This is a genomic window from Paenibacillus vortex V453, assembly GCF_000193415.1.
GTDB classification, from domain to species: Bacteria; Bacillota; Bacilli; order Paenibacillales; family Paenibacillaceae; genus Paenibacillus_AQ; species Paenibacillus_AQ glucanolyticus.
Genome location: NZ_ADHJ01000043.1, coordinates 57672 through 115342, shown reverse-complemented (window position 1 = coordinate 115342; position 57671 = coordinate 57672). Strand labels below are relative to the sequence as shown.

The following is a 57671-nucleotide window of genomic DNA, read 5'->3' as shown; positions in this document are numbered from 1 at the left end:
AAACTTACAATGAAATACCCAGCTGTTATTCTGAAAGGCCGCGGCGCTAAAGGGATGGTATTGTCCATCGCTGTAGCAGGTAAAGGCCAGCATCAGGATGCAGGGGCTAAAATGATTCACCTGGCACCGGATACAACGTCTACCATTGTATCCAAATCCATCAGCAAGCACGGCGGTAAAGTAACGTACCGCGGACTTGCCTCCTTCGGCCGCAACGCGGAAGGCGCCAAAGCCAACATTAAGTGTGACACACTCATATTGGATAACGAATCTACATCCGATACGATTCCTTACAATGAAATCAAGAACGATAATATCGTGCTGGAGCATGAAGCGACCGTATCCAAGGTTTCCGAGGATCAATTGTTCTACCTTATGAGCCGTGGTCTCAGTGAAGCTGAAGCTACACAAATGATCGTTATGGGCTTCATCGAACCGTTCACCAAAGAACTCCCAATGGAGTATGCGGTAGAGATGAATCGTCTTATCAAGTTCGAGATGGAAGGTTCCATCGGTTAAATCCTAAACACAGGGGCAAATCACTCACATGCGAGTGGTTTGCCCCTTTTTTTGCTTATTCCCGATTATTATAGCCCACAGAGAAGGGGAAAGCATGGTGTCCTTCTCCATTCATTTTGACAGGAACGGTCCCATGATGTATCTAGTGTGACTTTTATACTTGCGTGCTCAGGTTATCGGGATACGTCTTATATTCTGCCAGAAACCAGGAGGGATCGGATGTGAGAAATATCACACCTTCCCTTGAAAATATGAAAAGGTTCCCCGGTGGTGAATCTCTCATCCAGCCGGGGAACCTTTATTTCAAATGTATGTATCGAAATGAATTCGAAAAGGACGTAACCATAGAAAAACGCGGTTTACAGATTACAGGAGGATCTCCAGAATCGCCGTATTGTATTCCTTGGAAAGATCGATGAACCGGTCGTCGGTTTTCACCAACGGACGGAAGTAATCCGAGGGATTGTTCATCACAATAATGCCCGATTCACCGGTTGTCAGCTGAACTTTTTTGCCAATAAAGTTCGGAAGCATTTGCTGGATGAAGGCGTGTGTAGGCTTGCCGTTCAGCTTTCCGAAACTGAGGCTGTAGAGCTCCCGAAGAACGGTTAACAGCTGCTGCTTGGACTGATACACCCGGTTCGTTGTCATCGCGCTATATACATCCGCGACAGCACATATTTGGGCATATGGATGGATCTGATCTTCACGGAGTGCTCTGGGATAACCGGAGCCATCGTCCCGCTCATGGTGCTGCAGGGCAACCATTGCGGTAACCTTATCATTCATGGATTCCGAGATCATCTCGTAACCATAGATGGTGTGCAGCTTCACTTCCTCAAACTCTTCAGGGGTGAGCTTGCCAGGCTTGTCCAGTATATCTCTTGAAATCTTGCTCTTGCCAATGTCGTGGAGATAACCGGCTTTGCCAATATCGTAAGCTTCCTTTTGGGAATATCCCATCCAATCCGCTATATAGTACGATAACATTCCTACTTGAATGGAGTGCCGGTAGGTGTAATCATCTTTACCGTTAAAGAGGAGGAGGAGGGATACGACATCCGTATGCTCATCCAGAGAGCCGACCAAAGGTTTGAAGACATCGTCTACAACGGATTCATTGAACTTTCCGGACTGAGATGCTTCCGTGAACAGGGTGGAGCATCCGTTGAATGCGAGATTGAATTGTGGTTTCACCTTGTTGAATGAATCTGAAATTTCAGATAATGGATCGAGGGATACAGTCAATGCCCGTGGCTCTATTTCAATGTAATCGATGCCGTGCTGCAGCAGCTTGGATATATCCTCTATTCGAAGTGTTGCTCCTTTTTGTAGAACATGAACGCCGTTACTGTTGTAAGCATCATGCTGCATTTGATCACCGGGTATCAGGTCCGTGACATGTACTCTCAAATCATTGCACCTCTTGCCCTTATAGTAAGTAAAAAGATCAAAACTATCTTAGCAAGAAAATTATGGTTTTACAATGATATAATCACGACTTATTGCCTAATCATTGGGTCCCAGGGTCCAGTCTGCGGTCCTTTCCACTCCGACCCATCGTCCCATATCTCCTTCTTCCATATCGGGACGGAGCGCTTCAGCTGTTCGATGGCGTAGCGACTGGCATCATAACAGGATGCCCGATGGGGAGAGGACACGGCAATGACCACACTGGTTTCACCTATGCCGACGGTACCGATTCGATGAGAGATCGCGCATTGCGTACCAGGCCATTGTGAGAGAATGTCTGCACAGATTTGCTGCATTTCTTTTAATGCCATCGGAATGTAGGCCTCATATTCCAACGTAACCGTACGCATCTCGCCGGTCATTTCCCTGGTAGTTCCTATAAATGAAAGTGTAGCTCCATGATTTGCATCATGGACTTTGGCTACAGCCTCTTCTACAGACAGCTTGTCGGAAGTGATAAGGCAATTCCCATCCGTGGAGGACTTCGAGTCAGGGGCATCCCCCTCTGTTCCATCACCGCCGGATACAGGCGGAATGAGAGCAACCTCATCGCCAATCTGAATAAGCTGATCCGATAGGGCATATTCTTGATTGACCGCTACAAAAGCGGTGGCAATCTGGGATTTGGCATGAGGATAAGCTTCGCTGAGAAGCGACTTTAATTCTCCGGCTGTAAGCGGGAGGCCCGGTACGTTGAAGGCAAGCGAACTGGTGCCGATCCGATCAGCTAGTCCGGCGAATAGCAGTAAAGGAATGGTTGTCGACATCTTTATCACCTCGTAATTCTTATGGGCTACAATATACCATATTCTTCGCTAAAATGTTATGCTTGTAAGACCGGAAATTATCGTAAAACGAACATGGGGAGGGGGGCCGCCAGATGGGGATACAAGGCAATAAACAGACGCTTACCATACTGTATACCAACGATATACACAGCCATTTTGAAATGATGAGTAAGGTGGCGGCACTTATTTCCCGGGAAAAGACGGCTGCCGGCGATTCTGCTATCGTACTGGATATCGGTGATCATATGGACCGGGCTTCGGTGGAAACGGAAGGCTCCATGGGCCAAGCCAATGTGGATGTCATTAATCTGACAGGATACGACGCGATTACAATTGGCAATAATGAAGGGTTGACCATACCCTATGACATCTTGGAGAGTGTTTACGCCGGACTGCTATGTCCTGTCGTCTGCTGCAACATTCATGAGACTATAAGCGGCGCTCCTCCTTCATGGATGAAACAGCATGTCATCCTTGAGCGGGAAGGCATCCGAATCGGGCTGACTGGCGCAACCGCTGCTTTTGCAGGATTTTATCAATTGTTAGGCTGGGAAGCTGAGGATCCTGTGCAGGCCATTGCTGAACAAGTAGAGGCACTTCAGGACAAGTGCGACATCGTCATTGTCCTATCCCATTTAGGTCTAACGATTGATAAAAGATTGGCAGAGACTATCGAAGGCATTGATGTCATTCTTGGCGGTCATACCCATCATATTTTAGAGGAACCACTGATGATCGGAAATACCGCCGTATGCGGCGCAGGCAAATTCGGACAATATGTTGGTCGAATCGTTATGCAGCGCAGCCATGTGGAGGAGCGGTTTACTTGTATTGAGGGCAGCCTTCTGCCCGTTGACAAGAGCGTGATGGAGCCGATCGTCGAACAAGCGATCATGAGGCATCATGAGTTGGCAAGGGAGCGATTAACGGAGTCTGTTGCCGTTATAGATCGGAGTCTGCCGATCCATTATGAAGAGGAGTCGCCGTTTGCAAACCTGCTGGCTCAGGCCGTGCTTCAGCACACAGGGGCAGAACTTGCCATCGTTAACTCGGGACAGCTGCTCGGTCCATTGCCGGAGGGCGAGATCAGTACGGGAATGCTCCATGGTTTGTGTCCTTCCCCCATTAACCCCTGTGTAGTGAAGCTGCTTGGGGAACATATCTACCAGGCGCTTGAAGAGAGTCTACTCCAGGAGTTTAGCAGCAAGAAAATACTCGGTTTCGGCTTTCGCGGCTATATATTAGGCGGGCTTGCCGTAGACGGATTAAGCATTCACTACGATAAGCAGGGAGAGCCGTATCACAAGATCACCGATATCTCCATCCAGGGACAGCCGCTGGATCGACAACGTGAATATGAAGTGGGGACGCTGGACATGTTCACTTTCAAAATCGGATACGAGACGCTGGCACTTGGCAAGGATACGGTTTACATGCTGCCGGAGTTTATCCGAGATTTGCTGCGAAAAGAACTCTCGCGCCCCGGCTCGCTTGAAGAGACCTTGATTTCACGCTGGATATCCTGACAACCCCCGACTAACTTCCTTTGGCCGAGCATACATATGAGGACAAAGGTTAGGGAGGGGATGGACATGGATTTTATAACAGCTATTATACTGGGGATTGTGGAAGGATTAACGGAATTCATTCCGGTGTCTTCCACAGGCCACATGATTTTGACAGCCAAGGTGTTAGGGTACGATGATCAAACAGCGATCATGAAGACATTTGAAATTGTTATTCAGCTTGGCGCTATTTTGGCGATTGCGATTGTTTACTGGAATCGTATTCTGAACCTGCTGGGCTGGAGTCGAAGTGAATCTTTGAACAAAAAGGCGCCGCGCAAAAAACTGAATCTGATTCATGTATTTTTGGGCATTGCTCCAGCGCTGCTGGTAGCGTTTTTTGCGAGGGATTTCATCAAGAGCCTCTTTCATGCCCAAACCGTGTTATTTGCACTTGTTGCGGGCGGTATTTTCATGATATTTGCAGAATGGTACAACAAAAATAAAGTCCAAGTGACTTCACACGATCTGGACGAATTGACATACAAGCAGGCACTTCTGATTGGTGTCTATCAGATCATATCGGTATTATGGCCGGGCTTTTCCCGTTCGGGCTCGACCATCTCCGGCGGCATGCTCAGCGGAGTGAGTTACAAGGCATCGGCCGATTTCTCTTTTCTTATCGCAATTCCTATTATGTGTGCTGCATCCGGTTATGAATTGCTGGATTCTTATCCATATTTTACTTCAGATACGATTGGTGTATTTCTCGCCGGATTTATCGTTTCGTTTGTTGTCGCTTATTTTGTCGTCTTGGCCTTCATGAAGCTTATACAGAAGATACGTCTCACTCATTTCGCGATCTACCGTTTTGTTCTCGCCGCTGTTTTCTGGCTGTTTATTATGCACTAGAGATCGTAGGCACAAGAGGTGGTCCGGCTTCTTCGTATAGTGATCGACTGAAGACTAGACGCTATATCCCACACAAGTTTGAGAATAGCAGAGGAAGTGACGGATTTGCGTCTTATACCTATCCATGCGTTGAGGCCGGGAATGGTACTTGGTAAAAGAATATACAATAGCGACGGTTTGGTCCTGCTTGCTGAAGGTGTTGAACTGACGACTGGACTGATCCGCCGACTTGGCACATTAGAATTGGGATATGTATATATCGAGGATGCGGTGACAGAGGATATCGTGGTTCCGGAGTTATTGACGGAAGAAACACGGCTTCAGGCGATTCGGTCGATTCGAACCAGCTTCAAGAACCTGGAGAGTCAAGCGAGTCTGAAAGGCAGCTTTCTTCATTTGGGCAAGACATTTTCGGGAATGATGGAATCGATCATGGATGAAATATCGGGACATGATGAGTGTATGGTGCTGCTGACCGATATGAATACGAATGATTACAATCTGTACCGCCATTCCTTAAACGTATGTTTATATTCAACGGTTCTTGGCGTGTCCTACGGATATAACCGGGAGGAGCTTCGAGTTCTCGGTCTGGGGGCTCTGCTCCATGATATTGGAAAAACCAGGATTTCCCAGAAGCTTCTGCAGCATCCCGGGCGGCTTAGCGAGGATGAATTTCGCGAGATCCAGAAGCATACCGAAATCGGGTTCAAAATATTAAAGGACGAGCCCAATATTCCGCTGTTATCGGCTCATTGCGCGCTGTCGCATCATGAGCGTCTGGACGGCAGCGGTTATCCAAGAGCATTGAAAGGCCCTGATATCCATGAATATGCCAAATGGATTGCCATTACGGATTCTTACGATGCGATGACAACGCAGCGGGTGTACAAGCCTGCCTTACTGCCGCATGAAGCGGTAGAAGTCATGTATGCCGGGTCGGGAACGCTGTATGAACAGCAATTTCTGGCCATGTTCCGCGACCGCGTAGCAATATATCCTCCAGGGATAACGGTGAAGCTGCACACGGGTGAAAGCGGGGTTGTATCCAAAATCCACGCGCATGTGCCCCATCGGCCGGTGGTTCGTGTCTTAACGGATGGGGACGGAACGCCGCTCTCGGCTCCGTACGAATTGGATTTATCCGAAACCTTGGCGATCATGATTGCCGGAATCGGACAGAGCACCATAGATCAAACTTGACTATAAGGAGGTTGACTCGTGAAACGTAACGGCCGTACAACATTGCTGCATACATGGGGGCGACAGATATATCGCTACCGTAAAGCCGTTGTTGTAACTTGGCTTATTTTGTTTTGCGGGCTGCTTCCTTTTGCATTTAAACTTCCTTCTATATTGCAGCATAACGGATTTACACCGGAGGATAGTCCCGCCCAGATCGGGATTGAAAAGCTGGAGGAAGGGCTGGGACTTTCGGCAGCCTCGCTGGATATTGTCGTGGTCAGCAACAGTGATGAGAACCTGACAACAGGCATGGCGCAGAGGCGTATTCTAACGGAGCTGGAGCCTTTGCGTTCCCGTCCTTACGTGAGAGATATCTATATGAATATGGCAGCTCATAGAGCCGGTCAGGACCATATCGTATCGGTGACGGTGCTGCTGGACCTGGACTCCTCGGAAGCCCTGTTACAGTTTGATGAGATTAGGGAATCGGTCCCTGCCATTACGGGAGCGGATACTTACATAACCGGAAATACGGCCATATTCGCCGATATGAATGAAGCTGTCAAAAGCGACATAATCCAAGCCGAGATGATTGGCATACCTGCAGCTTTGATCATTTTGGCCGTGGTCTTCGGCACATTGACCGCGGCGATCCTTCCGCTGATCGCAGGCGTGGTCAGCGTGGTTGTTACGATGGGGCTCCTGTATTTTGTTGCCATGGCTGACGGTTCGATCAGTAATTTTCTTCCGAATGTTGTCACGATGCTGGGTCTGGCTGTAGGTATTGATTATGCTCTGATCGTAGTAAGCCGATTCAAAGAAGAGATGCAAGCGCGCAGCGGAGACGTGGAAAGTGCCTTGGCCGTCACTTGTGCAACAGCCGGCAAAGCGGTCATGTTCTCCGGAGCCGCTGTATTGATCGGTTTTGTGGCCATGGGTTTTATCAATCTGCCGATTTTCCGTTCCTTTAGCCTTGGCGGCATTACGGTGGTGCTGTTATCGGTTCTGGCAGGCAACACGCTTCTTCCCGCACTGTTGGGGCTACTGGGACCCCGCATTCATACACTCCCTCTATTCCCGGCCAAATTCCGGCACTTCCGTGCACAGCAGACTTCAGGCATGTGGAGAAAACTATCCAGGTTTGTCATGGCTCATCCTGTGACGATCTCGATAGCTGTGATCGGTGCGCTTCTGCTGGCCATTTATCCGGTACGAAACATGAACATCGAGATCCCGGCTGCCGAGGTTCTGCCTCCAGCCTATGAATCCCGTTATGGTCATGACCTGCTTGCACAGGCTTATGATGAGCGTGAACTAAACTCCATCGTTGTTGCTGTGGAGCTGCCTGCCTCTTATGAGGATTTGCGCAGCATCGAGCAGATGAAGGCATATACGGATGAAATCAGGATCATGCCGGGCGTGAAGCGGGTGGAGAGCTATCTGAGCATCGGGCGGGGGTCCATCGATGAAGTGTCCAAGTATTTGTCTCGTGCAGATATCCGCCAGCAGCTGGAACAGCATCGTTTCGTAAGGGGAGAGATGGCCGCAGTAGCTGTGATTCCGGAATACGGTGAATCTCATGCGTTAACAACGCAGCTTGTCCGGGATTTGAGAACGATGGATGCGTTGGGCCTGACAACCTATGTAACAGGTAGCCCTGCTTATAAACTGGACATCATTGACGTTATTCATCAGAATATTCTGTTTGTCCTTACCTTTGTATTTGTAGTGACTTACGTCATTCTCCTTATAGCGTTCCGATCGATGGTGCTCCCGTTAAAAGCGAGTGTGATGAACCTGCTCAGCCTTGGTGCGGGACTCGGGATCGTTGTGTGGGTATTTCAAGAGGGGATAGGCGCAGAATGGCTGGGCGTGTCCTCAACAGGATCCATTTTTGCACTTTTGCCGATACTGATATTCTGTGTTGTGTTTGGCATATCCATGGACTATGAAGTCATGATGCTCTCTCGGATTATGGAGAACTATGAGCGGACGGGGGATAATGAATACAGCACAGCCGAAGGTCTGGAGAGCACGGGTGGGCTGATCACAAGTGCTGCCCTGATTCTGGCTGTCGTTGTGGGTGCCTTTGTATTTACGGATAATGAAGTCATGAAAGCAATCGGTTTAGGTTTAACTGCGGCTGTTCTTCTGGATGCTACGGTGATTCGTGTTTTGCTTGTTCCTGCATTCATGAAAATGCTGGGCAGAGCCAATTGGTGGAGTCCAAACTGGATGTTTCCTCGATATAAGCCTGCTGCCAGGGATACGCCTGATCGCGGAAGGGAAACCGGCTGATATTCTCTAAGAATGAAACACAAGCCTTCTGTACGGGTATGTTATAATCATATAATGGGCATGATCAACAACCGTAAGTACATCCATGTAAGTTGTACTGATAGAATCGGTAATTCAAAGAAGTAAGGTGAGTGAACCATGAGTAATACAGCACAGCCATTTCCATCAGCCTTGAGGCCCATTTCGCCGAGTTATGATCCGTGGGATCCGATAACTTCATTGCGTGAGCATGGCCGCCATGTGCTGACCAGCGTGGAAATGACAGTGACGCATCTTTGTAATATGCGCTGTGAACATTGCGCTGTTGGCGATATGCTTGTCATGAAGGAAGCTCCGATGCTGCCACTTGATACCATGCTGAGGCGGCTCGACGAGGTAGAGCATCTGCAGACGATCAGTTTGACCGGTGGGGAACCGGCATTTCTCGGCAAGACGGTGGACAACGTGATTGTTCCCCTTCTTAAGTATGCCAGGGATCGGGGAATTCGGACCCAGATGAACTCTAATTTGACGCTCGATATCAGCCGTTACGAGAAGATGCTGCCCTATCTGGATGTTATGCATATCTCCTTTAATTATTTGAACGGGGACGACTTCTATGAAGTCGGATTTGCGAATAGTGCGCGTCCTGTTTCTAAGGAAACAGCATACAAGTATAGTATGATACGATGCTTCTCAATTCGGAAAAATTGAGTGCGGGCGGGAATGTACATCTCCGCTGAATCCATGATTAACTATCGAACGCATACCAAATTGGGAGGCATTCACAGGTTGATTAAGGACATGGGCGCTAAGCGGCATGAAGTCCATCCGATGTATGCATCGAACTTTGCTTCTGCTCTGCCTGTGTTGTCCTTAGCGGATACGAAGGCCGCCATTCAGCATTTGCTGGATGTGCGCGACCCTGAGATCTGGATGCTGTTCGGAACGCTGCCTTTTTATGCGTGCAGCTTCGATGCTAACGATCAGGAGATCATCCGCCGCCTGCGGCAAGAGCCTAATGTAACGGTTCGCAATGATCCGGATGGTCGCAACCGGGTGAATGTGAATTTATTCTCGGGTGACGTGTATGTTACGGATTTTGCTGATATCCCGGCTTTTGGTAATATTAAGGAACAGAAGCTGGACGATATTTTTGACGAATGGTCGACCGGCCACCCGTTAAATCAAACCGTCAACTGTCATTGTGATGCAGTAAGCTGCTGCGGCCCGAATTTGTTGGTAGCTGACATGTACTATCGGGGTGTGGATTTCAAGTCAAGAAAAGCACAGACAAACTAGAACCCTAGAAAGAAGGCGTGTCATCATGGCAGAGGAATTTGAGGTCGGGCAACTGATTTTGAATTTACTCTTGGTTTTCCTGCTCGTTTTGTTGAACGGTGTGTTTGTAGCTGCGGAGTTTTCACTTGTGAAGATGCGTCAATCCCGGTTGACCCAGCTCGTTAGTGAAGGCAACCGGCTTGCAGGTATTGCGCTGAAAGTTAACCAAAAGCTGGATGCGTATTTATCCGCGACTCAGCTTGGAATCACCTTGACTTCACTGGGTTTGGGCTGGATTGGGGAACCTGCAATTTCGGATTTGCTGGTAGCGCCGATTATGCACAGTATTGGCTTTACGGATGAGCGATTGATCAGCACAATCTCCGTTGCAGTCGGCTTCTGTATTATCACCTTCCTGCATATTGTATTAGGGGAGCTTGCCCCTAAATCAATTGCGATTCAGCGAACGGAGGGGACGGCACTGATCCTGTCGGCTCCGCTGCTCTGGTTTTACCGCATTTTTCTGCCGGTGATCTGGATACTCAATGCGTCCGCAAACCGTATCCTCAAGCTGGCCGGTATTCAGCCGGTAAGCGAAGCTGAGGCGGCCCACTCGGAAGAAGAGATTCGAATTCTGATGAACGAGAGTGCAAAGAGCGGGGTCATCGATGAGAATGAGATGAAGCTGATGGACAACCTGTTCGATTTCTCCGACTTGCGAGCCAGGGAAATCATGCTGCCGAGAACCGATATGGACGTTCTGTTCACGAATCTTACGTTGGAAGAGAACTTGCAGATTGTCAGCGAGACGAAGCATTCCCGTTATCCGGTTGCAACGGACAACAAGGACCGCATCATCGGATTTGTTCATATTACGGATCTTTTACTCGCCGATCCTGAGAAACAGCGTGATCTGGCCAGCTTGGTCAGACCGATTATGGACGTATCGGAATCGACGGAGATCAGCAAGGTGCTTCGTCAGATGCAAGCGAAGCATGAGCAGCTTGCTCTTGTGATAGATGAGTATGGGGGAACTGCCGGCATACTCACAGCCGAGAAGATTCTGGAAGAGATCGTCGGTGACTTGTACGATGAATTTGAAGATGAACGTCCGGAAATGGAAGTGTACGATGAGTACTTTTCGGTGGATGGGCGAATGCTCATTGAAGAAGTGAATGATTTAACCGGATTAATGATTGAGGAGCATAATGTTGATTCCATTGGCGGCTGGTTATTCAAGGAACTTGAAGGTAATCCGGCAGTCGGGAAGAAAACAACATTCGATGGAGTGGTCTTCGAGGTGGAGGAGTCAACCCGTTTTCGTGTAAACCGCGTCATGATTCATCAGAAGCTGGATAGCAGCTTCACTTAGAACTAGCAAGACTCTATTTGTTAGGAAGTGGATTATGTCGATTAAGCAGCTGATATTTATCGGCCTGGGGCTCTTCTTGCTGTACGGAATGTTTACGGTGGGAGCTCCCTTCTTGTTGGCCATTGTCATTGCTATTGCACTGGAGCCGTTAAATCGGCTCTTAATGAAAAGGCTGCGGCTCAATCGGATCGCGGCGGCCACCGCTACAAGCACACTGTTCCTTCTCTTGCTGCTGCTGTTAGCCTATTTAATCGGCCTGCAGGTGTTTAACCAGCTGGTTGAGTACTGGAGCCGGGCTCCGCAATATTTTGAAGGGGCTAACGAATTCCTTCAGCATACGATTATACAAGCTCAAGACATGCTGAACGGCATTTCGCCGGGACTTGCAGACAGTCTGACCGAGTTTATGTCGAATATTTCTTCCTATGTGCAGTCGCTTGTCAATTCGGTATCATCGACATTCCTGTCCTTTGCCAAAACATTGCCTAACCTGTTTGTAACCTTCATCGTGTTCTGCGTGGCCGTGTACTTATTTGCCTTCAGTCTGGATACGATGCGAGAAAGAGTGCTCTCCTTGTTTGATGAGACATCGCAGTCGCAGGTGAATGAAGTGCTGCTCAGCCTGAAAAAATCAATTTTCGGATTTTTACGGGCACAGCTGATACTCAGTCTGTTTACATATGTGATCACACTGCTGGGCTTGCTGATATTAGGGATTAACTACCCGCTGGCAATCGCTCTGCTTGTTACGATTGTCGACATTCTTCCGATTCTGGGCGTAGGGTCCGTATTGGTGCCATGGTCGGTGTATCTGCTTGCAACAGGTGATGTTTTCACAGGGCTCGGCTTGATCTTCCTGTTCATTCTGATTACGGTGATCCGCCGTGTATTGGAACCGAAGGTCATCGGTGATGCTGTTGGTATAGGCGCATTACCTGCTCTGGTCAGCATGTATGTCGGATTTAAGCTGGTTGGCGTCATCGGATTTTTTATCGGTCCATTAGTCGTCATTATCTACTCAGCGATGCGCAAAGCAGGCTTGTTCCAAATCAAAATTAAATTTTAAGGACAACTTGAAAAGAACCCTTTTCCCGGAAATATTCCAGAGATGAGGGTTTTTTTGTCAATTTGGAGTTCATTTTCTGGGCGAAGGACATATGTTAATTACGAAGAGTCCTTGATATTACGGATAGTAAAACATAAGGAGGAATACCCTTGAAGGAGAATCCAGAGGTACGTGTCTACCCGGTTTTTCATTCCCCGTTTGATCCTTGCCCTCCCAAACTCTACAGATCGTACGTAGTCCCTGTTAACCAGTATATCGTATTTCAACCGGCTGGACTGCCACAATTCAGCCCTGCCGAAGCGTTGAGATACGGAACGTTGTGGCCATCCTTATATAGTCCGTATACCTCGCGAAAATTTAAAGGAGAGTGAGCGGCGTGAATGAAGCCAAACCCCAGGTTGGTGATCTGAAGTATTACGAATTGCTGGAGCAGCTGCAGGCATTGGATTTTGTCCTGGTGGAGCTGAATCTGTTTTTGGATACTCATCCGGATGACCTGAAGAGTATTGAGCAGTTTAACAAGCTGACACAGGAAAGAACGGTACTTGCGAAGCAATTTCAAGAGCTGTATGGACCCCTGCAAAATTTTGGCCGTGCATTTTCTAAATATCCCTTTGAATGGGCTCAAGGCCCCTGGCCTTGGCAGGTTTAATGGTGCCGTCACTCGGGCTGCAACTTCCTTCACGAACGGCATGCAGCCCTAAAGATTAGGAAAAGCGAGAACAAGGAGGCGGAAGAGCCCATGTGGGTATATGAAAAGAAGCTTCAATATCCGGTCCGTGTAAGTAAATGTGATCCAAGAATGGCGAAGTTCTTGATTGAGCAGTACGGAGGTGCCGATGGCGAGCTGGCGGCAGCGCTCCGCTACCTGAATCAGCGATATACCATTCCTGACAAGGTCATTGGGCTGCTTAATGATATCGGGACTGAAGAATTCGCACATCTTGAGATGATTGCCACCATGGTATTTAAATTAACGAAGGATGCAACGGTGTCGGAGATGGAAGCTGCAGGACTCGGCGCTCACTACGTGAATCACGACCATGCGCTGTATTATGAGAATGCCGGAGGTGTACCATGGACGGCAGCCTATATACAGGCCAAAGGCGATCCTATCGCGGATTTGTATGAGGACATTGCCGCAGAAGAGAAAGCGCGGGCTACATACCAGTGGTTGATCGATATGACGGATGATGTGGATTTGCAGGACGGTCTTAAATTTTTACGGGAACGTGAAATCATTCATGCCATCCGTTTCCGGGAGGCGGTAGAGATTATTAAGGATGATCGGGCGACAAAGAAGGTTTTTTAAATAGGGAATACATAAAGTCCCACCGGCAGCCTGCCGGTGGGACTTTATGTATCTTACTGCATCTGTAGGCTGAACTGAGGTTCCGTTCGGAGGTAGTAGTTGCCCCTAACCTCCGCAGTCCAGTTGGCAAAGACCTCTCTCCATTGCACGCTGCCAAAAAATTCATCCACGGTCTGATTGTCGGAGTCCCATTCCACGAAAATGTTCAGCGGCGTGATGCCGCCTGCCCAGATCCCATTGGTGGTATCGGTCCCCCGCTCCCTGACCAACAAGATCGGAAGGCCAAATTGGAAAGCCATCGACGGTTCGATCTGTGAAAAGGTAGAGCCCTGCCAAAACGGCGTGGTTGTTGGCGGCTGCCCGACGTTAGCTTCCAGGATCTGCACAAAAAATCTTCGGAAGTTGATAGCCAGCATACCGTAGCTGGAGATGACCAGACGACGGATGTTGGTCAGCACCGTCTCGGGATACTGCTCACTCTGCGGCAGGGTGCGTGGAAATAACAAAGCGTCCTCAATTTCCAAAACCAGCCGGTTGAAAAATTGCTGCTGCACGTTGTTCAACGAATTGGCCGTGCTCAAAAAGATTGGAATCCGAAAAGCCCGATCGATGCATTCGTTGTATGCGGCGCTCACTTGTTGGGCAGCGGGGGCGTTTGCTTGACTCGTAGAAGAAGATGCGTGATGAATGCGCACAGTGGGAAACTCCTGGATCCGGGCGAGCGGGGGAAGTTTTTTTAAGGGGATGTGCTTGGGTTTGGCTTTCGCTTTTGCATGATTCATGGTTTTCGGGCTCCTTCATCGGCAAAATCAAATATATCCCAGTCTATGTACGTTCGCCTAGTTTAGACACAGGCTGGACTGGCTGACGGAGGAAAATAATCGACAATGACTCTGTCCGATTTGCTTTTTGCTTACGCAATGAACAAATAAGGCCAGGCTAATATCTGCCAGACTGTCCTGTATATGATGGAGCTTCGGCGGTTGCCTTTGCCTAGTGATTCAGTCAGTAAGTACCTGCCGGGATGGCGCCGTCTAACGGTGGCAGTCGGTATTGTGCGCAGCTACGCTGTTCATCTGGCGCACGTGTCCGAAGTAACCAGGTCGAAGATTACCTTTCAACGGCCAGCGATACCCAGACAATCAGAATATAGAATAGCAGAGGGATCGTGATTCCCATCGCCATGAGGAGCCACACCAGCGGCGTTCTGATCATCTCCTTAACAATCACGATCGGGCTGCGGACATACCTCCCTCTTTTTAGACGGCTGACTATTCGCTTAAGAATGGCAGCCTGTTCGTCTGAATTATATCGATTGAGCTCTGTCGCCAGTTCGGCTTCCAGTTGCTCGATTTGCTGCGCAGCGGCGGATTCCTGAGTTCCCGGCACGTCGATCATCCTTTCACATTAACTCATTATCTTTATAACAACGATTAAGCTCCCCTGGTTACGCATACTTTATAGGCTGAAGTCCAAAAGTATATAGGAATTGGGGTTTGCAGTTGTGATATGGTTCCTATATGATGAGGGGAGATTAGACTAAAATCAGATTATACGGAGCGAAGGGAAGGACCAAATTGGAAAACACAGCAACTTTGATCAAGCCGGAAGCAATGATATTTGACATGGATGGAACGCTGTTTCAGACGGAAACCTTGCTGCTGCCTGCCTATCACAAACTGTTCGACATTTTGCGTGAAGAGGGGCATTATCAAGGGGAAACACCGGATGAGGAGCTGATGCTTGGATGTTTGGGAATGCTGCTCGATGACATCTGGAAGAAGGTCATACCGAATGGAACGCCTGCTGCCCATCGCAGGGCAGATGAGCTGCTGCTGCAGCTGGAGCTTGAGGGATTGAACAATAAAACAGGCATATTGTATCCTGAGGTGAAGGAAACGTTAGAGGAGCTTCATCAGCGCGGTGTCCGTTTGTTTGTTGCCAGCAACGGTCTGGAGCATTACGTTAAGGGCATTGCTGATGCGAGAGGAATCATGTCGCTCTTTGACGGAGTCTACAGTGCTGGAGAGCATGGAACGGCTTCGAAGGTAGATCTGGTACGGTTACTGCTGGATCAGCATAATATCCAGAATGCCTGGATGGTAGGTGACCGGTCGTCGGATGTGGAGGCAGGCAAAGAGAATGGACAGACCGTCATCGGATGTCAGTACGCTGGCTTTGGCGGGGAGCAGGAGCTGAAGGGTTCGGACGTTGTCATTCATTCTTTTTCACAGCTGTTGAAGCTTCATGATCAAGCGGAATAGATAGATAGGAGTCACAAAGGCTGTTCCCAAGGGTAGGAACCAACTTGGGAACAGCCTTTGTGTGTTCTTCTGAATTCTGAGATACGGCATTCGTAAGCTTCGATTAAGCATTTTTTGCGGATTTTTTTTGTACTGTATACCCACATTGCATACTCTAGAGGCCTTACCATGGATTCCCTGTAAGCCGTCATATCGCCGATTTGCGAGAAGACTTCCCGCGATGGCTTCGGATTAACCTCGATAATGAGGATTCTCCCGGATTTATCAACGGCCAAATCCAGGGCGAGTTCGCACAAGCCCCCGTACTGTTCATCAAGAAACTTAGCGACATCCACGCCGAGAGCGTCGGCTTCCTCGCGGATGCTGGCACGCCTTGCCGGATCCGCAATCCATTTGCTCAGCAGCTCTTCCATCCTTGTTGCACGTCCGCCGCCATGCAGATTGGAGGTGACGCTTTTGGGTGCTCCAACGCGTCCTACGCAGCCCGTCACTTGCCAACGGCCGGTTCCATTTTTCTGTACGAGCATCCGGTAATCATGCACTCTGCCATCCGGCAGTTCCAGCTGTATTCCTTCCTGAACCAGGTATCTATCTTTATTGCCCCAGCCTGAGAGGTATTGGGCCAGATGGCCTGAAGGCATGCGTTTTGGTTTAATAATGTTGCGGTTGGCATTGCGTCCCTGGACTTCATAGGTACCTGCGACACCTTCCACTTTGTTTATCCTCAGAATTCCGCGTCCGCCCGTTCCGTTAATCGGCTTAAAGTAGACGGTGGGATGAACATTCAGCATCCGGTGGATATCGCTGGTGCTCGTCACGATCCGGGTATCCGGCAAATGGGGCCGGAATCGTTTCTTGGTGGATAATATTTGATGAATCGTCCATTTATTGCGCAAGGGTCTGTTCAGAAACAGTAAATACCGGTAGCGGGAACGAAAGCGCAGCAGTTGTTGAAATCGGGCGCTCTTTTGAATTCGGCAGCGGTCAAAGATCATATGGGGAAACGAACGCCAATTTCGGCTCCATTTGTTGTTGTCAGGATCGTACTCCATGGCGTTGATCAGACCTTGTGAGCTGTTGACATCGGCAGGGGTGAAGACATAAACGTCCATCCCCATCGCTTTGCCTTCCCTGATCATATGCTCGTAGATATGCCGTTCTTCCAGCTTTTTTCGATCATCCAAGTAAAGCGTCATGATACCTAAGATGGGTTTTGACACAGAAGGTCACCTTCTTGAATAGAGTCAGCATTAGGCGCTGAAGAACTCTGGTATTGGTTTAAGGGCAGGGTTCCGCTCATAATGAGCGTTGGCTTGCCTGTTGGACCCTGCTCAAGGGCGATAGCTTGTAAGCCTGCATGGAAGCACATTTGCAAACTGGCTGAATGATCGGCAGCTACTTTGCAGCGCAGCCGACCAAGTCTGGACAATTGTGAGCGGATCAGGGAAGAGCCGATATGCCGGTTGCGGTAAAGCGGGTGCACCGCAATCATACAGGCACCTTCGCCATAGTCCGCCGCATAGCAAATTCCCACAGGTATGCGGCCGACATCGCTTCGAACTGTAGCCGCTATAATAGAAGTACCGGGCTGCATCAATTCATCGTAGGATAGCGAAGCCAGACGCTGATAACCTTCACGGGTTAGACGCTTGCTGCTATACCGCCGGAGAAAGTCGCTGCACTGCTGTCGTGCATGCGGCCATTCATCCGGACTTGAGAGAGAGAGACATGAGATTTCCACAGGATCCCCTCCTTTCCTATAATCCCTAAGGCTCGGTTTCGAGGCGAGGCAGCGTCCTATCGTTGATTGATCAGATAGTCGGAATATTGAAAAATCCGCTCAAGTGACTTTTTACGGATGGCCGGTTCGTCAAATTTCATCGGTCTCGAGTTGGCTTCGAAAAACCAGAGGACGCCTTCGCTGTCAATTCCAAGATCCATCGACATTTCACCATGCGTATGGCCGGAGCTTTTCTCAATCTGCCGGGCCATGTGCACGGCTGCTTTTCTAACTTCACTAAGAATGGCCTCAGAGCGCTCCTGACCGAACACGATTGGAAGCAATTTCTCGGGATCCTCAATGGTTCCTCCGCGGGGAACATGTGTGGTTATGCTCTTGGCACCTGCCATGCGAGCGCCGATGCCAGTGACGGACCACGCACCAAACTCATTCTTTTGCACAAGAATTCGAAGGTCAAAAGCGCGTCCATGGACCTGGGCCAGCTCGATTCCCTGCTGGATCAAGTAAGAGCTCCCTTTGGTTTCCTGATAGACGCGATTCCAGAGCCGTTCCAGAGACGCCGCTTTATAAGTCGTGCTGTTCTTGTTGTTCTGAATTTGAATGCGGTAAGGAAGGGAGTTGTTCCTCTGATACCGCACTCTCATGATGCCTTGCCCGGCTTTTCCATCCTCGGGTTTCAGATAAAGGTAAGGCTTCCGTTTAATCATCTCGTATAAAGTGGGGAAGCCTTTCATACGCTTCGTTAGAGGAGCCCATTTTTTAGTTAAGCGTGATTTGTTCAGCCACGAGAAGAGCTGCCATTTATTGAAGAAGTGCGGATTGTAAATATCGATGTGGGGGTGCTTTTGGCATTCCTTGATTTTGCGGCGGACCCAGGGGAGGGATTCATCCTCCCGGTATGGAATCCGGTTGTATATAACCTGGGGCAGAGGACAGAGCCTCTGCTCCCAGGAATTGTCGCTCTGCAGTGTATAGCCCTTGACCGTACCCGAGTTTAGTTTCAGATCACGCACGGTTACTACATAGACCATAAAGCCCATATCTTTTCCCGTCTTGATGATTTCCTGAAAGTTCTGCCGGTTGCCCCTGAACATGGAATACGAATCATGCATGGTCAGAATAGCTACAACCGGTCTTCCATCACTCTCCACTCGGCTGATCACGAATCATTCCCCCTGTGGAAGCCACTCAGATACATGCTGTGCTCAAAAATATGCTCGACCGATGCTTTTCCTTCCCCTTTGAGCAAAGGATGGCTGAAGATCGATCTGCCGGGCTTCGAATTCGCTTCAAACATCCATATTCTCTCGTTATCATCAATGCCGATATCGAACCCGATTTCTCCCAGCAGATGCGGATGATGATTCTCGATGGCTTCGGACATCGCAATGGCGGCGTCCTTGGCGCGCTCCAGCACATCACGCGACCTGGAGCCGAAGGCACGGGAGAGCGCCTGCTCCGGTGTCATTAAGGAGCCGCCGTTCTTGATATGCGTTGTTACGCTGCCCCGGCCGGCTTTTTTGGCACCGATACCGACCACCGACCAGCGGTTCTTGCTGTTCTTATGCATATGGAATCTGAAGTCGATGGGGCAGCCGTCAATTTCAATAAGCCGAATTCCCTGCTGGATGACATAATTCTTCAGCTTGGAGCCGTGTTTGGCCTGAAGCATCCGCATCATGCTGTTAAAGTTCGGGAATTTCAGCAGTGTGTTACCACCGTTTCCGTGATATCGCGCATAGTATCCTTTTTTGGGGAGGTAGGTCAGTCGGTAGATGCCGAGTCCTAAACTTCCGGCTGAGGGCTTATAGTAGACAAAGCTATGGCGTTCCATCATATCCTTGATCCGCTCGGGACTTGGATTGTTATAGGTTTCTGGTAAATATCTTCCGGCCTGCACGTCGCCGTCCAGCTGTGAATACACATCCGATTTATTGAAGAATGCCCAATTGAAGAATTTGATATTGCGTTTGCCAAACCGGTCTCTGAGCTGATTGGTGAACGGGGAGAAGTCGGTTTTCCGGCTGGGCAGGCGGTTATAGACCACGTCAGGAAGCGGAACGGTTTTGCGCACAAAGCCGCCGTTAGAGCCGAGCATATAGGCCTGCACGGTTTCACGCTGCCAGTTGATATCCCGCGGGGCGAAGGCATATACAAACATCTTCTTATTGCCCTCACGAAGCAGCTGCTTGATATACGAAGTCCTGGCGCCGAACGGGCTGGATGGATTATGTGGTCCATCGGACAGAACGCCAACAACGGGCCCGAGTTCGATTTCTCCGTCACGGGGGGAATGAATATAGACGGGTCCTTGTCTGGGGACATTGATGCTGTTTCGGACGCCGTTGCTTAAATAGATATGTTTCCCCGACCGCTCTATCGGTTTCACAGAAGCGGACACGGCATTGGTGCCGATGCGAAGCTGAATGGATTTCCTGCTTGTTAGTCCCAGGCTCCGAAGCAGCGAACCGGATAAAAAGACGACTTTTTCGGGCTGCTGCGAGAAATGAATATTTCCGAAATTCAAACTCATGTATTTACCCTCCTAAGTTGTCGAAGCAATAAATAACGGGCGTATTGAATCGGATGTTCGACGGACAGCCGGGCTGCGTCACCATCTCCCGTTAGTGTAAATGCGCGTCGGCCAGGTTTGGAATTGACCTCCAGAATCCATACTCGCCCGCTCATATCCACGCCGAAATCGATTCCCAGTTCCCCAAGACGGCCGAACCCTTCTTCCAGCAGTGAAGGAAGCTGGGCGGACAATTCCCGGATGGTCTGAATGATCTTCAAGGCCTTCTCTTCCCCGTAATCGGAGGTTAGATATGGAAGGGCGGGGTAAGCCGTACCGCCTCCATGAAGGTTAGAGGTCAACCCCTGGACAGCTCCTTGCCTTACTGCAATTCCTGTAATGGACCATAAGCCGCGATCATTCTTCTGGACCAGCGACCGGATATCGTACGGCTCCCCGTTACGGTTATGAAGCTTCAGGAAGGGTTGAATGATAAATCGGCGTCTGCCGGTAAACCTCCGCACCCAGTCGTTCATCTTCTCCAAGGGAATGGTCTGCTCGAACATGCGATTGCTCCGATCTCTCCCTTGCAATTTGACATGCAGCTCATCTATCCAGGAGATGCACAGCGTGTGACGACCCTGAGAGCCTCCGCTTGGCTTCATAAAAATGCCGCTGCCAAAAGCCAGCAAAGCCCGGTTCAGTGATTCGTCTCCCGTATAACTTAAGGTTGCAGGAAGATAAGGTCTTAAGGCGGCTGAATGCTTCAATAATTGATGTACTTTTTGTTTGCCTGGCAAACCGCGCGACCATAGTCTGGAACCTCGTTGTAACATGCGGTTTAGAGATTCGCTTGCGGCGGCGGTTTCCTCGCCGTTTCGATGCAGACCTCGGTCATAGATGATATCAGGCAGTGGAAAGCTGCCGGAACTCCACTGTTGATCCGGGCCGTAACAATACCCTTTGATTCTGTCTGAACTGCTTCCTGCATCGTCAGCAGCAAAAGCATCGTCCGGGCAAAAAACAAATACCTGCATTCCGAGCTTCCTGCCCCTCAAGCTTAATTCACGAAGAAATTCCTTCTCGGCAAAGGGAGGGGAACCTGGTCTGCGGCATACCATGACACCCAGGGTGCCTATCATGTTTAAGGACATAAGGTTCTCCTTTTTTTAAAGACCCGTCAAGAATTGACAATATTGAACGAGGCGTACGGCTGAAGGTCTAACTTTGGAGTCGGCATTCAGCGGTGCATTTTCACCTTTGGAAGGCTTGGAATTGACTTCAAGGAGCCATATGCGTCCTGACGTATCAATCGCCAAGTCAATGCCGAGCTCACCGAAATGATATGGAATGGCAGCCTCCAATCCATGAGCGATGTCCAGTGCGATCTGGTTCATTCGAGCAGGCGCTGTTTGTTTGGAGGTTAACGGAATTCCACTCATCGCAAGCGCATCCTTGACGGCAGAGAGCGTACCGCCTCTGGCAAGATTGGACACAAAGTGATTTCCGCCGGCGATTCGGGCTACGACAGAAGTCACCGACCATTTGCCGTTTTTGTTTTTATGAACAAGCACGCGAAAATCGACGTTTCGCCGGTTGATGCGGATCAAATCCAATCCTTGCTGAATTTGATAACGCGTTTTCTTGATTTTTCCTGATAAGCTGCTGAACAGCTTTGGAAGCGAGGAGTAGGTATTTTTCTTGATTCCTTCAAGAGAGGTGGTCATCGTCTGATAATGGCCGTTCTCTTGGCGGGATATCCGGATGATTCCTTTTCCCAGACTTCCACGTACCGGTTTTAGAAACACCGTCCGATAAGCGGCACACATTTTTTTGAGGGTTGGATAACCGCTCAGTAAATAGGATTCAGGCAAATACTTTTGAAGTTTCGCATCAGGTCCGAGTGCTTCAAAAACATCGGATTTATCGAGAAATTTCTCATTGAAGATGTGGGTGCCGAATCGTGATTTTACTTCTCTCATAAAATGCTGTACGCTAGGACTATTCTCCAGTTTGCGGGTAGACAGCCGGTTATTAATGACGTCTGGAGCTGGAACGCTGAGCTTTTTCCACCCCGCGTCATAGGCAATCGCTTCAAGTGTCGACGGGTTCGAACCGATCATGTCAGGGGTAAAGAAGTATACATATGCGCCTTGTTTCCTGGCCGCGTTTACCATTTCCAGGCAGAAGGCTGAAATGGATCCGAAAGGTTTGTCTGGCTCATCCGGGTGATAGCGACTGACCATAACCCCGATAAGCGGACCGAGCTTCAGAGTCCTTTCTAATGGAAAATATTTGACATTCATTACGGTTCGAGGAAGAAGTCCCGAATTGCTGAATACGGAAGGGTTAAGATGCAGCGAGTTCGATTTACCTCCTGAAGTGACTTGAATTTCCTGCTTGAAGGAGCCAAAGGCAAGCTGTATCGGCGAATCTGTGGGGATACGGAGCTGTCTTATGAGCCGATCACCAAGCTTGATATCGTTATCCGGAAGCTGGGCTGAACGGACTAATTGAACCGATATCTTGGATTTGGTGTTGGGTTTAATCTTGGATTTGCGCATGATGGATCTCCTTCCGACAACAACTGGATACTTAAGTGAACAGACTAAGAACTTCATCTGATCATTGCATGTAATGCATCATATGAGGACATATATCCCTTGGTGATTGTACTGCTCGGGAAAAAGGAGTGCTTAAAATGCCGAACTGGCTGTTTATTTTGGTGAACGTGTGCGTAGCTGCTTTTGTCGGCGGCATCACCAACCACTTTGCGATAAAAATGCTGTTTCACCCCCGCGAAGAAAAAATTCTGCTGGGTCGTCGCCTGCCATTTACACCAGGCTTGATCCCGAAGCGCAAGGAAGAAATCGCAGAGTCGTTGGGACATGTGGTCTCGGACTATCTGGTGACAAGCGAAGGACTGCAGGAACTCATCCGCAAGCCCGTATTCCGGGCCAAGATGGAGGATACCCTTCATCGGAAGCTGGTGGAATGGAGCCAATCGGAACGGAGCCTGGGAGACTTGGCGTTGAAGGTATGGAGTCCCGAGCAGTGGGAGCAGGTAAAGGTTCGGGCCGAACAATCGGCGCGCTCGCTTACGGCCCAGGGCGCATCTGCAATATGGCATGGGTATGAGCTGGGAGCCAAACCGCTGAAGGTGCTTGTTCCCGGTTGGTCGGAAGAAACGATCGAGGGCTGGAGCAGGGCAGCCACTGATATGGTGCTGAAGGAACTGGGGAGCACGCTGCTGTCAGCCAAAGGCCAGCTAATGCTATCGGATGTGGCTTCCTCGCTCATCGATAAGGCGGGCGGATTTTTGGGCACAATGGCTTCGATTTTTGTGGATGAGGATAAACTGATTCAGAAGCTGACCCCCATGCTGATCCAGCAGCTTGAGGGAGATCAGGTTCGTAAGACGATTACGGACATCATCTCAGGAAAATTGTCATATTACGGCGATATGCCGCTTGGGGAGGTCATCGAGCATGCAACGGGCGAGCCAGGGCTGACGTGGATCGAACGCACATTGGATGATAAGCTTCCTTGGGCCAAGTGGATTCAGCAAATCGAAAATCTTCGCGTTGCCGACGTGATCGGGACGCGGATGCCTGCCATCGAGGCGGCGCTGCCGGGCTTGCTTGACAAAGCCCTGGGCTTCCTGGAGCGAGGCGTTCCTGTGGCCATGAAGGCTGTTAATTTACCACAGCTTGTTCAGGAGCAGGTCCAGAAATTTCCCGTTGAGCGGCTGGAAGAGGTCATATTAAGCGTCTTGGGGCGGGAATTCAGGGCCATTACGTGGCTGGGCGTCCTGCTGGGGGGAATGATTGGATTGTTCCAATCGATGTTAACCCTGCTCTGGAGATAGATGGATATTCATCGAGTGCAAAGCAAACAAATACGGCAATGAGGCCGAACATAATTGGAGGAAATTAAAAATGAACATCTATGATAAAGCGCACGATTTGGCAAAAGCGATGAAGGAAAGCCAGGAGGTACAGGAGATTACGGATGCGATGAAACTCGTGGATGCCGATCCGGAGAGCCGACGCATGCTGGATGATTTCCGTCAGCGTCAGATGGAGCTCCAGCAGCGCATGATGTCGGGGGATATGCCGGCACAGGACGAAATGGAGAAAATGGAGAAACAGTTCGATGTGCTTAGCCTGAACCTGAACATTCGCCGTTTGTTTGATGCAGAGCGCCGTCTGAGTGTTATTATTGAAGACGTGAACAAGATCATTTCAGATAGTCTTCAGCATCTGTATGGCCCAGGCCAACAATAAATTCGTCATTGGCATAGCCGAACTGGATAAATTTCGAAAACTTGTCTCATAAATTGTGCAGACTCCTCATAGAGTAGAAATATAGATTTCAGAGAGTAGAGGAGCTGCGTTTACAATGAAAAAGAAGAAGAACAAGTTTAAGCACACGGCTTATTTGTTGGTCGCACTGGGCATGTTGATATACGCCCTTCCTAGCATTTCTTTCACAGGAGGGTTCTCATGGGTTTCTCTGTTCGGTGCAGTCTGGGCTGGATTTGCCCTGCTCGTTATCGGCTCGCATCTCTATTACCTTATCGGTGTTGATGATGCAAAACAGAAAGCACTTGATGAGATTCGTAAGGAAAAAATGCATCAATGGGAACTGAAATGGCCTGAAGAACAGAAGAGCCAGGAAGCGAATTAATAGCAGGGGACGATAAGTACCGCGACAAGAACAAATAAACTCCCTAGGGCGGATTGGATGGCTGCACCCATCCGGTATCCGCAGGGGAGTTTTTTGCGTTGGCCGGGTATGGGAGCTTGTTAGGACGTGATATAATAGATACAGTATGGTACAGATAGTGTTCCGGGGGTGTAACAGATGGACGTTCGAGATGATACGATTACAAAACACGAGCAGTTGGTTCAGCATATCGAAAGTTTGAAGGTTGGGAGCAAGATATCCGTCCGCCGATTAGCCAAAGAGATGGGGGTGAGCGAGGGTACCGCTTATCGTGCCGTGAAGGAAGCGGAAAGCCTGGGCATCGTGGTCACCAAGGAACGGATCGGCACGGTTCGCGTTGAACGCAAGCCGCGGAACATATCGGAGCAGCTTACGTTTGCGGATGTTGTTGAAATTGTGGAGGGGCACGTATTGGGCGGTGCGGAAGGGCTGAACAAGAGCCTGCACAAATATGTGATAGGTGCCATGAAGGTAGAGGCGATGATCCGGTATATTGATGCGGGAAGCCTCATGATTGTTGGCAACCGGGAGGATGCGCATTTCCTGGCATTGGAGCAGGGAGCGGGAGTATTGATTACGGGCGGTTTCGGTACGAGCCGTGAAGTGAAGCAGCTGGCAGACCAGTTGGACCTGCCCATCATATCATCCCGACATGATACGTTTACGGTAGCCTCCATGATTAACCGCGCCATTTTTGACCGTTTAATTAAGAAGAAAATTATGCTGGTCGAGGATATTGCCCATGATAAACCCAAGAATCACCAGTTGAAAAACTCTGTTACCGTTCAGGAATTTAAGCGGATTATCCAGGAGACCGGAGAGATTCGGTATCCGGTAACCGATGAATGGAACCGGGTCATCGGCATCGTCGGGGTTCGGGATGTGGAGGGATTGGCCGAATCCCAGCCGATCGAGAAAGCAATGACCCGCAATCCGGTAACGGCAAGTTTGAAGACGTCCCTCGCTTCAGCGGCACAGATTATGATGTGGGAGGGAATCGATTTTCTCCCGATTGTCGATAGGAACCGCAAGCTGCTCGCAACCGTCACCCGAAAAGAGGTGCTTGGCGCACTTCGCGATGCCCGAAACCAGCCTCAGCTTGGAGAGACGTTTGACCAGCTGATCTGGAATGGCATTGCCGAGGATCGGGATGAGGAAGGGCATTTGTTTTTCCACGGCTTTATTACTCCCCAGATGGCCACGGATCTCGGTACGATTTCTCAAGGCGTGCTCACAACGGTGATGAGTCAGGCGGCTGTCAAGGCTGCCAAGGATATCAGCGGGTGGGATCATGTATTGGATCATCTGTCGACCTATTTCATCCGGCCCGTGCAGATTGAGGATCCCATCGTCATTATTCCGAAATTGCTGGAAATCAGCCGGCGCACCTGCAAGATGGAGATCGAAATCCAGCATCAGTCCAGTCTGATTGCCAAGGCGGTCATGACGATGCAGGCCATCGATCATGGATAATACAAACGCTTGAAATATAAAGGGGCATCCCATAGGTCGCTATGACCTGACGGGATGCCCCTTCAGCTTAATTCACTCAGCTTGCAGTCCGGGAATTCTTCAGCCTGTTGTAATAGGTGCGGCTTCGAAGCCCGGCAAATATATTAAATGCGCCAAGCACCATAAACGCGGCCTCTACAATAACGGCCGGCGTGGAGCCGCTGAACAAAAACATACAGATAAGCGATAGGGAAACCAGCATAATGCCCATGCAGAGGTTCATCATGGACATATATAGTCCGCGATCAGCCGGATCGGCCACTCGGCGAGCACGAATACTGTACAGCGCAGCGGCAATTACGGACAAGACAAGGATAATGTACAGGACGTAGTGAATGACGGTTATCATGGAAGGCTCCTTTAGTTCGGCTATGTGCTCACGATGCAGCACAGCATATACGATTCGATCATTTACGATAACGGTATTGTATCATGATATGCTTGACTTTGCATCCAGATGGTCAATGCTGATCCAGATTTGCAGCACACCCTCCATGACCAGCATGGTCTTGATTTGGACTTTGTAATCTTTATCGCGAACGGTGTAAATTTTGTCGCTGAGGAGCGAACGGGTCAGCTTGCTGTCCGTATCGATATCAAACACGTTCCGGCCGCGAAGGGCTGCCAGATCTTCCCCCATGAGTTTTATGATATCCTTGCTGATCACGGGATCAAGAGGGGCTTTGGCGTCTTGCTCGCTGCGGATCTTGATTTCCTTGATGACCGTAGATTGTTTATTGTATTTTTTTAACGAATCGATATCTTCTTTATACTGCGTGATTTGGAGCTGCTGGGCTTGATTCGTTTCCCACAGTTTAGTGTAGCTTGCGTGGTAGATCGAGTTGTAGACGATGCTGCCGACGACCATCCCCAGCACGAAGATGGAAGCAACCTGATAGAAGGGGCGAAAGCGGTGGGCTGGGGGCACTCGCATAGGCTAGCTCCGGCTGGAGCAAACCCATTTTACGAGTTCGCTGCCCATATGCGCTCCGAGAAATGCAAAGCCAAGATATAATATTTGCTTGATCGCAGGGGATAAATTGCCGCCAAGCATATTGCTCTCGATGACGCGCATCGGATCGATGGTGCCTCCGATGGCGGCAGCAAGCGCCCATATCTTGATCCGGTCTGCGACCTCCAGCATGGTATGGGTGGGGGGCTGCAGGGACAGCACGGCACCCACGCCTCCCACCATAGCGCCCCCCAGGACGATGCCGAAGGCTATAAAAAAGTCCAGGATCGCTTTTGATAAAAAAATGCTCATCGCCTCATGTCTCCTCTCTTCTTAGGTGGATATCACGGCAGCCGCCTGTCCACATTCTCCCTAGTCTCATTCTATGGGCGGGCCTAGCATGATTATGATAAAATGGAATAAAGACTTTTAAAGATATTCCCGGGTTGACTATAAATATAAATGTACCGGCGAAAGGAAGGCGTTACGATGAGCTCTTTCGTGCATTTGCACGTGCATAGCGAATACAGTTTGCTCGATGGAGCGGCACGTATCGGTGACCTGGTGCGGGAAGCGGCAGCGCTTGGAATGAAATCGCTGGCGCTGACGGATCATGGCGTGATGTATGGGGCCATTCCATTCTATAAAGCCTGCCTGGCGCAGGGCATTAAACCGATTATTGGCTGCGAAGCCTATATTACGGCGGGTTCCCGCAAGGAACGGGGCAGCCGGAAGGATCAGCCGATCTATCACTTGATTCTGCTCGCCAAGAATGAGGTTGGCTATCGCAATTTAATGAAGCTCAGTTCGATCGGGCATCTGGAGGGTTACCATTACAGACCCCGAATCGACATGGAGGCGCTGGCTGCCCATCATGAAGGCATCATATGCCTCAGTGCTTGCCTGGGAGGCGAGGTCCCGCAGCATCTGCTTCATGGACGTGAAGCGGAAGCCAAGGCAGCAGCGCTTCGTTACCAGGCGATATTCGGAGATGACTATTACCTGGAGCTGCAGGATCACGGGATTCCGGAGCAGAAGCGCGTCAATCCGCAGCTGATCGCGCTCAGCCGTGAGACGGGTATTCCACTCGTAGCTACCAATGATGTGCATTACCTCACGGAGGAAGATGCCGAGGTTCAAGATGTTCTGATCTGTATCGGTACGGGCAAAACGGTGGAGGACGAGGACCGGCTGCAAATCCAGACCAACCAGCTGTATCTCAAGAGCGGCAGTGAAATGGAGCGTCTGTACCCCCATGTGCCGGAAGCGATACAGAATACAGCCAAGATTGCGGACCAATGCAATCTGGAGCTCGAATTCGGCAAATCGATTTTGCCGGAGTACAGCTCTCTCCCCGAGGGAAAGAATGCTGCGGAATATCTGCGCGAGCTTTGCCTGAACGGACTGCAGGAACGCTACGGGATTACGGAACGGTGGCAGGATGAGGCACTTCGGAGTGAGCTGGAGCAGCGTCTGAATTATGAGCTCGGCGTCATCGAGAATATGGGCTTCAGCGACTATTTTCTGATCGTATGGGACTTTATTGCTTACGCCCACAGACAGGGCATCGCAGTTGGGCCCGGCAGGGGCTCGTCGGCGGGAAGCTTGGTCGCTTACACCCTTCAGATTACAAATGTTGATCCGATGAAATATAAATTGTTGTTTGAACGCTTCCTGAACCCGGAGCGGATTACGATGCCCGATATTGATATCGACTTCAGTGACGAGCGCCGGGATGAGGTTATCGATTATGTGGTGGATAAGTATGGGAAGGAGCATGTCGCCCAGATCATCACGTTCGGTACGATGGCGGCAAGGGCGGCTGTACGCGATGTCGGCCGTGCGCTGAATGTGCCGTTCGGGGATGTGGACAAAGCGGCCAAGCTGATTCCTAACCATCTTGGCATCAGTATTGCCAAAGCGATGGAGCAAAGCCCGCAGCTGAAGGAGCAGTACGAAACAAGGCCGAAGGTGCGCGAGTTGATCGACATGGCGATGAAAGTGGAAGGTATGCCGCGCCATGCTTCGACGCATGCCGCGGGTATCGTTATTTCACGCGATCCGCTGACGGATGCGGTGCCGCTGCAGGAAGGCAGCGAGAAGACAGCGCTGACGCAGTATTCCATGGAGAATTTGGAGAGCGTGGGCCTTCTTAAGATGGATTTTCTGGGTCTGCGGACGCTGTCCATCATCGAGCGGACGCTGAAATGGATTCAAGAATTGACCGGCGGGGCGCTTGATTTCGAACAGATACCGGATAACGATGGCAACACGTACGAAATGCTGGGGCGCGGTGAAACCACGGGCGTATTTCAGCTTGAGTCCGCAGGTGTAAGGCGGGTGCTGAAAGATCTGAAGCCTTCGGCGTTTGAGGATATCGTATCCGTGGTCGCCTTGTATCGACCAGGTCCGATGGAATTTATACCGAGGTTTATCCAGGTTAAGCACGGCCAGATAGATCCTGAGTACCCTCATGAGGATCTAATTCCAATACTTGGCGATACTTATGGGATCATTGTCTATCAAGAGCAGATCATGCAGATTGCCTCGACGATGGCGGGCTTCTCTCTCGGGGAGGCGGATCTGCTTCGCCGAGCGGTATCGAAGAAAAAGCGCGAGGTGCTGGACCGGGAGCGCAGCCACTTCGTTTCGGGCAGCCTCAAGCTTGGCTATAGCGAGGATGAAGCTAACCGCGTGTACGATATGATTGTGCGGTTTGCGAACTATGGATTTCCGCGTGCGCATGCTGCCGCCTACGGCGTGCTCGCTTTCCAGACGGCTTATCTGAAGGCACATTATCCGGTTCCATTCATGGCTTCCATGCTGACCGCCGTTATGGGGAGTCACCGGAAGGTTGCAGAATACGTGCTGGAGGCTCGCCGCATCGATATTGAAGTGATGCCGCCCGATGTCAATGAAAGCGGGACATATTTTACGCCGGTCGTAAGCCAGTCTGAATCCGGCAGCCTGGATGAAGGGAGCCATCATTTCACCGAAGGCGGCATTCGCTTTGGGCTTGCAGCCATCAAGAACGTGGGCACCCAGGCGGTTGAGAATATCGTGGAGATACGCCGCGAGAAGCCATTTGAAAGTCTGCTCGATTTTTGCCGCCGCGTAGACCTCCGCGTATGCAACAAGCGCGTGATCGAGTCACTCATCCAGGCCGGGGCCTTCGATTCCTTGCCGGGTCACCGCTCCCAACTGGTGGCCATGCTGGATGAGACGGTGGAGGCAGCTGTGAAGTGGCGTAAAGAGCGGGACGACCTGCAAATTCAGCTGTTTGACTTTGTTGAAGCAACCAATTGGGACATTGAATATCCTGACATCCCGCCTTATACGGCAGGTCAGCAGCTCGAATTCGAGCGTGAGCTTCTGGGTATGTATCTGTCCGGCCACCCGCTGGATGGATATGAAGATACACTGACGGAGTCGGGGGCCGACCGGCTAATGGACCTTCATGAAGCGGCAGACGAATCGATGGCTGCCGTGGCCGGTATGGTGGTTACGCTGAAGACGATTACGACCAAACAGGGCAAAGCGATGGCCTTCATGGAATGCGAGGACCAAATCGAGCGCTGCGAGGTTGTGCTCTTTCCTGAAGTATGGAAACGAAGCGCGCATCTGATTGAAAAAGGCGCCCTGCTCGCCATACGGGCCAAGGTACAGCTGCAGGATGAAGGCTTCAAGCTGCTGGCCGAAGAAGTGGCGCCGCTTGAAGCGCAGACGCTGCGTCAACTGGTCCAGCGGAGCAAGGTCCGTGGAGCAGCAGGCGGCGGCGAGGGGCAAAGCCGGGGGACCAGGATCAGGCAGCGGCGGGGCTGGAAGATCGGGTCCGGGTCCGTCAGGAGCACAGCCGGTTTCCACCGCAGTGCCATCGGCAGAGCCGGCCGCGACCCCGGTGAACACCATGAATGGCGGTGAGACGACCCCGTCTGGAAACGAAGCCGTAAACAACCGCCATGCGTCCGAGAAGGATTCTCGTACAGACACAGCGAATCCTAAGGCTGAGCAGCGCGTGTTTGTGAAAATAACAGCCGATGCCGAGCAATCAGAATTGCTGGTGAAGCTGAAAGAGCTGCTGCAGCGGCACCCGGGACCTGTCGCAACGGTGTTATTTTATGAGCGGAGCCAAAAGGTCCTTGCACTTAGCGATGCCTACCGGATTAAGCCCTCGAAGGAGCTTTTTGCTGAAATGGAGGGCATGCTGGGACAAGACACCGTCAAGGTAAAATGATATCAAAATTTAAGAACGTTTCTAATCCCTCCCGCATACAATTAGGACACTACAGGAAACATTGGCCGAGTATCGCCAGCCCAACAGGCTCTCCACGACATTTAATCCAGTGGGGATTCGGCCAGAGACGCGGGGGGGATTTGTGATGTCAATTGATTTGGCAGAGAGCATGCTCAGCCGTAGGGGAGTCAGCGTAAGCTCCATCGCGGATATTGTGTTTCAGCTTCAGAAGCGATATCATCCGAAATTAACGATCGACCAGTGTGAGGAAAGCGTTCGAGCCGTACTTGGCAAGCGGGAAGTGCAGTATACGCTGTTTACGGGCATTGCGCTTGACGAGCTGGCAGAGAAGAAGCTGCTGCCGGAGCCCTTGCAGTCGATTATGGAACAAGATGAACCGCTCTACGGTGTGGATGAGACCATGGCGCTTGGTGTCACAAGCATTTATGGCATGATCGGACTGACCAGTTTCGGTTATTTGGACAAGGAAAAAATGGGTGTGATTGAGACGTTGAATGATAAATCCGACGGGATCCATGTGTTTTTGGACGATCTCGTTGCAGGTATTGCCGCTGCCGCTTCTTCGCGGATCGCGCATCGAAATCCCGATGCGGCCCTCTACTCTGCGGGTTCTGACTGATTATCGCGAGTGCTGTCGAATGATGCATAAGGGTACAAATTTGGCTTTCAGCCCCCTGCTCTCTTTGTTGAGGTAAAAACTGAAGTATGTTATCATTATCCATTATATCGGCTCAGGATATGCCTGTGGGACGAGATTAGGGGGATCTGAAAGGCATGTGGACGGTAATCTATATTGCGCCAACTGCAAAGGTGGCGGAAATGATCAAGACCAGGCTAACGGAAGAAGGTTTTTTGGTTCAAAGCCGTCCTGTGAATCTTTCCAAACAGCAGTTTGAGATTTTGGTACCCTCCGGAGAGCTTGAGGAAGTACAGGAAGTGTTGAATTCGATATTGCACCCCTAGTTTCACCTGGGTTACATAGCGAAGCAAGTGTACGGATCGGCGAAGTGCTATTTGCGGCGGCCATTCAAATTTACGGCTGGAGAGGTGTAGTTGTGTTTAAAGACTTGTTTCAGAAAAAAAGGAAATACGCAACGATCCCATCGGAACGACTTGGGACAGCGGGGCAGCCTCAGGAAGGCGAACGCCCGAAACGGGAAATTCCAGAAGGTCTGATGAATAAGTGTGCCAAATGCGGCACCATTCAATACAGCAAAGAGCTTGAGAAGAATCTGAAGGTCTGTCAGGAATGCGGACATCACATGCGTCTGAATGCGATAGAACGGATTAGCATGACATTGGATGAGACAGGCTTCGAAGAATTTGATGCCGATATGATCTCGGTGGATCCGCTGCAGTTTCCTGGATATGCAGCCAAGCTGGAGCAGCAGAAGATGAAGTCCGGACTTCATGATGCGGTTATTACCGGTCACGGCTCCATCCTGGGCCAGCCCGTTGTTGTGGCTGTGATGAGCTTTGATTTCTTCACGGGAAGCATGGGCTCCGTCGTAGGGGAGAAAATTACGCGCGCCATTGAGTTTGCAACGGACAAGCGTTTGCCGCTTATTATTTTCTCTACCTCCGGCGGTGCCCGGATGCAAGAAAGTATTCTAAGTTTGATGCAGATGGCCAAAACAAGCGCAGCCCTATCCAGATTCAATGAACTGGGCGGGCTGTACATTTCAGTAATTACGGATCCGACGACCGGCGGCGTATCCGCCAGCTTCGCAACCCTCGGCGATATTAACATTGCCGAACCGGGTGCCGTATTCGGTTTTGCGGGCCGTATCGTTATTGAACAGACCATTCGCCAGAAGCTGCCGGACGACTTCCAGACAGCGGAATTTAATCTGGCACATGGTCAGCTTGACATGGTTATTCATCGGAAAGATATGCGCTCCATGCTTGGCAAGCTGCTGGAGATGCATTCCGTGAAAGGGGGATTCTAATGTCAGGCGAATTGCCTTTTGAAATGCCTCTTGCAGAAATGCGCAAGAAGATTGAAGAACTGAAACAATTCGGACAGGAAAAAGGGATCGATTTCACGGATGAAATCGCCCGCCTCGAAGAACGATATAGCCGATTGGAGGAAGAAATTTACACTTCGATTTCACCTTCCCAAAAAATGCATCTGGCCCGTCACCAGCAGCGTCCGACATCGCTTGATCTGATTCAATTGGTCTTCACCGATTTTATCGAGCTGCATGGGGATCGACTCTATGGGGACGATCTCGCCATCGTCGGCGGATTGGCCAAACTTGACGGCATTCCCGTTACGGTGGTTGGTCAGCAGCGCGGCAAAGATACGAAGGACAATATCGCCCGTTTCTTCGGAAGTCCGCATCCGGAAGGCTTCCGCAAAGCCCTGCGACTTATGCAGCAGGCAAACAAATTCAAGCGTCCGATCATCACCTTCATTGATACAAAAGGCGCATATCCGGGTAATACAGCTGAAGAAAGAGGTCAGTCCGAGGCGATTGCCCGTAATTTACGGGAAATGTCGTCTCTTGGAGTGCCTGTTGTTTGTGTGGTCATCGGCGAAGGTGGAAGCGGCGGTGCTCTTGCGATGGCCGTAGGCAACCGTGTGCTGATGCTTGAGCACGCGATTTATTCCGCAATATCCCCTAATGGTGCCGCATCCATTCTGTGGAAGGATGCCTCCAAGGCAGATCAGGCTGCGGAAGCGATGAAGATTACCGCGAAGGATCTGCTCGAAATGGAAGTCATTGAGGAGATCATTCCGGAGCCTAAGGGCGGTGCCCACCGGAACTATGAGGAGACGGCTGCCGCGATCCAAAGCGCCCTCATCAGCCAGCTGAAGGAGCTGTCGTTGATGGACGCCTGTGAGCTTAAGGAAGACCGTTACCGCAAATTCCGCAAGATCGGCGAATTTGACTTTGCGAAGGCCGAAAAGACGGAACAGGAAGACATTATACTGTAAAAGTCTGATGAGTATGTGACGATATGACAAAGTTCCTATACAAATGAGACTTTTTGTAGTAGATTTAGTTGTTGGAAAAAGAGATATAGAGAACCCTTTAATAAACGGAGGAAACCCAAAATGCGCAAAACAAAAATTGTATGTACCATCGGTCCTTCCAGTGAATCGTTGGAAAACACCAAGAAGCTCATTATGGCTGGCATGAACGTGGCTCGTCTGAACTTCTCTCACGGCGACTTCGAGGAGCATGGCAACCGGATTAAAAATATCCGCCAAGCTTGCGAAGAGTTGAACAAAACGGTAGCGATCCTGCTTGATACCAAAGGACCGGAAATCCGTACAGGTAAACTTGAAGTGGAACCGATTGAGCTTGTACAAGATGAATATATCACCCTTACTACCGAGGAAATCCTTGGTGATAAGAATCGTTTGTCCATTACTTACAAAGAGTTGCCGCAAGACGTTCAAGTCGGATCGACGATTTTGATCGATGATGGTCTGATCGGTCTGACCGTAGTGGAGATTGAAGGCACGGAAATTAGATGCCGCATCGTTAATGGCGGAACCATCAAGAGCAAAAAAGGTGTTAACGTACCGGGAGTTGCAATTTCCCTCCCAGGAATTACGGAAAAAGACGCCAACGATATCATTTTCGGGATCGAACAGGGCATCGATTTTATTGCTGCTTCCTTCGTTCGTAAAGCAAGTGACGTGCTTGAAATCCGCGAATTGCTGAAAAGACACAACGGAGAGCACATCCAAATTATCTCCAAAATCGAGAATCAACAAGGCGTTGATAACCTTGACGAAATCCTTGAAGTATCCGACGGTTTGATGGTTGCCCGCGGTGATCTGGGCGTTGAGATTCCTGCAGAGGAAGTTCCATTGGTTCAAAAACGCATGATCGAAAAATGTAACCTGGCTGGCAAACCTGTTATCACGGCTACGCAAATGCTGGATTCCATGCAGCGCAACCCTCGTCCTACCCGTGCGGAAGCAAGTGACGTGGCGAATGCGATTTTTGACGGTACAGATGCCATCATGCTGTCCGGCGAAACGGCTGCAGGTAAATACCCGGTGGAGTCCGTGTTGACTATGTCCCGTATTGCGGAAAAAGCGGAGTCTGCACTGAATTATCGTGAAATGTTCTTGAAACAGCGCATCGCGCAGGATACCAGCGTTACAGAAGCGATCAGCCAATCGGTAGCGATCTCCGCACTCGATTTGAATGCAAAAGCGATCATTTCGTCCACGGAGTCCGGTCAAACGGCTCGCATGGTATCCAAATACCGTCCAGAGGCTCCTATCGTCGCTGTAACGACTCAAGACAGAACGATGAGACGTTTGGCACTGACTTGGGGCGTGACGCCGGTTAAAGGCGAACAGGCTTCTTCTACAGACGAGATGTTTGATTATGCTCTGCAAGGCGGCGTGAAGTCCGGACTTGTTAAAGAAGGCGATCTTGTTGTCATTACAGCAGGTGTGCCGCTTGGCCGTTCCGGTTCTACCAACCTGCTGAAAGTGGATCAAATCCCTGCGCAGAAGTAATTTCGATTAACAGGAATCGCGAGATTCTGAATATAGCTGCATACAAGCAATGGACGATGAACTCTATCGACCATTGCTTTTTGCATAGATAAGGGGTGATGACATTGCCTAGCAAAGACGAATGGAGACCCAGCCGCTGGTACTGGACATCCTTTCGGGTGCGTTATCAGGAAAGTGATCAGATGGGCGTGGTATATCATGCTAACTACTTAAACTGGTTTGAGATGGGTCGAACCGAAATGATTCGTGAATTGGGATTTTCTTATCGCGGAATGGAAGAGGAAGGCGTATTGCTCCCGGTGGTTGACCTTGACATCAAGTACCGCCAGCCAGCCCGATATGATGATTTGGTTACGGTATTCACTCGAATGACTGCTTTTTCTCCGCTTCGAATACACTATGAGTATGAGGTTCGTCTACTGAGTGGGCAGGAGCTGGCTGATTTGGATGCCAGTATGATGTTCCCGGAATCCGGACTTCCCGGTGCATTGTTAACCGCAGGGGCAACCCGTCATGTATGGCTGAACCGTGAGTGGAAGCCGGCTCGACTGGATAAATGCGCTCCAAAGCTGTATGATGCATTGAAGGACACCCTCTTGGGGAGGAAGGAGTAGCTTCATGTTCAAATGGTTGCTGGCAGCATTTATCTTCGTGCCTATCATTGAAATATTCGGTTTCCAATTCGTTGCGGATCGTGTGGGCGGTATGAATACATTTCTTCTGACATTGCTGACCTCTGCCGTCGGCGTTGCCATGATGAGGTTTGAAGGCCGCAAAGCGATGGAAGATGCCAAACAGAGAATGAATTCAGGTATGGTTCCCGGTGTTTCCATGGCGGATGGCTTATGTATATTTGCAGGTGGAGTACTTCTTATTCTGCCGGGCTTTGTCACTGACATTATCGGATTTACGCTGGTATTTCCACTGACCCGTCCGTTGTACCGAATTTTGCTGCTGAAGTGGATGAAGAAAAATATGAAGAACGGCAAGATTACGATTTTTCGCAGATAAATCCAAAAAAGGCTTCCCCCATATATGACCGGCCCATCAGGGGCCGGTCTATTTATATGGAGCACTGCACTTTCATGGAGCTCAGCGGCCTGTAAATTACATCTCTCCTCCATGGAGAAGTTAGGGTCAGTTACCTCACCCTGCCCCCGATAATGTAATTCCTGAGATCCTTGAATACATGGGCCCGCCGGAAAGCATCCACAATGACAAGCGAAACCGGACCAATGATCAGACCCAGAATGCCGAACAGCTTCAGTCCGACAAACATGCCGAACAAGGCGGCCAGCGGGTCTAATCCCACGCTGCTGGCAAGCACCTTGGGCTCCATGATCTGCCTGACGATCAGGATGATGCTGTACAGCACTGTCAGTCCGATGCCGAGCGTCAGGTCATCGGACATGAAGGCATACAGCGACCAGGGGATCAGGACGATTCCGACGCCAAGATAAGGGAGAAGATCCACCAATCCTATCAGAAGTCCGATGGCAAAGGCGGAATTGACGCCGAGTGCATACAGCGTGATCATGACGATAAAGGCCGTAATGGATATTAGGATCAGCTGGGCTTTGGCGAATCCGAACAACGCTTTTTTGAGGTCCGAGAAGATATAGGTCATGGGTTTATGGATGACGCCCGGAATCATGCGGAACAGCGCCCGATTATGACGCTCCCAGCTATTGCTGAGAAAGAAGGTAGAGAGCAGGACAACGATGAAAATCGTGCCTAAATTCGGCAGGTAATAAATAATTTGCAGAATTCCGTTAAAAATACCAGTAACCAGGTCGGTCACGGCCGTACCGATGGTTTGTGTAGTGCGGGTCACGTTTTGATTGATGGTTTCATGGTAGTTTGGGTTGTTCTGATAGAAGCGGCCGATCTCATTGACAATATTCTGGAAGCTGTCATTTTGCGTCCAAGAGGTAAGCCAGTCCATCCAGGCGTCGATATGCAGGTTGAAGGACTGGGAGAGGGTGATCAGCTCCTTGACCAGCCTCGTAACAGCCGCAGTCAGAATCAGCAGAGCCGCACCGAAATACAGCAGCAGGGACAATGAGACAGCCACCCAGCGCGGCAGCTTCATGCTCTGCTGGAGCAGGTTGACGCACGGATTCATGGCATAGGCGATGACCCAGGCCAGCAGGAAGGGGTAGAGCAGCGGCAGCAGTACATATATCAAATAGGCAGTCACAAAGATGGAAGACATCACCCACACTCCACGGCCGATACGTTTGAGCATCAATCGTTCCATTGAATCACACTCCTTTTGCGGCTGACTTCAGGGACGAGCAGAATGGGCTCATTCTATACCTATGCGAGGAGTTTCAATATAAGGATAAAGAGTTCGAAAACGTCCATCTTCATGATTCGACAATGAGAAATATCATAGGTATAATGGAATTGTAAGTGATTTCAAAAAAATGTTTATGGTGTCGATAAAACATTTTGATGCGGCGAATGTCGTCGCTTATGTTCACATATCAGACAAAATCCAGTATGATATGAGAAGGTTTTGTGACTAGGACCATAGCAATTTTTTTGCGTGTTTTTCTTTTTCATCCGACTTCATGAAAATGTTTTCATGAATGTCAAAACCGTTCAGTTTATCCCGATCACAAAGGAGAGATGATGCATGACAGCTACCAAGGGTTTGGAAGGCATTGTAGCTACCACCTCCGCGATTAGTTCGATCGTCGATGGCGTTCTGACCTACCGTGGATATGATATTGACGATCTCGCAGAACATGCAAGTTTTGAAGAGGTAGCCTATCTGCTCTGGTTTGGAAAGCTTCCAAACGCAGAGGAGCTCAAGGCGCTCCAGCAGGATTTGAGCGACTACGCTGCAATTCCGGATGAGCTTATTGAGCAGATCAGATTGTATCCGAAGGACGGCAATACGATGGCTGCGCTTCGTTCCGCTGTATCCGCGCTTGCGCTGTACGACGCAGAAGGCGATGATATGAGCCGTGAAGCGAATGAGAAGAAAGCGGTTAAACTGCAAGCTCAGCTTCCGACTATCATTGCTGCTATCGCTCGTGTGCGTCAGGGCAAGGATCCGGTAGCTCCCAAAGCCGGCGTCTCCATTTCGGAGAACTTCCTGTATATGCTGAGAGGCGAGGATCCTGATCAGACTTCCATCAAGGCGTTGGATCAGGCGCTCGTCCTTCACGCGGATCACGAGCTTAATGCATCCACGTTTGCAGCCCGCGTAACCGTAGCAACACTGTCTGACATATATTCCGGTGTTACTTCTGCCATCGGCGCACTCAAAGGTCCTCTGCACGGCGGTGCGAACGAAGCCGTTATGAAGATGCTGAACGAAGTCGGTTCGCTTGATCGGGCACAGGCTTACATTCAGGAGAAGCTGGACAACCGTGAGAAAATTATGGGTTTTGGACATCGTGTTTACAAAAACGGCGATCCCCGCGCGAAGCATCTGCAAAAAATGTCTCGTGAGCTTGGTGAAATGAAAGGGGATACCACGCTGTATGACATGTCGGTTCTGATCGACGAGACGGTTACAAACCAAAAGGGTCTGAAGCCGAACGTTGATTTCTATTCCGCTTCGGTTTATACTCAGCTCGGCATCGAGCAGGAGTTGTTCACACCGATTTTTGCCATCAGCCGCGTATCCGGATGGACTGCGCATATCCTTGAGCAGTATGAAGGCAACCGTATTATCCGCCCGCGTGCAGAGTATACAGGTTTGACCGATCAAAAATATGTGCCGATAGAACTTCGCTAAGTGACTGGCAATCATGTACAATAGGCTAGAGAACCGCTTAAACGTGAGCGAATCGCGGCTGGCGGGTTTCTCTGTGCCTATTCACATGGATTTTTCTGAATGGCTAGAAATAAGAACCATATTCGAAGGAGGAACTCATACTTATGAAATTGGAAAAATTCGCACTACCGACTGAAGGCGACAAAATCACGATTGATAACGGCAGCTTGCAGGTACCTAACAACCCGGTCATCCCTTTTATTGAAGGTGACGGGACGGGCCGTGACATCTGGAAAGCTTCCAAGCGCGTGCTTGATGCAGCTGTAGAGAAAGCATATAGCGGTTCCAAGAAAATTGCCTGGTATGAAGTGTTTGCCGGTGAGAAGGCTTACAATACATACGGTGAATGGCTCCCGAATGATACGCTTGAAGCGATTCGCGAGTACATCGTTGCAATTAAAGGACCTCTTACGACGCCAATCGGTGGCGGTATCCGTTCCCTGAACGTTGCTCTTCGCCAAGAGCTGGATCTGTACACTTGCTTGCGTCCTGTTCGTTACTTTACAGGCGTGCCATCCCCGGTAAAACGTCCCGAACTGGTTGACATGGTTATTTTCCGTGAGAATACAGAGGATATCTATGCAGGTATTGAATATAAAGAAGGTTCCGAAGAAGTGAAGAAAGTGATCAAGTTCCTTCAAGACGAGATGGGAGCGAACAAAATCCGTTTCCCGGAAACGTCCGGTATCGGCATCAAGCCTGTATCCGCTGAAGGTTCCAAGCGTCTTGTTCGTGCAGCTGTGGAATATGCAGTTAAGCATGGACGTAAGTCCGTTACGCTGGTTCACAAAGGCAACATCATGAAATTTACGGAAGGTGCCTTCAAAAACTGGGGTTATGAAGTAGCTGAAGCTGAATTTGGCGATAAAGTATTCACTTGGGCTCAATACGACATCATCAAGGATCAAGAAGGCGTCGATGCGGCTAACGCTGCTCAGAAGGCAGCTGAAGATGCTGGCAAAATCATCGTAAAAGATGCGATTGCTGATATCGCGTTGCAGCAAGTTCTGACACGTCCAACCGACTTTGATGTGATCGCAACGCTGAACCTGAACGGTGACTATCTCTCCGACGCACTGGCTGCACAAGTTGGCGGTATCGGTATCGCTCCAGGTGCTAACATTAACTATGTAACAGGACATGCGATTTTCGAAGCGACTCATGGTACTGCTCCGAAATATGCTGACAAAGACGTGGTGAACCCAGGCTCCGTTATCTTGTCCGGCGTTATGCTGCTTGAGCATTTGGGATGGCAGGAAGCGGCTGACCTGATCTACAAAGGCATGGAAACATCCATCAACAACAAAACCGTGACTTATGACTTCGCTCGCCTCATGGAAGGCGCTACAGAAGTAAAATGCTCCGAGTTCGCAGACGAAATCATTAAAAACCTGTAAGGAGGAGAGACATCGTGGCAATTACTCGTAAAAAGATTACGGTAGTAGGTGCTGGCTTTACTGGTGCGACGACCGCGCTGATGCTTGCTCAAAAGGAACTGGGTGATGTGGTTCTGCTCGATATTCCACAGCTCGAGAACCCAACCAAAGGTAAAGCTCTGGACATGCTGGAAGCAAGCCCGGTTCAAGGATTTGACAGCAACATTGTCGGTACATCCAACTATGAGGATGCAGCAAATTCCGATATCGTTATCATTACAGCTGGTGTAGCTCGTAAGCCGGGCATGAGCCGCGACGATCTCGTTAACACGAATGCAGGAATTGTGAAATCGGTATGTGAGAACGTGAAGACTCACGCTCCGAACTCGACGGTCATCATCTTGAGTAATCCGGTGGATGCCATGACGTATGTGGCATATAACACACTTGGATTTCCCAAGAATCGCGTTATCGGTCAGTCCGGCGTATTGGATACAGCCCGCTACTGCACATTCATCGCACAGGAACTGAACGTATCCGTTGAGGATGTTCGCGGATTTGTTCTTGGCGGTCATGGCGATGACATGGTCCCTCTCGTTCGCTATTCCAGTGTCGGCGGTATTCCGATCGACACATTGATTCCCGCCGAGCGGATTGAAGCGATTGTACAGCGCACTCGCGTTGGCGGCGGCGAGATCGTTAACCTGCTGGGTAACGGCAGTGCGTACTATGCCCCGGCGGCATCTCTTGTGCAGATGACGGAAGCGATTCTGAAGGACAAGAAGCGGATTATTCCGGTTATTGCTCTCTTGGAAGGCGAGTACGGCTATGACAACCTGTTCATGGGTGTGCCTGCCATCCTCGGGGGAGACGGCATCGAGAAGATATTTGAGCTCGAGCTGACTGCTGAAGAGAAAGCTGCACTGGATAAATCTGCTGAATCTGTACGCAATGTGACGGCGGTTGTGACTCTGTAACTGAATCACGCTTCACAGAATCGTCTAAAAATGCAGTCCCGTCCCGTTTCCAGGGGCGGGATTGCTTTTCTTTGGATGATCTGTCCAGTATAATAAGGACGATGACGTGTATGTAACAATAATCACACTAATGACTTTGGAGGAATTATTTATGTGGAACGTGACATTTTTTCTGCATATGGTCGGTACGGCGGCGCTAGGATTTTACTTGATCCTGCCGTTTGTTGTTGGCGGTATTCAGAAGCTGTCTCTCGGTGCTCAAGAAGGAGCTATTAATACGATTCGGGTAACGAATCGATTTGCTCAGTATGGTTTGGTCATTCAGCTGTTGACTGGCGGATACTTGATGTCTCAAGGGGACTATTCACCTGCCTGGATGATTATTGTAACGATCCTGCTTCTGGCTATGTTTGCGGTAGGGGGCATTATGAGCAAACCGCTGAAGAATGCGCTTGCAGGAATCCGCGAGAAGCGTCGTAAGTGAAGGAAGAAACAAGCAAGCTGGGTACGCTTAGCGCTCTTCTGGCCTTGCTGCTTTTGGTTATGATTTTCTTCATGGTGTTCAACCATATCATCTAAGAACAGCTACATACGAGAAGAAAACCGCCCGGTGAATCGGGCGGTTTTTTTGTTGAAAGAAAACACTGTACAACGTTTGATCCTGATCAATATGGGTAAAAAACAATAGCGAGAGGCTTTTTAGGAGTATAAAGAGCCGTGTCGTACACATCCTAAGAATGGTTGTTTGAGATACTGACCTGAAAGGAGAAATGTTCATATGCCACAAGATCAACCAAAGCAAACATTGCCGCCCCAGCATCAGGATCACAGGCCAGGAACGGAATCGGAGATGCACCCGAAACCGGAATTCGAGAGTAATGAATACAAAGCTGCCGGTAAATTGCAAGGCAAGGTAGCCTTGATCACCGGTGGTGACAGCGGCATTGGCCGTGCGGTAGCCGTGCATTATGCCAAGGAAGGTGCGGACGTATCCATTGTGTACCTGAGCGAGCACAAGGATGCCGAAGAAACGAAGCGTCAGGTGGAGCAGGAAGGACGTAAGTGCTTGCTGATCTCCGGTGATGTTGGCGATGATGCCTTTTGCCGCGATGCCGTGACCGAAACGGTAGAGAAGCTTGGGAAACTCGATATTCTCGTAAATAATGCAGCGGAACAGCATCCTCAGAAGAAAATTGAGGACATTTCGAAAGAACAATTAGAGCGGACCTTCCGAACAAACATATTCGGGATGTTCTATCTGACACAGGCGGCCATGCCGCATCTGTCCAAGGGAAGCTCGATTATTAATACGACCTCCATCACGGCTTACCGGGGAAGCCCGCAGCTGCTGGATTATGCATCCACCAAGGGAGCCATTGTAGCCTTTACGCGCTCGTTGTCGATGAACATCGTTGAGCAAGGGATTCGGGTAAACGCTGTAGCCCCAGGACCGATCTGGACGCCGCTGATCCCTTCAACTTTCCCAGAGGACCAGGTGAGTGAATTCGGCGCAACCCAGCCGATGAAGCGCCCGGGTCAACCGGAAGAACTGGCTCCGGCTTATGTATATCTGGCATCAACAGACTCCTCCTATGTGAGCGGTCAAGTGATTCACGTCAATGGCGGTGAAGTGATTAACGGATAAGTCACTTGTATCTGTTACGAGAGACTTCGAGCATACATTTCTAGAATAAAACAGCGAACATCCAGGACTTCAGCCTGGATGTTCGCTGTTTTCATGTGATTGATGATTCGGATAATCAGACGCTTCTGAAACCGCTCGGAAGAACGCCGGTATCCCGGATCTCTCTGATTTCGTCCAGGGTCAATATATGCGAGATTCATAGATTGGTATGGTTGATACAACGGGAGAGATCGACACATTTTTATCGGAGCATGGATGATATGGAATCTGGCACTCCGGATAGCGATCTGGTACTTGCTGGCTAAAGGGCCTGCTTACGTAGTCACAATGAATTCGCATGATCTTATTTCGAATTTTCGTTGCGGATCAGAACACTCCGGTTTATGATGAAAGTCAAATACGTCAATTCAGTCATAGGAGGAAACAGGTGAGAAGTTTTGGATTGGCTTTTGCAGCTTGGTTTGAAAAGTACACCTTTCTGCTGATTCCCGGCTCGCTGGTGCTTGGCTGGCTGCTCTCGGATTATTTGCTGGATTTTGTACACTGGATCCCCTATCTGTTTGGTTATATTACATTGATCATGGCTCTTGGCTGCGGCATCCGACATTTGCAAGGTGTTCTAAAAAAGCCCTTTGCCGTCATACTGACGCTGCTGCTCGCCCATGCGGCGGCTCCGGTGCTTGCTTACGGACTGGGTTCTGCCGTATTCGGAGCACAGTCCGACTATACGATAGGTCTGCTGTTATTCGCCATCATTCCACTGGGGATATCCTCGGTGATGTGGGTGGGAAGCTCCGGCGGGAGCGTTCCGTTCATATTAGCTGTTGTAGTGCTGGATACTATACTGAGTCCGCTGGTTGTGCCAGCATTGATGGACATGTTTATCGGGGATGCTCTGGTTACATGGAACTCTTCTGAACTGATACTGGATTTGTTGACCATGGTGGTACTGCCGACACTGATCGGAGTGATGCTGTACGAAGTATCCAAAGGGCGGATGAAGGACTGGTCGGCTCCGGTGACACAGCCGATATCCAAGCTGTTTTTCATGCTGGTGGTTATGCTCAATGCGGCAGCTATCGCTCCCCATGCAGCTGGCATGAAGGATGAGATGCTGGTGGTTATACCGGTTGTCCTTACGCTGATTGTGATATGTTATCTGCTTGGGTATTTTGGCTCGTATGTGATGCTTGGACCGACCCAGGAAATGCAAATCACATTTACATATGCTTCAGGAATGCGTAATATATCTCTCGGGATGGTGCTTGCGACATCTTATTTCTCACCGCAGGCTTCGATCCCGGTTGTACTGGGCATTATGTTTCAACAGCCGGCCGCAACGGTTATTCATGCGCTGTTTCATAGAAGGCGGACGCGGGCGGTAATATATCCAAAATGATTATGCAGCAGAAAGAGGAGAGACCATGAGGCAGTATCGCAACCGCTTGACCCTGATTATGCTTACTTTAATTGGACTATCCATGCTTGCAGCGGGCCTGGCTATGGTGACCGTGTTCAAACAGTCGCATATTCAGCTGCTCGAGGACAATATGGTTCGGGAAATCAGGCTTCTGCAGACCATGATGGAGTTTCCGGCTACGGACGATCCGGATGCCTTATCGTATTATACCGAACGATCGAAACAACTGGAGGAGCTGTCCGACGCTCGAGTCACTTTTATATTGAAGGATGGGACGGTTATCGGGGATTCAGAGAGCGATCCGCTAACCATGGATAATCATGCCTATCGTGAGGAAATGCTTCAAGCGGTGAAGGAAGGCCGCGGCAGCACCATCCGCCGGAGTAATACCCTTCAGCAGGACATGCTGTACGTTGCACTTCCTGTTCAGGCAGGGGAGAACTTTGACGGGTTCGTCCGATTGTCTGTCAGCCTGAAGGAAGTTGATCAGGGAGTCAGACAAGGCTGGACGGTTATGGGGATCGGCCTGCTGGTGTTGTTTCTGATTGCTGCCTTGGTGAGTTACCGTGTTGCCAAGGGTTTAACCTCACCACTGGAAAAAATAACGCGCGTAGCCAGACGGATATCGCGCCTTGAGTATGATGCGAGGGTGAAGATTCACCGTCAGGATGAGATTGGCCAATTGGCACAAGCCATTAACGCCATGGCTGACAGCCTGCAAACCCAGCTGCGCACCATACGGGATAATGAGGATTTGCTGCAAAGCGTTCTGAACAATATGACGGGCGGCATCGTTATGGTGAACAGGGCAGGTCAGATCATTCTCGTCAACCGGGCTGCCGAGAAAACGCTGGGCATTGATGCCGAAGTGATTACCGGCAAATCATACCGTGAGCTCAAGCAGCATTATGAGTTGACGAAATTGATGGAGGAAGGACTTGAGAGTAAGGAAGATTTTCATGAGGAGCGCAATCTTTATTATCCGGTCGAAGCCATTATCCGGTTGGATGGGGTGACGATGAGGCAGGAGGAGGAAGAGGACTCCTATCGCGGAATGCTGTTCCTGCTGCAGGATGTGAGTGATATCCGCAGGCTAGAACGCATGCGGAGCGAATTCGTAGCCAACGTGTCCCATGAGCTGAAGACCCCGCTTGCCGCGGTCAAAGGGTTTGCTGAAACACTGCTCGGGGGTGGAGTTACAGATGAGAAGACCTCGCGATCCTTCCTCCAGATCATATACGACGAATCCGAACGGCTGAACCGGCTGATCGGCGACATCCTGGAGCTGTCCAAAATCGAATCCAAGCGAATCCAGATGGATTACTCGCCGATTCACCTGTCGGTGTTCTTTGATACGATATCGGAAATGATGCGTACAGTGGCTGAGAAGAAGCGGATCACCCTGGAGCTGGACATTCCGGAAGAGTTGTTTATGGAGGGGGATGAGGATAAACTTCGTCAGATTTTCATGAATCTGCTCTCCAATGCAATTAATTATACGCAGGAAGGCGGACGAGTAAAATTAACCGCGCGTGAACAGCATAATAACGGCAGTGCCGATGATATGGTGGAGTTCGTGGTGACGGATTCCGGGATTGGGATTCCCAAAAAAGATCTTCCCCGCATATTTGAACGATTCTACCGGGTGGATAAAGCACGCTCACGCGGATCAGGCGGAACCGGGCTTGGACTATCCATTGTTAAGCATCTTGTGGATCTTCATCACGGCACCATCAAGGTGGAGAGCGAGCTCGGCACCGGAAGTTCCTTCATCATTGATCTTCCGGTATTGCAGGAAACGGACGAAACAGGAAGTTAACACTCCGTTAACATTCTGTTGATATACTTGCATAAGCAGTCCAATTATCTAGATAAGGGCGGGGGTAACATTGAGTCAACGCATGCTTGTTATCGAAGATGAGCCGACACTTTCTCGGCTGTTGTCTTACAATCTCACGCAGGAAGGATTTCAAGTCGAGGTAGAGGAGCACGGCACTGCAGGCTATGAGAAAGCAGCCAATCATGAGTATGATCTGATCCTGCTGGATGTCATGCTGCCTGGGATGAATGGCTTTCAGATTTTAGAGAAGCTGCGCGGCAGCGGAATCACTACGCCGATCATTATTCTGACTGCGAAGAACGCCGAAGAGGAAGTTGTTCAAGGTCTGAAGATGGGAGCGGATGACTATATCACGAAGCCATTTGGGGTATCCGAGCTGCTGGCGCGTGTGTCCGCGGTCATGCGCAGGGTTTCGGGCCATGTGGAAGAGGTAAAGACGCCTGACCAGCAGGGTAATGTCATTTCACTGGGACAGCTGGAAATCTACCCTGAGAAATATGAGGTGCGGCTGGGCGGTCAGAGCATCAATCTCCGACCGAAAGAATTTGAAGTACTGCTCTATCTGGCCAAAAAACCGGGCGTTGTGTTAACAAGAGATGATCTCATGAACGTGGTCTGGGGTTTTGATTATATCGGCGGACAGCGAACCGTGGACGTTCACGTAAGTTCACTTCGCAAGAAGCTTGAGCTTGATCCTGAATCCGTGCACATAGACTCCATACGCGGAGTTGGCTATAAACTGGTTGTTAATCCGAAAAAAGGCTCCCATCATTCGATTTGAAATGATGAGGAGTCTTTTTTAGGTTTTTTGTTTACATTGCCTTAATATTTTGAGTAAATTCTCCTAATACTAGTCCAGTAAGATGCGTCTAAAGGACCAGATTAAAAGGGGTGAGGGCGCATGACACTGCTTCAAACCAAACCGGCACAATCAGCAGTAGTAGAAGTACAAGCGGAAGCGGCATTCGAGAGCCGATTAACAACGGAGCCTGAAGCAGGTGCATCATATCGGCAGTACATAAGAAAGGTCCCTATTATCCGGGAGAGTGAATCTTGCCTGGACGTGCTGAATATGTTCGCGAAAGATCCGTCCATCCCTTGTGTTATTTACTGCAATGAGGAGGACAGGCCGTCAGGTCTGATCATGCGGGATGTTTTTTACCAGCGCATGATGGGCAGGTTCTCCGTAGATTTGTATTATACGAGGCCAGCCTTTCGGTTTGCGGACCATCACCCGATGAAGATCGACATGTCGGAGAGGGTAGGATCCCTGCTTCAAATGGCTTTGGAGCGTCCGGATTCAAAATTCTACGACTGTGTCCTGTTAACGGATGGGGATCGGCTTGCAGGGGTGCTGACTGTCCGGGACCTGATGCGTCTGTCCAGCGGTCTTCAAGCCGAGGCCGAAGAGAAGCGGGAATTGATTTTGCAGGAAAGTTACCGCCATACGCATAATATACAATCCTCGTTAACCGAGGTCAGAGAGGCAGCAGCGAAAACAAGTTCCGAATGCAAACAGATGAGGGAATGGTCCCATACCGGGAAAGAGAAGCTGGAACTTGTCAGAACCTCATACCTTGGGCTTGTCGATGATATGACCAAGCGTGAAGGACAAGCTTCTGAGCTCGTCCAGAATGCAAGCCGCATATCCTCTATCACAGGAATGATTACGGAGCTTGCGAATCAAAGCAGCCTGCTCGCCATGAATGCCTCGATCGAAGCTGCACATGCAGGGGAGCACGGACGGGGATTTCAAGTGGTTGCGGTAGAGGTGCAGTCGCTTGCCAAGCAGACACGAAAGCTCTCGGGCGATATATCGGAGCTGCTGCAGCACATCGAGCGGCTCGCAGCGGATACAGCCGAAGGTGCCGTATCTTCGCTGAGAGAAATCCAATCATGCGAGAGTCATGTGAGTGAAGGCAGTCAGATGTTTCATGAAATGGAGACGACCGTTCATGAGATAGAGATATCCGGCAATCGGGTTTATCAACTGGCAGAGGCAACGGTCCAGCGCGTGGAGCGGGTCAAATTAGAGCTTGCAGGAATGAGCAACAGCGATGTTTCAACAACGTAAGTGTCGAAATCTATGTCTATGACTCTAGTTTTTTTTGTAGATTTTACACAGAGTTTACATTTCTCAGAAACTGTTATTACATTACAGGATTATTATCAATATTGTGAGTAGGAAAGTAGAGACAACAACCATTTTGAAGGAGTGGATTCGTTTGTTTAGAAAATGGGGTCGTAAACCAGCAGGTATTCTGGTATTGGTGTTAATGCTGAGCACGCTTCTGGCAGCATGTGGCGGAGGTACTTCCGGCAGTGCTACAGGGGAAAATACAGACAATGGTTCAGCACAGCAAAACGAAGAGAACACAACAGCTTTGACAGGTACAATTGAAATTGACGGCTCAAGCACACTGCATCCTTTGACCGAAGCGATTGCTGAAGAGTTCGGTGCAGCAAACCCGGATGTTCGTATTCCGATTGGAACAGGCGGAACAGGTGCTGGCTTTAAACGCTTTAACAGCAGTGAAATCGCAGTGGCCAATGCTTCCCGTCCAATTAAAGATACCGAAGCAGAAGAAGCAAAAGCCAACGGCATTGAGTATCACGAAGTTCTGGTAGCCTATGACGGATTGTCCGTTGTTGTTAACCCTAGCAATGAATTTGTAGATAAACTCACCGTGGATGAGCTCAAAAAAATCTATGAACCAAACAGCACCGTGAAAACATGGGCTGACGTTCGCGAGGGATGGCCCGCAGAAGAAATTAAAATCTACTCGCCAGGTACGGATCACGGAACATTCGATTACTTCACCGAAGCGATTAATGGTGAAGCACAGTCAAGCAGAAATGATAAGCAAATTACGTTCAGTGCCGATACAAACGCAGTTGTTCAAGGCGTTGCCGGTGACAAGAACTCCATTGGATACTTTGGATTCTCCTTCTATGAAGAGAACCAAGACAAGTTGAAACTGGTTCCGATTGATAACGGAACAGCTACCGTAGCTCCAAGCATCGAAACGATCAAGGATAACAGTTACGCTCCATTGTCCCGTCCGCTGCTGCTCTATGTGAATGACAAAGAGCTTGAGCGTCCAGAAGTGAATGCGTTCATGAACTTCTACCTTGAAAATGCCGCTAGTCTTGCTGGCGAAGTTGGATTCGTACCACTTCAAGATGACCAGTATCAAGAAGAAATAGACAAGTTGGCAAAATAATTAAAGACTAGATGCCCGGAGGGTTCCCTCCGGGCGACCCATAGAAAGGGAAGAGGAGAATGAACAAAACTTCACCCGTGGCGGGAAGCACTAAAAGCATGACATTCCGTCGAAGCAAAACACGCATCTCAGATAAAATCATTCCAGTTCTGCTCGGCTTGTGTGCCATGCTTTCGGTGCTTACCACCATCGGTATTGTATATACGCTTCTACAGGAATCCGTGATCTTCTTTAAGGAAGTAGCCGGTATGGTCCTTCTTGACAGGAACGACATGGAGTCCAATTCTCCCTCCAAAAGAATTCGGCGTGCTGCCCTTGCTGGGCGGCACATTGCTGATTACAGGCATTGCGGTCTTATTCGCAGTGCCTATCGGCTTGGCATGCGCTATTTATCTCAATGAATACGCTCCTGCCCGGGTTCGGGGGGTTGTAAAGCCAGTACTTGAAGTATTGGCCGGTGTACCGACGATTGTATATGGATACTTTGCGCTCGAAACGGTAACGCCATTCCTTCAGAAGATTTTTCCCAACATGGGTATATTCAACGCCCTTAGTGCCGGTATTGTGGTCGGGATCATGATCCTGCCGATGATATCGTCGCTAAGTGAAGATGCCATGCGAGCTGTACCGAAGAGTTTGCGTCATGGCGCTTATGCGCTGGGAGCTACCCGGTTTGAGGTTGCGCTGAAAATTGTGCTGCCTGCCGCTCTATCGGGCGTAGTGTCATCCTTTGTATTGGCGTTCTCGCGCGCGATTGGCGAGACAATGATCGTAACGGTGGCTGCCGGTGCAACCCCGCAGCTGACACTGAATCCGCTGGAAAGCATTCAGACGATGACTTCTTATATTGTTCAAGTAAGTATGGGTGACGTTCCGCGCGGAACGATCGAATACGGTACGATTTTTGCAGTAGGTCTGACTTTGTTTGTCATCACCTTCTTGCTTAATATACTGGCGCAGTGGGTCGCTCGCCGTTTCAGGGAGGAATACTAGATGGAACAATTAAATCTGGGGGATAGCAAAGGTATCAACCGGAGACGTCGAAGTGACCAGACGCTGCATATTATTTTTCTGGCTTGTACCAGCATTGGTATTCTGGCCTTGATGGCTTTGATTGTTACGATTGTGATGGATGGCGTTCACAGGCTCTCACCGGAGCTGTTCACCAACTTTCCGTCACGAATTGCGGATAAAGCTGGCTTGAAATCGCCGATTGTCGGCACGATTTACCTGCTGCTGCTCATGGCGCCGCTGTCCTTTATACTGGGTGTGGGTGCGGCAATCTTTCTTGAAGAGTATGCGGGACGCAGCCGCTGGGTTCGGCTGATTCAGTTGAATATCAGTACGCTTGCAGGGGTTCCTTCTATTATATACGGTATCCTGGGTCTTGCGATTTTTGTGCGTGGGATGAACCTTGGCCGCAGTCTGCTCTCAGGGGTATTAACGATGACCTTGCTCGTGCTTCCGATTATTATCGTTGCGGCTCAGGAGGCGCTTCGTGCCGTACCTAAGAATCGGCGGGACGCTTCGTATGCCCTTGGGGCAACGAAATGGCAAACGGTATCCAGCGCCGTGCTGCCTTCAGCGATTCCAGGAATTATGACCGGGGTTATCCTGGCCTTGTCTCGCGCGATCGGCGAAACCGCGCCGCTGATTATGATTGGTGCTTTAACGTACGTGGCCTTCTTGCCGGAGAATCTGCTTGATTCGTTTACTGTCATGCCGATCCAGATCTTTAACTGGGTATCAAGACCAAGTGAGGCTTTCCACGAGCTGGCAGCTTCGGGTATCATTCTGCTCCTCATCATGCTGTTCATTATGAACATTGCAGCCGTGTGGATCCGGAATAAGTATTCGAAGAACATCTAAGAGAGGCTATAAGCAGATCTAATCGTGAAAAAGGAGACATGAATAAGATATGGAATCCATCATACAAATTGAGAAACTAAACCTTTATTATGACACGTACCACGCCCTGAAAAATGTAGATCTGGACATTCCGGAGAAAACCGTGACGGCATTCATCGGACCGTCCGGATGTGGTAAATCCACTCTGCTGCGTACGTTGAACCGGATGAACGATATGATTCCTTCCACCCGGATTGAAGGCAGCGTGCAAATTGGCGGGACGGAAATTTACAGCGAAGAGGTGCACGTTGAAGCATTGCGCAAACAGGTAGGCATGGTATTTCAGCAGCCGAATCCGTTTCCTAAATCAATCTATGACAACATCGCGTACGGGCCGCGTCTGCATGGCATCCGCAACAAAGCCCAGCTAGATCAAATCGTGGAACAGAGCCTGAAACAAGCCGTTCTGTGGGATGAGGTCAAAGATTATCTCAAGCGCTCGGCTTTGAGCCTCTCTGGCGGCCAGCAGCAGCGTCTGTGCATTGCCCGGGCGCTTGCCGTGCAACCGGATATTCTGCTGATGGACGAAGCAACATCGGCGCTTGACCCGATCTCAACGCTGAAGATTGAAGAGCTGGTACAAGAGCTGAAGAGCAACTACACCATTGTCATGGTAACGCACAACATGCACCAGGCTGCCCGTGTATCCGGGCAGACGGTATTTTTCCTGAATGGTGAAGTGGTAGAATCCGCAAACACCGATACACTGTTTTCTACACCATCCGATGCGCGTACCGAGGACTATATTTCGGGCCGCTTCGGGTAATGATTCAATATCGAAATGATCTTTCTTAAAAGCAGATAGGAGGAGCGTCACACATGATCCGGAGAATTGAGTTTGATCAGCAGCTTAATGAGCTGAAGACCCTGCTGCAGGATATGGGCAAACATATGGAGGAAGCTCTGGCCAGCAGTGTACAGTCTCTCCAGACCTTGGATACGGAGAAAGCACAGGCCGTTATCAAGAACGATGCGCAGTTAAACACCATGGAAGAGCAGATCATGGAGATTGGCTCCCGCTTAATTGTAACCCAGCAGCCTGTGGCGAAGGATTTGCGCCGGATTTTGGTGGCCTTCCGCATTGCAAGCGATTTGGAGCGTATGGGCGATTTGGCTCGAGACGTTGCCAAGGTTACGATCCGCCTTCAAGGACAGAAGCTGATTAAGCCGCTCGTGGATCTTCCACGGATGTCGGATTTGGTGCGGGCGATGGTTTCAGAATCGATCGAATCCTATCTAACCGAAAACACAGATCTGGCTTATAAAATGGCTCAGGACGATGATCAGGTTGATCATCTATACAGCGTCATTCTGCAGGACCTCTATGCGCATCTGACTTCTGATCCGGATTCGGCCAATCAAGCCATGCTGCTGATCATGGTGGGGCGCTACATCGAACGGATTGCCGACCATGCAACCAATATTGGCGAGAGTACCGTATATCTCGTTACAGGGCATCGTCCTGACCTCAATCAATAAGCGCGATTACAGGGAAACGCTGGCGAAAGCCGGCGTTTTTTTGCGTGAAATCTTGAATTCACCGTTAATCGAACGGATTGTTCGGAATTAGCGGTAACCTATGTTATCATGTGGGAAGGAAGTAATATGGGTGCGAGGTGTTCTATGGACAAGCTGATTCTAATTGATGGAAATAATATCATTTACCGTGCATTCTTTGCAATGCCGCCGCTTACGAATGCAAGCGGGCAGCAGACGAATGCGGTTTACGGTTTTACCACCATGCTGCTTCGGGTGATTGAAGAGCATAAACCGACACATATGATGGTAGCTTTTGATGCTGGCAAGGAAACGTTCCGGCATGCGGATTATCAGGATTACAAGGGTGGACGTCAGAAGACGCCGCCTGAGCTGTCGGGACAATTCCCGCTGCTTAAAGAGCTGCTTAAGGGCTTGGGTGTCCCCCAATTTGAAATCGGCGGTTATGAGGCGGATGACATCATCGGCACCATTACCCGTCAGGCTGATGAAGCTGGCCGTAAAGTGATGGTTGTATCGGGAGATAAGGACATGCTTCAACTGGCTTCCGAGCATACAACGATTGCCATGGTCCGCAAGGGTGTTACAGATATCGAGTATTATGGACCGGAGCAGATCAAGGAGCGTTACGATCTGACCCCTGAACAGATTATCGATTTAAAAGGGCTTATGGGCGATGCTTCCGATAACATACCAGGGGTTCCAGGCGTGGGCGAGAAAACAGCGCTGAAGCTGCTGCATGAATTCGGCTCGGTAGAGGCTGTGATCTCGCGGACCGATGAGCTCAAGGGCAAGATGAAGGAGAAAATTAGAAGAGCATGCGGATTCCGCCATTCTCAGTAAGAAGCTGGCTACGATCTTCCGCGAGGTTCCGCTGGAGCAGTCGCTCGATGATATGGCGTTTGCAGGCTTGAATGAGGAAACGGCCGGACCTGCGCTGGCGAAGCTGGAGTTCAAATCCCTGATTGAAAGGCTGAACCTGAGCACGAGCGGGATCAGCGGTGATGCAGCGGAGGCGAAGCCGGAAGCGAAGATTGATGTGGCAATTGTAGGCACGAAGGAGCTAGCCGGCGTTGCTGACATTCTTGAACACGTGACTATGCTGCATGTCGAGACGCACGGAGACAATCCCCATCATGCAGAGGTGATCGGGATTGCGCTGGCAACAGCGGAACGGCAGTACTATATTCCGTTTGACGTTCTGAAGTCGGAGGAGGCGGAGCCTGTCCGTGCTTGGCTTGCTGATAGTGAAATCCAAAAACGGGGTTATGATTTGCATCGGATTGATCTGGCGCTCCACTGGCAGGGTATTGCTTTTGCAGGGGCGGCATTTGATGTCCATCTGGCGGCCTACCTGCTGGATCCGACGGAATCAAATCAGAGCCTCAGCGGGCTGGCTTCCAAATACGGACTCGCGTATCTTCAAGCCGATGAGGATGTGTTTGGTAAAGGGGCAAAATACAAGGTTCCCGAGCTGGAGAAGCTTAGCGAACATATGGCTAGAAAATGTTTGGCCGTCACGGAGCTTGTCCCGGTACAGGAGAAGGAGCTGGCAGCAAATGAAATGCTTCCTCTCTTCCATGATCTGGAGATGCCGCTTTCCCGCATTCTTGCCGATATGGAGAAGCAGGGGATTGCCGTGAATGCGGAAGCTCTGAGGGAGTTGGGGCGTGAGTTCGAGGGGCAGATCGACAAACTCGTTAAAGAGATTTACGAGATTGCCGGAACAGAATTCAACCTGAATTCGCCTAAACAGCTGGGAGAAATACTGTTTGTCAAATTGGAGCTGCCGGTCATCAAGAAGACCAAAACCGGTTATTCCACGGATGCTGAAGTGCTGGAGAAGCTGGCGCCTTATCATGATATCGTTCGCCTGATCCTGCAGTATCGTACCCTGGCTAAACTGCAATCTACTTATGTGGAAGGCCTTCTGAAGGAAATCTCGGCACAGACCGGGAAAGTACACACATATTACCGTCAGACAATAGCTGCGACGGGCCGTCTGAGCAGCCAATATCCAAATTTGCAGAACATTCCGATCCGTCTGGAGGAAGGGCGCAAGCTGCGTAAAGTTTTTGTGCCGTCGGAGCCCGGCTGGAGCATTCTGGCTGCCGACTATTCCCAGATCGAGCTTCGTGTGCTTGCGCATATTTCGGATGATGAGCGGCTGAAGGAAGCCTTTGTTCAAGATATGGACATTCACACCAAGACTGCGATGGATGTGTTTGGAGTCGGCGTGGATGAGGTGGATTCAAATATGCGCCGATCCGCCAAGGCGGTTAACTTCGGGATTGTCTATGGCATTAGCGACTACGGCTTGTCCCAGAACCTGAACATTACCCGGAAGGAAGCTGCGGCGTTTATCGACCAGTATTTCGAGGTGTTTCAGGGCGTACGCCGCTATATGGACGTGATCGTCAAGCAGGCGAAGCAGGACGGTTATGTGAAGACGCTGCTGGAACGCCGACGTTATTTGCCGGAGATCAACGCCAGCAACTTCAACCTGCGCTCTTTCGCGGAGCGTACGGCGATGAATACGCCGATACAGGGAACCGCGGCGGACATTATCAAGCTTGCCATGGTCCATATGGACAAAGCGCTGCATGAACGCCAATTGAAGAGCCGCATGCTGCTTCAGGTACACGATGAATTGGTGTTTGAGGTGCCGGAGGATGAGCTGGAGGTCATGAAGGAATTGGTTCCGGAAGTCATGAGTCATGCATTGAAGCTGTCGGTACCGCTGAAATCGGAAGTCAGCTACGGAGAGAACTGGTACGAAGCGAAGTAGATGTGCTGCAGGCTCTGCCTCGCAGGCAGCTTGCTTACAGATGATGGGGACGTTTCTAAGGGATCATGGCGTGAAGAGGGGGCTGATTATGCACCATACCTTTCCACAAAACCATGGTCCCGCTGTGTCCCAACTTCCGGTATAATGGTACATGAGGTGAAGTCATTATGCCGGAATTGCCGGAAGTAGAAACCGTTAAACGAACACTTAACCAATTGATTAAAGGTAAGCACATAGATCAAGTTTCCGTACATTTGCCGCGGATTATTCAACGTCCCGACGATGCCGAGGCGTTTGCGTTTATGCTGAAGGATCACACCGTGCAAGGGGTGGAGCGCCGAGGCAAATTTTTGCGGATACTGCTGGACGGGCTGGTCCTCGTTTCCCATCTTCGGATGGAAGGCCGATATGGATTATATAGGGCCGAGGAACCTGTAGAGAAGCATACCCATGTCATATTCCATTTCTCGGATGGCACAGAGCTGCGTTATAAGGACGTGCGCCAATTCGGTACGATGCATCTGTTTGCGCCCGGGGAAGAATTCAAGCATGCTCCCCTTGCCAAATTAGGCTACGAGCCGCTTGATGACACATTTACGTTAGGAACCTTCAAGCAGGTCATTGGCAGCAAAAAAACAAAGATCAAGGCTGTGCTGCTGAACCAGGCATATGTGGTCGGAATCGGCAATATATATGTCGATGAGGCTTTGTTCCGGGCCAAGATTCATCCGGAGCGCAGCGCGAACAGCTTGAAGGATGCGGAGCTGAAGCGATTGTACCATGCCATTGTGGATACATTGTCCGAGGCCGTAAACGCTGGGGGCTCCTCTATTAAATCCTACGTCAACGGACAGGGCGAGATGGGCATGTTCCAGCACAGCCATCAGATTTATGGGCGTAAGGACAAGCCGTGCCATGCTTGCGGTGGTCCGGTTCATAAGATGGTTGTTGGTGGACGCGGGACCCATTATTGCCCGAAATGCCAACCGGTCCAGAAGCAATAAAATATAGGCGTGCACCCATTCCCCTTCTCACACATATAATGTGGAACATATGTGGA

Annotated in this window: 52 protein-coding genes and 4 pseudogenes (1 of these 56 only partly in view); 42 read left to right on the top strand and 14 right to left on the bottom strand. The window is 50.0% G+C overall.

All coding sequences use genetic code 11. The annotated features are described in order from the left end of the window. A protein-coding gene (gene sufB / locus PVOR_RS23775) for a Fe-S cluster assembly protein SufB (protein WP_006212076.1) crosses the window boundary here: on the top strand, positions 1-519 show its final stretch. 879 nt of this gene lie to the left of the window's left edge; only the last 519 of its 1398 coding nucleotides appear in the window; its start codon lies beyond the left edge, outside the window; its stop codon occupies positions 517-519. Between the two features lie 366 nt (positions 520-885). On the opposite strand, the gene PVOR_RS23770 is transcribed toward sufB, so the two are convergent. Then, entirely contained in the window at positions 886-1932 is a 1047-nt protein-coding gene (locus PVOR_RS23770; protein WP_006212075.1) for an HD-GYP domain-containing protein, read from the bottom strand. A gap of 89 nt (positions 1933-2021) precedes the next feature. After that, positions 2022-2759 (bottom strand): molybdopterin converting factor subunit 1, encoded by a 738-nt coding sequence (gene moaD / locus PVOR_RS23765; protein WP_006212074.1) that lies wholly within the window; start codon positions 2757-2759, stop codon positions 2022-2024. Between the two features lie 113 nt (positions 2760-2872). Here moaD and PVOR_RS23760 point away from each other — a divergent pair, with 113 nt between their 5' ends. From PVOR_RS23760 to PVOR_RS23720, 10 genes and pseudogenes are all read left to right on the top strand, one after another. Next, complete coding sequence (locus PVOR_RS23760) at positions 2873-4306, top strand: bifunctional metallophosphatase/5'-nucleotidase (RefSeq protein WP_006212073.1); 1434 nt, start codon at positions 2873-2875, stop codon at positions 4304-4306. 66 nt (positions 4307-4372) lie between these two features. Beyond that, complete coding sequence (locus PVOR_RS23755; RefSeq protein WP_006212072.1) at positions 4373-5197, top strand: undecaprenyl-diphosphate phosphatase; 825 nt, start codon at positions 4373-4375, stop codon at positions 5195-5197. A 105-nt stretch (positions 5198-5302) separates the two neighbouring features. Then, the gene (locus tag PVOR_RS23750; protein WP_040680931.1) at positions 5303-6400 is read left to right on the top strand and encodes an HD-GYP domain-containing protein; all 1098 of its coding nucleotides are present in this window, start codon (positions 5303-5305) and stop codon (positions 6398-6400) included. An 18-nt stretch (positions 6401-6418) separates the two neighbouring features. Beyond that, complete coding sequence (locus PVOR_RS23745; protein WP_006212070.1) at positions 6419-8680, top strand: MMPL family transporter; 2262 nt, start codon at positions 6419-6421, stop codon at positions 8678-8680. Positions 8681-8818: 138 nt separating this feature from the next. Further along, positions 8819-9961, top strand: a pseudogene (yfkAB, locus tag PVOR_RS23740) (radical SAM/CxCxxxxC motif protein YfkAB). A 25-nt stretch (positions 9962-9986) separates the two neighbouring features. Further along, a complete protein-coding gene (locus PVOR_RS23735; protein ID WP_006212069.1) occupies positions 9987-11312 on the top strand; it encodes a hemolysin family protein in 1326 nt (441 codons plus the stop codon). A gap of 34 nt (positions 11313-11346) precedes the next feature. Then, a complete protein-coding gene (gene ytvI / locus PVOR_RS23730) occupies positions 11347-12378 on the top strand; it encodes a sporulation integral membrane protein YtvI (RefSeq protein WP_006212068.1) in 1032 nt (343 codons plus the stop codon). Between the two features lie 149 nt (positions 12379-12527). Then, positions 12528-12749, top strand: coding sequence for a spore coat associated protein CotJA (locus PVOR_RS29895; RefSeq protein ID WP_006212067.1), 222 nt, complete (start codon positions 12528-12530; stop codon positions 12747-12749). A gap of 5 nt (positions 12750-12754) precedes the next feature. Continuing rightward, the gene (locus PVOR_RS23725) at positions 12755-13030 is read left to right on the top strand and encodes a spore coat protein CotJB (protein WP_006212066.1); all 276 of its coding nucleotides are present in this window, start codon (positions 12755-12757) and stop codon (positions 13028-13030) included. Positions 13031-13120: 90 nt separating this feature from the next. Next, complete coding sequence (locus PVOR_RS23720) at positions 13121-13690, top strand: manganese catalase family protein (protein ID WP_006212065.1); 570 nt, start codon at positions 13121-13123, stop codon at positions 13688-13690. A gap of 53 nt (positions 13691-13743) precedes the next feature. On the opposite strand, the gene PVOR_RS23715 is transcribed toward PVOR_RS23720, so the two are convergent. Then, positions 13744-14472, bottom strand: coding sequence for a hypothetical protein (locus PVOR_RS23715; protein ID WP_006212064.1), 729 nt, complete (start codon positions 14470-14472; stop codon positions 13744-13746). A 328-nt stretch (positions 14473-14800) separates the two neighbouring features. After that, a complete protein-coding gene (locus PVOR_RS23710; protein ID WP_006212062.1) occupies positions 14801-15088 on the bottom strand; it encodes a hypothetical protein in 288 nt (95 codons plus the stop codon). A gap of 179 nt (positions 15089-15267) precedes the next feature. Between PVOR_RS23710 and PVOR_RS23705 the strand changes: the two genes are divergently transcribed. Then, the gene (locus tag PVOR_RS23705) at positions 15268-15954 is read left to right on the top strand and encodes an HAD family hydrolase (protein WP_006212061.1); all 687 of its coding nucleotides are present in this window, start codon (positions 15268-15270) and stop codon (positions 15952-15954) included. Between the two features lie 11 nt (positions 15955-15965). Here PVOR_RS23705 and PVOR_RS23700 read toward each other — a convergent pair whose 3' ends face one another. Genes PVOR_RS23700 through PVOR_RS23675 form a run of 6 tightly spaced genes read right to left on the bottom strand, consistent with a single transcriptional unit; the run spans position 15966 to position 22771 of the window. After that, on the bottom strand, positions 15966-17174 hold the full coding sequence (locus PVOR_RS23700) for a YheC/YheD family endospore coat-associated protein (protein ID WP_006212060.1): 1209 nt from the start codon (positions 17172-17174) through the stop codon (positions 15966-15968). Next, positions 17156-17695 (bottom strand): GNAT family N-acetyltransferase, encoded by a 540-nt coding sequence (locus PVOR_RS23695; protein WP_006212059.1) that lies wholly within the window; start codon positions 17693-17695, stop codon positions 17156-17158. Before PVOR_RS23695 ends, PVOR_RS23700 begins: the two co-directional genes overlap by 19 nt. A gap of 56 nt (positions 17696-17751) precedes the next feature. Continuing rightward, positions 17752-18858 (bottom strand): YheC/YheD family endospore coat-associated protein, encoded by a 1107-nt coding sequence (locus PVOR_RS23690; protein WP_036643312.1) that lies wholly within the window; start codon positions 18856-18858, stop codon positions 17752-17754. Then, positions 18855-20228 carry a YheC/YheD family endospore coat-associated protein gene (locus PVOR_RS23685; RefSeq protein WP_006212057.1) on the bottom strand — a complete coding sequence of 458 codons (1374 nt, stop codon included), beginning with the start codon at positions 20226-20228 and terminating at the stop codon, positions 18855-18857. The genes PVOR_RS23690 and PVOR_RS23685 overlap by 4 nt, the downstream gene beginning before the upstream one ends. Beyond that, on the bottom strand, positions 20225-21361 hold the full coding sequence (locus PVOR_RS23680) for a YheC/YheD family endospore coat-associated protein (protein WP_006212056.1): 1137 nt from the start codon (positions 21359-21361) through the stop codon (positions 20225-20227). The genes PVOR_RS23685 and PVOR_RS23680 overlap by 4 nt, the downstream gene beginning before the upstream one ends. A gap of 15 nt (positions 21362-21376) precedes the next feature. Further along, positions 21377-22771 (bottom strand): YheC/YheD family endospore coat-associated protein, encoded by a 1395-nt coding sequence (locus PVOR_RS23675; RefSeq protein WP_006212055.1) that lies wholly within the window; start codon positions 22769-22771, stop codon positions 21377-21379. A 137-nt stretch (positions 22772-22908) separates the two neighbouring features. On the opposite strand from PVOR_RS23675, the gene PVOR_RS23670 reads away from it, so the two are divergent. The 4 genes from PVOR_RS23670 (at position 22909) to PVOR_RS23655 (ending at position 26408) form a co-directional block, all read left to right on the top strand. Beyond that, positions 22909-24075 carry a DUF445 domain-containing protein gene (locus PVOR_RS23670; protein ID WP_006212054.1) on the top strand — a complete coding sequence of 389 codons (1167 nt, stop codon included), beginning with the start codon at positions 22909-22911 and terminating at the stop codon, positions 24073-24075. Between the two features lie 70 nt (positions 24076-24145). Further along, entirely contained in the window at positions 24146-24493 is a 348-nt protein-coding gene (locus tag PVOR_RS23665) for a YlbF family regulator (protein WP_006212053.1), read from the top strand. Positions 24494-24608: 115 nt separating this feature from the next. Continuing rightward, a complete protein-coding gene (locus tag PVOR_RS23660; protein WP_006212052.1) occupies positions 24609-24896 on the top strand; it encodes a hypothetical protein in 288 nt (95 codons plus the stop codon). A 177-nt stretch (positions 24897-25073) separates the two neighbouring features. Then, positions 25074-26408: a DRTGG domain-containing protein gene (locus PVOR_RS23655; protein WP_006212051.1), complete on the top strand. Its 1335-nt coding sequence runs from the start codon at positions 25074-25076 to the stop codon at positions 26406-26408. A 76-nt stretch (positions 26409-26484) separates the two neighbouring features. Here the strand turns inward: PVOR_RS23655 and PVOR_RS23650 are convergent, their stop codons facing one another. The 3 genes from PVOR_RS23650 to PVOR_RS23640 all read right to left on the bottom strand — a co-directional run bounded on the left by PVOR_RS23650 (position 26485) and on the right by PVOR_RS23640 (position 27711). Next, the gene (locus PVOR_RS23650) at positions 26485-26796 is read right to left on the bottom strand and encodes a YtpI family protein (protein WP_006212050.1); all 312 of its coding nucleotides are present in this window, start codon (positions 26794-26796) and stop codon (positions 26485-26487) included. Between the two features lie 81 nt (positions 26797-26877). After that, on the bottom strand, positions 26878-27381 hold the full coding sequence (locus PVOR_RS23645; protein WP_036643308.1) for a hypothetical protein: 504 nt from the start codon (positions 27379-27381) through the stop codon (positions 26878-26880). Positions 27382-27384: 3 nt separating this feature from the next. Continuing rightward, positions 27385-27711, bottom strand: a complete 327-nt coding sequence (locus tag PVOR_RS23640) for a YtrH family sporulation protein (RefSeq protein ID WP_006212048.1) — start codon at positions 27709-27711, stop codon at positions 27385-27387. A 177-nt stretch (positions 27712-27888) separates the two neighbouring features. Between PVOR_RS23640 and PVOR_RS23635 the strand changes: the two genes are divergently transcribed. The 9 genes from PVOR_RS23635 (at position 27889) to PVOR_RS23600 (ending at position 37154) form a co-directional block, all read left to right on the top strand. Continuing rightward, complete coding sequence (locus tag PVOR_RS23635; protein ID WP_006212047.1) at positions 27889-31320, top strand: DNA polymerase III subunit alpha; 3432 nt, start codon at positions 27889-27891, stop codon at positions 31318-31320. Continuing rightward, complete coding sequence (locus tag PVOR_RS33185; protein WP_234973082.1) at positions 31298-31633, top strand: hypothetical protein; 336 nt, start codon at positions 31298-31300, stop codon at positions 31631-31633. Before PVOR_RS23635 ends, PVOR_RS33185 begins: the two co-directional genes overlap by 23 nt. Before the next feature lie 145 nt (positions 31634-31778). After that, on the top strand, positions 31779-32273 hold the full coding sequence (locus PVOR_RS23630; RefSeq protein ID WP_006212045.1) for a phosphatidylglycerophosphatase A family protein: 495 nt from the start codon (positions 31779-31781) through the stop codon (positions 32271-32273). A gap of 155 nt (positions 32274-32428) precedes the next feature. Beyond that, on the top strand, positions 32429-32617 hold the full coding sequence (locus tag PVOR_RS23625) for a hypothetical protein (protein WP_006212044.1): 189 nt from the start codon (positions 32429-32431) through the stop codon (positions 32615-32617). 92 nt (positions 32618-32709) lie between these two features. Further along, the gene (accD, locus tag PVOR_RS23620; protein WP_006212043.1) at positions 32710-33603 is read left to right on the top strand and encodes an acetyl-CoA carboxylase, carboxyltransferase subunit beta; all 894 of its coding nucleotides are present in this window, start codon (positions 32710-32712) and stop codon (positions 33601-33603) included. Continuing rightward, a complete protein-coding gene (locus PVOR_RS23615; protein ID WP_006212042.1) occupies positions 33603-34595 on the top strand; it encodes an acetyl-CoA carboxylase carboxyltransferase subunit alpha in 993 nt (330 codons plus the stop codon). The genes accD and PVOR_RS23615 overlap by 1 nt, the downstream gene beginning before the upstream one ends. A gap of 120 nt (positions 34596-34715) precedes the next feature. Further along, positions 34716-36143 (top strand): pyruvate kinase, encoded by a 1428-nt coding sequence (gene pyk, locus PVOR_RS23610; protein WP_006212041.1) that lies wholly within the window; start codon positions 34716-34718, stop codon positions 36141-36143. A 98-nt stretch (positions 36144-36241) separates the two neighbouring features. Next, complete coding sequence (locus tag PVOR_RS23605; RefSeq protein WP_040680927.1) at positions 36242-36757, top strand: acyl-CoA thioesterase; 516 nt, start codon at positions 36242-36244, stop codon at positions 36755-36757. Between the two features lie 4 nt (positions 36758-36761). Next, positions 36762-37154: an FxsA family protein gene (locus tag PVOR_RS23600; protein ID WP_006212039.1), complete on the top strand. Its 393-nt coding sequence runs from the start codon at positions 36762-36764 to the stop codon at positions 37152-37154. A 130-nt stretch (positions 37155-37284) separates the two neighbouring features. Here the strand turns inward: PVOR_RS23600 and ytvI (PVOR_RS23595) are convergent, their stop codons facing one another. Further along, entirely contained in the window at positions 37285-38403 is a 1119-nt protein-coding gene (gene ytvI, locus PVOR_RS23595; RefSeq protein WP_006212038.1) for a sporulation integral membrane protein YtvI, read from the bottom strand. A 381-nt stretch (positions 38404-38784) separates the two neighbouring features. Between ytvI (PVOR_RS23595) and citZ the strand changes: the two genes are divergently transcribed. The 17 genes and pseudogenes from citZ (at position 38785) to mutM (ending at position 57615) form a co-directional block, all read left to right on the top strand. Continuing rightward, positions 38785-39897 (top strand): citrate synthase, encoded by a 1113-nt coding sequence (gene citZ, locus PVOR_RS23590; RefSeq protein ID WP_006212036.1) that lies wholly within the window; start codon positions 38785-38787, stop codon positions 39895-39897. Between the two features lie 143 nt (positions 39898-40040). Beyond that, on the top strand, positions 40041-41333 hold the full coding sequence (gene icd / locus PVOR_RS23585) for an NADP-dependent isocitrate dehydrogenase (protein WP_006212035.1): 1293 nt from the start codon (positions 40041-40043) through the stop codon (positions 41331-41333). 14 nt (positions 41334-41347) lie between these two features. Beyond that, positions 41348-42289, top strand: a complete 942-nt coding sequence (gene mdh, locus PVOR_RS23580) for a malate dehydrogenase (RefSeq protein ID WP_006212034.1) — start codon at positions 41348-41350, stop codon at positions 42287-42289. A gap of 151 nt (positions 42290-42440) precedes the next feature. Further along, positions 42441-42868 (top strand): annotated as a pseudogene (locus PVOR_RS23575) (hypothetical protein). A 199-nt stretch (positions 42869-43067) separates the two neighbouring features. After that, entirely contained in the window at positions 43068-43934 is an 867-nt protein-coding gene (locus PVOR_RS23570) for an SDR family oxidoreductase (protein ID WP_006212031.1), read from the top strand. Between the two features lie 95 nt (positions 43935-44029). Beyond that, a complete protein-coding gene (locus PVOR_RS32330; protein WP_006212030.1) occupies positions 44030-44239 on the top strand; it encodes a hypothetical protein in 210 nt (69 codons plus the stop codon). A 122-nt stretch (positions 44240-44361) separates the two neighbouring features. Next, positions 44362-45333, top strand: coding sequence for a bile acid:sodium symporter family protein (locus PVOR_RS23560; RefSeq protein ID WP_006212029.1), 972 nt, complete (start codon positions 44362-44364; stop codon positions 45331-45333). A 25-nt stretch (positions 45334-45358) separates the two neighbouring features. Then, positions 45359-47173, top strand: coding sequence for a two-component system histidine kinase PnpS (gene pnpS / locus PVOR_RS23555; RefSeq protein ID WP_006212028.1), 1815 nt, complete (start codon positions 45359-45361; stop codon positions 47171-47173). 70 nt (positions 47174-47243) lie between these two features. Then, the gene (locus PVOR_RS23550) at positions 47244-47975 is read left to right on the top strand and encodes a response regulator transcription factor (protein WP_040680925.1); all 732 of its coding nucleotides are present in this window, start codon (positions 47244-47246) and stop codon (positions 47973-47975) included. A gap of 120 nt (positions 47976-48095) precedes the next feature. Next, a complete protein-coding gene (locus PVOR_RS23545; RefSeq protein ID WP_006212026.1) occupies positions 48096-49268 on the top strand; it encodes a methyl-accepting chemotaxis protein in 1173 nt (390 codons plus the stop codon). Positions 49269-49419: 151 nt separating this feature from the next. Further along, on the top strand, positions 49420-50418 hold the full coding sequence (locus PVOR_RS23540) for a PstS family phosphate ABC transporter substrate-binding protein (RefSeq protein WP_006212025.1): 999 nt from the start codon (positions 49420-49422) through the stop codon (positions 50416-50418). A 98-nt stretch (positions 50419-50516) separates the two neighbouring features. Then, positions 50517-51411: pseudogene (gene pstC, locus PVOR_RS23535) on the top strand (phosphate ABC transporter permease subunit PstC). After that, the gene (pstA, locus tag PVOR_RS23530) at positions 51412-52287 is read left to right on the top strand and encodes a phosphate ABC transporter permease PstA (RefSeq protein ID WP_006212023.1); all 876 of its coding nucleotides are present in this window, start codon (positions 51412-51414) and stop codon (positions 52285-52287) included. Positions 52288-52336: 49 nt separating this feature from the next. Then, positions 52337-53092 (top strand): phosphate ABC transporter ATP-binding protein PstB, encoded by a 756-nt coding sequence (gene pstB, locus PVOR_RS23525; RefSeq protein ID WP_006212022.1) that lies wholly within the window; start codon positions 52337-52339, stop codon positions 53090-53092. Between the two features lie 53 nt (positions 53093-53145). After that, positions 53146-53805, top strand: a complete 660-nt coding sequence (gene phoU, locus PVOR_RS23520; RefSeq protein ID WP_006212021.1) for a phosphate signaling complex protein PhoU — start codon at positions 53146-53148, stop codon at positions 53803-53805. A 144-nt stretch (positions 53806-53949) separates the two neighbouring features. After that, positions 53950-56611, top strand: a pseudogene (polA, locus tag PVOR_RS23515) (DNA polymerase I). A gap of 167 nt (positions 56612-56778) precedes the next feature. Further along, positions 56779-57615 carry a DNA-formamidopyrimidine glycosylase gene (gene mutM, locus PVOR_RS23510; RefSeq protein WP_006212020.1) on the top strand — a complete coding sequence of 279 codons (837 nt, stop codon included), beginning with the start codon at positions 56779-56781 and terminating at the stop codon, positions 57613-57615. Positions 57616-57671 lie beyond the last annotated feature (56 nt).

Excerpts from the sequence above, each read along its gene's own strand:
- moaD (WP_006212074.1), bottom strand. The coding sequence starts at position 2,759 with ATGTCGACAACCATTCCTTTACTGCTATTCGCCGGACTAGCTGATCGG.
- PVOR_RS23760 (WP_006212073.1), top strand. The coding sequence starts at position 2,873 with ATGGGGATACAAGGCAATAAACAGACGCTTACCATACTGTATACCAAC.
- PVOR_RS23755 (WP_006212072.1), top strand. The coding sequence starts at position 4,373 with ATGGATTTTATAACAGCTATTATACTGGGGATTGTGGAAGGATTAACG.
- PVOR_RS23735 (WP_006212069.1), top strand. The coding sequence starts at position 9,987 with ATGGCAGAGGAATTTGAGGTCGGGCAACTGATTTTGAATTTACTCTTG.
- ytvI (WP_006212068.1), top strand. The coding sequence starts at position 11,347 with ATGTCGATTAAGCAGCTGATATTTATCGGCCTGGGGCTCTTCTTGCTG.
- PVOR_RS23720 (WP_006212065.1), top strand. The coding sequence starts at position 13,121 with ATGTGGGTATATGAAAAGAAGCTTCAATATCCGGTCCGTGTAAGTAAA.
- PVOR_RS23715 (WP_006212064.1), bottom strand. The coding sequence starts at position 14,472 with ATGAATCATGCAAAAGCGAAAGCCAAACCCAAGCACATCCCCTTAAAA.
- PVOR_RS23710 (WP_006212062.1), bottom strand. The coding sequence starts at position 15,088 with ATGATCGACGTGCCGGGAACTCAGGAATCCGCCGCTGCGCAGCAAATC.
- PVOR_RS23685 (WP_006212057.1), bottom strand. The coding sequence starts at position 20,228 with ATGAGTTTGAATTTCGGAAATATTCATTTCTCGCAGCAGCCCGAAAAA.
- PVOR_RS23680 (WP_006212056.1), bottom strand. The coding sequence starts at position 21,361 with ATGTCCTTAAACATGATAGGCACCCTGGGTGTCATGGTATGCCGCAGA.
- PVOR_RS23675 (WP_006212055.1), bottom strand. The coding sequence starts at position 22,771 with ATGCGCAAATCCAAGATTAAACCCAACACCAAATCCAAGATATCGGTT.
- PVOR_RS23670 (WP_006212054.1), top strand. The coding sequence starts at position 22,909 with ATGCCGAACTGGCTGTTTATTTTGGTGAACGTGTGCGTAGCTGCTTTT.
- PVOR_RS23665 (WP_006212053.1), top strand. The coding sequence starts at position 24,146 with ATGAACATCTATGATAAAGCGCACGATTTGGCAAAAGCGATGAAGGAA.
- PVOR_RS23660 (WP_006212052.1), top strand. The coding sequence starts at position 24,609 with ATGAAAAAGAAGAAGAACAAGTTTAAGCACACGGCTTATTTGTTGGTC.
- PVOR_RS23655 (WP_006212051.1), top strand. The coding sequence starts at position 25,074 with ATGGACGTTCGAGATGATACGATTACAAAACACGAGCAGTTGGTTCAG.
- PVOR_RS23650 (WP_006212050.1), bottom strand. The coding sequence starts at position 26,796 with ATGATAACCGTCATTCACTACGTCCTGTACATTATCCTTGTCTTGTCC.
- PVOR_RS23645 (WP_036643308.1), bottom strand. The coding sequence starts at position 27,381 with ATGCGAGTGCCCCCAGCCCACCGCTTTCGCCCCTTCTATCAGGTTGCT.
- PVOR_RS23640 (WP_006212048.1), bottom strand. The coding sequence starts at position 27,711 with ATGAGCATTTTTTTATCAAAAGCGATCCTGGACTTTTTTATAGCCTTC.
- PVOR_RS23635 (WP_006212047.1), top strand. The coding sequence starts at position 27,889 with ATGAGCTCTTTCGTGCATTTGCACGTGCATAGCGAATACAGTTTGCTC.
- PVOR_RS23630 (WP_006212045.1), top strand. The coding sequence starts at position 31,779 with ATGTCAATTGATTTGGCAGAGAGCATGCTCAGCCGTAGGGGAGTCAGC.
- PVOR_RS23625 (WP_006212044.1), top strand. The coding sequence starts at position 32,429 with ATGTGGACGGTAATCTATATTGCGCCAACTGCAAAGGTGGCGGAAATG.
- PVOR_RS23615 (WP_006212042.1), top strand. The coding sequence starts at position 33,603 with ATGTCAGGCGAATTGCCTTTTGAAATGCCTCTTGCAGAAATGCGCAAG.
- pyk (WP_006212041.1), top strand. The coding sequence starts at position 34,716 with ATGCGCAAAACAAAAATTGTATGTACCATCGGTCCTTCCAGTGAATCG.
- PVOR_RS23605 (WP_040680927.1), top strand. The coding sequence starts at position 36,242 with ATGACATTGCCTAGCAAAGACGAATGGAGACCCAGCCGCTGGTACTGG.
- PVOR_RS23600 (WP_006212039.1), top strand. The coding sequence starts at position 36,762 with ATGTTCAAATGGTTGCTGGCAGCATTTATCTTCGTGCCTATCATTGAA.
- ytvI (WP_006212038.1), bottom strand. The coding sequence starts at position 38,403 with ATGGAACGATTGATGCTCAAACGTATCGGCCGTGGAGTGTGGGTGATG.
- citZ (WP_006212036.1), top strand. The coding sequence starts at position 38,785 with ATGACAGCTACCAAGGGTTTGGAAGGCATTGTAGCTACCACCTCCGCG.
- icd (WP_006212035.1), top strand. The coding sequence starts at position 40,041 with ATGAAATTGGAAAAATTCGCACTACCGACTGAAGGCGACAAAATCACG.
- PVOR_RS23570 (WP_006212031.1), top strand. The coding sequence starts at position 43,068 with ATGCCACAAGATCAACCAAAGCAAACATTGCCGCCCCAGCATCAGGAT.
- pnpS (WP_006212028.1), top strand. The coding sequence starts at position 45,359 with ATGAGGCAGTATCGCAACCGCTTGACCCTGATTATGCTTACTTTAATT.
- PVOR_RS23545 (WP_006212026.1), top strand. The coding sequence starts at position 48,096 with ATGACACTGCTTCAAACCAAACCGGCACAATCAGCAGTAGTAGAAGTA.
- pstA (WP_006212023.1), top strand. The coding sequence starts at position 51,412 with ATGGAACAATTAAATCTGGGGGATAGCAAAGGTATCAACCGGAGACGT.
- pstB (WP_006212022.1), top strand. The coding sequence starts at position 52,337 with ATGGAATCCATCATACAAATTGAGAAACTAAACCTTTATTATGACACG.
- phoU (WP_006212021.1), top strand. The coding sequence starts at position 53,146 with ATGATCCGGAGAATTGAGTTTGATCAGCAGCTTAATGAGCTGAAGACC.
- mutM (WP_006212020.1), top strand. The coding sequence starts at position 56,779 with ATGCCGGAATTGCCGGAAGTAGAAACCGTTAAACGAACACTTAACCAA.